Below are 54795 nucleotides of genomic sequence, written 5' to 3'. Positions count from 1 at the left end.
CGCAAGCGCGGTGCGCTGGCGCTGGCCGCCGGACAGCTGGTGCGGCAGCTGCGACGCCACCGGCTGCAGCTCCAGCGCCGCGAGCCAGCGCTCGACCGCCTCGCCGCCCACGTCGCGCGGCGGGTTGCGCCAGCCGCGCTGCAGCCCGAAGGCGATGTTCTGCCGCACGTTCAGCTGCGGGAACAGCGCGTAGTCCTGGAACAGGTAGCCGAAGCGGCGCTGCCGGGCCGGCACCAGGAGGCGAGCACTGCCATCGAACAGGGTCTCGCCGTTGAAGASGATGCGCCCGGCATCCGGCCGCAGCAACCCGGCGATCGCCTGCAGCGTCAGCGTCTTGCCGGCGCCCGACGGCCCGTAGATCACCGTGCGCCGCGCCTGCGACGTGAAGCGCACCTGCAGCTCGAAGCGCCGCTGCGGGCTGCTGACCGTCTTGCGGATGTCGACCTCGAAGCTCATCGCACGGCCCTCCCCCGCAGCAGCCTTCCGGCCAGCAGCAGCACGACGATGCAGGTCACCGAGGTGATCAGCACCAGCACGTTGGCCACGCCGTCCTGCCCCGCCTGCACTGCCTCGTAGACCGCGACCGACAGCGTCTGCGTCCGCCCGGGGATGCTGCCGGCCACCATCAGCGTCGCGCCGAATTCGCCGAGCGAGCGCGCGAACGACAGCAGCAGGCCGGCCAGGATGCCGCGCCAGGCGAGCGGCAGCGTGATGCGGAAGAACACCGCCGCCTCCGACAGCCCGAGCACGCGGCCGGCGTTCTCGAGCTGCGGCTCGACACCCTCGAAGGCCGCGCGCGCCGCCTTCAGCACCAGCGGCAGCGCGACCACGGCGGCCGCGATCACCGCGCCCTGCCAGGTGAAGATCAGCTGGATGCCGAGATGCTCGTACAGCCAGGCGCCGAGCCAGCCGCGCTTGCCGATCAGCACCAGCAGGTAGTAGCCGAGCACGGTGGGCGGCAGCACCATCGGCAGCGTGAGGATCGCATCGAGCAGCTCGCGCCCGGGGAAGCGGCCGCGCGCCAGCAGGAAGCCGAGGCCGACGCCGAGCACCAGGTCGATCAGCGTGGCCCAGCCCGCCACCTTCAGCGACAGCGCGAGCGGGATCCACGCGGACTCCGCGGCGTTCACGGCTTCTGGAAGCCGTAGCGCGCCAGCACCGCCTGGCCGGCCGGCGACAGCAGGTAGTCGACGAAGGCGCGCGCGGCTGCCGGGTTCGGGCCGCCGGCGACGCGGGCGACCGGGTAGCGGATCGGGGTGTCGGTGGGCACGGTCAGCGCCAGCTTGACCTTGTCCTTCAGCAGCGCGGCGTCGGTGCCGTAGACGAAGCCGGCCTCGGCCTCGCCGCGCGCGACGTAGTCGAGCGCCTGGCGCACGTTCTGCGCGTAGACGGCCTTGGGTTCGAGCTCGGTCCACAGCTTCGCGGCCTCGAGCGCACCCTTCGCGTAGCGGCCGGCCGGCACGCCGCTCGGCTGGCCGAACGCGATGCGCTTGACGCCGGGCTGCTTCAGGTCGGCCAGCGCGCCCAGTGCCAGCGTGCTGTCGAACGGCGCGATCAGCACCAGCGAGTTGTTGACGAAATCGCGGCGCGAGCCGGCGGCCACCAGTTGCTGCGCCTGCGCGCGGTCCATGGTCTCCTGGTCGGCCGACGCGAACACGTCGACCGGCGCGCCCTTCGCGATCTGCGCCAGCAGCGCGTCGGAGGCCGCGAAGTTCAGCAGCAGCCTGGTGCCCGGGTTCTGCGCCTCGAAGGCGGGGGCCAGCTCCTTGAAAGCGTTGGTCAGGCTGGCGGCGGCCGAGACGGTCAGGTCGGCGGCGTGGGCGCCGAGGGCGAGAAGCGAGAAGGCAGCGGTCAGCAGGCGGGCGGCGAGGCGCATGGGAGTTGCTACAGCGTGGAGAACCCCGAAATGTATCGCACTACATATCGAACTTGTCGCGTTGGCGCGGAAGGCGCGGGCGGGGAGGCTGGGGCGCGCCGGTCGCAGCAAAGCTCGAACTACGGAATCAGTACCGACCCGCCCACCGTCCTGCGCGATTCCAGGTCGACGTGCGCCTGCCCCGCATCCTTCAGCGCGTAGCGGTGCTCCACCGGGATCTTCACCTGCCCGCTGGCCACGATCGCGAACAGCTCGTCGGCCATCGCCTGGGTCGACTCGCGGGTCGCGATGTGCGTGAACACCGTGGGCCGCGTCAGGAACAGCGAGCCCTTCGCGCCGAGCACGCCCAGGTCGAACGGGGGCACCTTGCCCGACGCGCTGCCATAGCTGGCCATCAGGCCGAACGGCTGCAGGCAGTCGAGCGACTTGTCCCAGGTGTCGCGGCCGACACCGTCGTAGACCACCTTCACGCCCTTGCCGCCGGTGATCTCGCGCACCCGGGCCGCGAAATCCTCGCGCGCATAGTTGATCGTGAAGGCCGCGCCATGTGCCTGCGCGGCAGCGCATTTCTCGTCGGTGCTCGCAGTGCCGATCAGCTGCAGCCCGAGCGCACGCGCCCACTGGCAGGCGATCAGCCCGACGCCGCCCGCCGCGGCATGGAACAGCACGAAGTCGCCCGCCACGAGCCCGGCCTGCGGCAGCGTGCGGCGCAGCAGGTACTGCGTGGTGAAGCCCTTCAGCATCATCGCCGCGCCCTCGTCGAAACCGATCGCGTCGGGCAGCTTCACGACGCACTTGGCCGGCATCACCCGCAGCGTCGCGTAGGCACCGGGCGGCTGGCTCACGTAGGCCGCGCGGTCGCCGGCGCGCAGGTGGGTGACGCCCTCGCCCACCGCCTCGACCACCCCGGCCCCCTCGACACCGAGGCCGAACGGCGCCGGCAGCGGATACGCACCGCTGCGGTGGTAGACGTCGATGTAGTTGATGCCGATCGCATGGTGGCGGATGCGGATCTCGCCCGGGCCGGGCTCGCCGACCACGACCTCCGACAGCGTCAGGGTCTCGGGGCCGCCGGCTCGGTCGAGGCGGACGGCATGTGCAGTAAGTGGCATGGGTTGCTCCAGTGGATGCGTTATCGTGCCAGCACTCCCGCGACCCTGCCTGCACCCGGTCTTGAAACGCCTCACCACCGCACCCAACCTCGCCCTCGCCCAGCTCTGGGCCGACATGCTCACGCAGACGGGAATCCCCACCACCGTGCAACGCGCGTTCGCGAGCAGCCTGTCGGGCGGCGTGCCGCCCAGCGAGACCCTGCCCGAGCTGTGGGTCGACGACGAGGCCGACCATGCGCGCGCCCTCGTGCGGCTCGACGAGCTGCAGCATCCGCGCCGCCATCTGTGGGCCTGCCCGCAATGCCATGAAGTGATCGACGGGCCGTTCGAGCAGTGCTGGAACTGCGGCGCCGCGATGCCCGCGGCATGACGGCCCTCCATCCCCGCATCATCCTGATGCTGACGCTGCCGCCCCTGCTGTGGGCCGGCAATGCGGTGGTCGGGCGGCTGATGGTCGGCAGCGTGCCGCCGCTCGCGCTGAACGCGTTGCGCTGGTCGCTCGCCTTCGTGCTGCTGCTGCCGATCGGCTGGCGCCTGTTCAGGCGCCCGGGCGAGCTCGCCGCGCGCCTGCGCTACCTCGCACCGCTCAGTCTGATGGGCGTCGGCAGCTACAACGCGCTGCAGTACATGGCGGTCACCACCTCCACGCCGATCAACGTGACGCTGATCGCCGCCAGCTCGCCGCTCTTCATGCTCGCGGTCGGCGCGCTGGCCTACGGCGAGCGGCCGACGCGCCGCCAGGGGGCCGGCGCCGTGCTGTCGCTGCTCGGCGTGGCGCTGGTGCTGTCGCACGGCCACCCGTCGACGCTGCTGCAGCTGCACCTGGTGCCCGGCGACCTGCTGATGCTGCTGGCCACCGCGCTGTGGGCGGTCTACAGCTGGATGCTGGCGCGCCCGCCGGCCTCGATGCGCCCGCCCGAACGGCCGCCCTGGAGCGCCGCGGAGTTCCTGCTCGCCCAGGTCGGCTTCGGTGCGCTGTGGGCCGGTGCCGGCGCGGGCGCCGAGCAGGCGCTCGGCGGGCAGCCGATCATGTGGTCCGGCGCGGTGTATGCGGCGCTCGCCTACGTGGCGATCGGCCCGTCGATCGTGGCGTACTTCTGCTGGGGCGCGGGCGTCACCGCGGTGGGGCCGGCGGTGGCGGCCTTCTTCGCGAACCTGACGCCGGTGTTCGCCGCGCTGATGTCGGCCGCGATGCTGGGCGAAGGGCCGCAGTGGTACCACGTCGCGGCGTTCGGATTGATTGCCGCGGGGATCGTCGTAACATCCCGCGCAGCGCCTCGCAGGACACCATGACACCTTCCGGCCCCGTCGCAGTTCCCTCCGCTCGCAAGCGCTCGTGGCAACTGCTGTACGGTGCGGCCGCGCTGCTGATCCTGGTGGTGATCGGGCTCGACCAGTTCCTGGGCGTCAAGGTCAACGAGCGCTTCGGCGATTCGCTCGCCGCCGACCGCGGCTGGGCCGCCCGCTTCGAGGCGCTGGGTGAGCTGCGCCGCCTGGCCGGCGAGGTCGACGCCCCGGCCAACGACATCTTCGCGTCGGGCCAGGTCGACCACGAGCGCGAGCGGCTGCATGCCGCGCACGGGCGCTTCAAGCAGGCGCTCGCGGCCGCGATGCAGCGCTTCGAGGCCCACCCGGCCGAAGGCGAGCGCGAGCTGATGGTGCAGGGCCTGCAATCGGCCGGCAACACGGTGCAGCGCATGGTCGAGCAATCCGAGACCACGCTGCAGCGCTTCGGCGAGCAGCGGCTCGATGCGGCCTCGCGCGCGATGGTCGAGGTCGACCGCAGCTATGCGCTGCTGCAGGAAGACCTGCGCGGTGTCTCGCGCATCTCGCGCACGCTGCAGAAGGCGCAGTTCGATGCGCTGAGCCAGTCGGTGGGCCGCTACCGCTGGCTCGAGTTCGCGAGCGCCGTCGGCGTCACCGCGATCACGCTGGGCATGCTGGTCTACGGCTTCCTGATCCGCCGGCGCATGGAGCTGGCCTCGGCCGAGAAGGCTCAGCACCTGTCCGAGCTGCAGGCCGCGAAGGATGCGGCCGAGGCGGCCAGCCAGGCCAAGTCGCAGTTCCTCGCCAACATGAGCCACGAGATCCGCACGCCGATGAACGGCGTGCTCGGCATGACCGAGCTGCTGATGGGCACGACGCTGAACGACCAGCAGCGCCGCTTTGCCGACAGCGCGCACCGCTCGGGCCAGGCGCTGCTGGGCGTCATCAACGACATCCTCGATTTCTCGAAGATCGAGGCCGGCAAGTTCGAGGTCGAATCGCTGCCGTTCAACCCCTGCGAGGTGGCCTACGACGTGGCCGAGCTGCTGGCGGTGCAGGCGCATGCCAAGGGGCTGGAGGTGATCTGCCAGATGGGCCCCGACCTGCCGGTGCGCGCCTACGGCGATGCGGCGCGGCTGCGCCAGGTGCTGATGAACCTGCTGGGCAATGCGGTGAAGTTCACCGAGCGCGGGCACGTGATGATCTCGGTGACCAAGATGCCGGCCAGCAGCGCGGCGCACAACCATGCGGCGCTGCTGGAGTTCGCGGTGTCGGATTCGGGCCCGGGCATCTCGACGGCCGACCAGGCGCGGGTGTTCGATGCCTTCACGCAGGCCGACAGCTCCCGCACGCGGCGCCATGGCGGCACCGGGCTGGGCCTGACGATCTCGAGCCAGCTGGTGGCGATGATGGGCGGCAAGCTGCAGCTGCAGAGCACGCGCGGCGAGGGCTCGCGCTTCTGGTTCTCGCTGCCGATGCGGCTGGTGCCCGACAGCACGACCCTGCTGACCGACCGCGAGGCCGCGGCGCTGCAGGGGCTGCAGGTGCTGGTGGTGGACGACAACACGACCAACCTCGACATCCTGCGCCACCAGCTGAGCGCCTGGGGGTTGCGCGTGGACACCGCCGAGGGCGGCGAGCATGCGCTGCAGCTGATGAGCAAGCGGCCGGTGGTGCACGACCTGGCGATCCTCGACGTGCACATGCCCGACATGGACGGCCTGACGCTGACGCAGCGCATCCGCGCGAACCGCCGGCTCGACGGACTGAAGATCGTGATGCTGAGCTCGCAGGGGCTGGACATGCCGGCGATCAGCCTGACGCGGCTGGGCGTCGAGCGCTGGCTGTCGAAGCCGGTGCGCAAGCAGGAGCTGCGGCGCGCGCTGATCGACCTGCTGGCGCATGAAGCGCAGCCGGTGCCCGACGCAGTGCTGCCGGCGGCTGCGCTGCCGGTGGCCGCCCCGGTGCGCAGCGCCCGCGTGCTGCTGGCCGAGGACCACCTGGTGAACCAGGAGGTGGCGGCGCAGATGCTGCGGCTGGCCGGCTACGACGTGCAGGTGGTGTCCGACGGCCAGGCCGCGATCGACGCGGCGCGCAGCCATGCCTTCGACGTGGTGCTGATGGACTGCCTGATGCCGGTGGTCGACGGCTTCGAGGCGACCGCGCGGTTGCGCGAGATCGAGCGTGCCGAGGGCGTCAGCGACCTGGCCCGGCTGCCGATCGTCGCCCTCACCGCGAACGCGATGAAGGGCGACGTCGAAGCCTGCCTCGCCGCCGGCATGGACGACTACGTGGCCAAGCCGTTCACGCAGGAGCAGCTGGTGGCGGCGATCGAGCGGCGCCTGAAGGCGCGGGCGGTGCAGCGGGCGGAGTGAATCGGTCGGACGCGGCGCGTTCAGATCTGGTGCCGCACCGGCGCCACGCTCCACGACACCGTCGGCTGGTCGATCATCGCGTGCACGCGCGAGTGGCCCATCTCGTTCATCAGCCGCGCCATCGCGACCCGGCCGTGCGCGGCCGAATCCCAGATCAGCATGTCGACGACGGTGCCGTCGTTCCACTGCGCGAGGCGGCGCGAGCGGAATCCCGCCTGGCGCTTGAGCCAGTCGTCGATCTCGACGTTGGCATCGATGAAGTCGTCGCAGGTGCAGTTCGCGAGCTTGAAGGTGGTGATTTCGATCGCTTCGGTCATGGGCTTCCTCCGGTGAGACGGCTCGCATCATCCTGCAGCCGGCCCGAGACCCGTTAGCCGGATCCTCCAGAACTCATGCACGATCCTGCAAATCGTGCGCTCGTGACACGGCAACGCGCAGCGTCTCGTGCAAGATCGTGGGCATGGCTTCGACCCTTGACCGCTACGCCGAGATCGCCGCGCTGATCGCCCGCCACGCGCCCGCCGACGGGCAGGCGACGACCGCCATCGGCAACCTGTTCTTCGGCCGCTGTTCGTCACCGTCGCAGCCGCACTACGCTGCGCAGTGGCCCTGCTTCGCGCTGCTGGCGCAGGGCGAGAAGATCCTGACGCTCGGCAACGACGAGTACCGCTACGGCGTCGGCGACTACCTGGTCACCTCGGTCGACCTGCCGATCGTCTCGCGCGTCACCGTCGCGACCGAAACATCACCCAGCCTCGGACTCGGCATGTCGATCGATGGCGTGCGGCTCACCGAGCTGCTGCGCCRCGTGCGCGCGCCACAGGCCGCGCCGCCCGGCGACGGCCTGCGCGGCGTCACCGTGAACCGCGCACCGCCCGAGCTGCTGGACGCGGTGATCCGCCTGCTGCGCCTGCTCGACAGTCCGAACGACATCCCGGCGCTCGCGCCGCTGGTCGAGGAGGAGATCCTGTACCGGCTGCTGACCGGCCCCGACGGCGGGCGGCTGCTCGCGATCATGTCGGCCGACAGCCGCAGCAACCGGGTCGGCAAGGCGGTCGACTGGCTGCGCCGGCATTTCGCCGAGCCGCTGCGCATCGAGGATCTCGCGTCGCACGTCGGCATGAGCGAATCGTCGCTGCACCACAACTTCAAGGCGGTGACGGCGCTGACGCCGATGCAGTACCAGAAACAGCTGCGCCTGCACGAGGCGCGCCGGCTGCTGGTGGTGGAGCGGCTGGGCGTCGCGACCGCCGGCCACCGCGTGGGCTACCAGAGCCCGTCGCAGTTCAGCCGCGAGTACGCGCGGCTGTATGGGCAACCGCCGGTGCGCGACGTGTCGGCCGGCGTGGCCGCGGATGCTCAGGGCTTGTAGGGCAGCGTCAGGTAGTACTTGCCGAGTTCGGTGAGCTGGCCGTCGGCACCGAGCAGGCTCGAGAAGTGCACGTCGTTGCTCCAGCGGCCGGTGAACCAGGCGTAGCGCACGACATCGGCGCGGTTCTCCAGCACGCCGACCATCTCGGCCATCTGCGCCTTCTGCTTGGCCACGCTGTCGATCTGCGCCGAGCCGTCGCCGGTGTGCCAGTTCGCGAACTCGGTGACCCAGAACGGCTTGCCGTATTTGGTGAGGCGGTCGAGCTGCGCGGCCAGGCCGTAGTCGTACCAGTGGAAGCCGATCATGTCGATGCGTGGCGCGCGCTGGCCGTTGGCATTGCGGTAGGCGGCTTGGAAGGCGTCCATCCAGACGACGGGATCCTCGAAGCCGGCGAGGTTGCCCCAGGTGATCTGCGGGCCGACGATCTTCACGCCGGTCTTGGCGGCCAGTGCCTCGACGCGCGGCCAGGCGGCCGCCGCATCGGCCGGCGACATCGTCGCCTGGCCCCACAGGTTGGGCTCGTTGAGCACCAGCAGGTACTTGTACTGCGGGTTGGCTTTCAGCAGCGCCTCGATCTCGGCGTCGTTGAAGCTGAAGTTCCACAGCATCGGCACGAAGTCGGTGCCGGCCGGCGGTGTCAGCTTGGGCCGGGGCGACCAGTTGTACCACCAGGACACGCCGGGCGACAGCGCGTTCAGGTCGGCGGTGGTGGCCACGTCATAGGCGATGCCGCGCTTGGCACTCTTGCCTACCGGGTTGGCGGGGATCGTGCCGGCGTCGGGCACGAGGCGCCATTGCTGGTTGTCGGTGCGGGTGCAATCCCACTGATGCACCACGCCGCCGACCGCGGTGCTGAAGTCGCGCACGTCGAGGCATTTGCCGCTGTGACGCGCCTTAAGCTCGAAGGCATCGCCGATCGCGGTGGCGGTGTAGCGCTGGTTCGCGCCGGCGGTATCGGCGAGCTGTTGCACGGCCGCGCCATTGGCGGTGGACGATGCGGCGACGCTGATCGACCTGCCGCTGCGAACGTTGGTCAAGCGCCAGGCGCCGCCGCCGGCCGATGCGATGTCGAAGCGCTGTGCGTCATCGCTGGCGCACGCGGCCTGCAGCAGGCGTGCGGCATCGGCGGTGCTCGCGCCTTCGATGCCGACGCACAGCTGCGAATGCACCGAACGCACCGAGTACCGGCCCACCGCCGGGCCGGCCTTGCCGCCGCTGGCCACGGGATGAACGGTGAAGGACTGCGCGGGCTCGTCCTTGCAGGCGAGCTGCTGCAGGCCGGTGCTGCTCGACGGCGCGACGCACTTGCCGCTTCCGGCATTCACCAGCGCGAAGCGGTTGCCGCCGAGCCGCTTGAAGGTGAAGCGCTGCGCGTTGGTGCCGTTGTCCTGCCACTGCTGCACGGTGGCACCGTCGGCCGCCGAGGCGCCCGCGACATCCATCGCGCGACCGCTGCTCGCCAACAGTTTGTAGCGCCCTGAAGCATCCAGGCTCACATTGAAGGACTGGGCCGCGGCACCGCTGCAGTCGGCGAAGCGGAAGCGGGCGCCGTCAGCGTTGTCGGAGGCCGCTTCGAGGCACTGGTTGCTGCCGGTGTTGGCGAGCACGTAGCGCTCGGCCTGCAGCGGCAGCGTGGTGTCGGTGGCGGGCGCGAAGGCGGCGGCCGATTCCGACGGCGCATCAGCTGCCGGCGCATCCGCCGTACCGCTCTCGCTGCCGCCGCACGCTGCCAGCGTGCCGATCAGGCTGATCGCCGCGGCCACGCCGGCGGCATTCCACTTCAGGTGAATCCTGCGCATCGTCCGTCCCCTGGTTGGCAGGTCATTGCCTGCGTCGCGGCAGTGTTATGGAACTGGTTCCAACTGGCAACGGCGGGGATGTGAGCAGGTGTGTAGCTACAAGCTGACGCGCCCCTCGATCGAGTCGTCGAGCGTCTTGCCCACGGCCGCGCCGATCAGGATCTTCAGGCCGGCGATGGCGTCGCCGTGCTTGTTGTCCCAGTAGTAGCCATCGGTCGGTACGAACTCGATGACGGTGATGCGCGGATCGTCGATGCCGCCGGTGAACCAGGTCTTGATCGGTGCGGCCCACAGTTCCTGGATCTTCGCCTTGTCGGTCGAGACGGTCGCGCGGCCTCGCAGCTGCAGGAAGTCGGAGTGCTTCGATGCCTGAAAGTACAGCGTGACCTGCGGGTCGGCCGCGATCTCGGCATTCTTGTGGCTGTCATTCGCGCTGAGGAACCACAGGTGGCCGCGCTCATCTGTCTGTTGCACGCTCATCGGCCTTGCCGCGACCGCGTCGCCGATGCGGCTTGCGGTGCAGAAGAAGCACGATGAATTCTTGTCGACCACCGCGCGGATACGGGCGATGGCGTCGGCGGCCTGCAGGTCCTGGCGGTTCTGCTCGGGTTGTTGCTGGTTGATGGAGTCCATGGGGCTGCATCGTCCCGTTCAACTCGCGCGCTGTCAGCCGGGGTGCATGCCGAGTTCACGTCAGCCGTGTCCGACGGTCCATAGTTAGTAGTGAGGGTGCGGACCTTGCCGCACTCCCATAGCATTTTCCGGTCTCGAATGCGAAGAGCGAGTGGAGGCCACATGCTGAAAAGCCCGCTGTTGAGGGCCCTTGCCGCAGGACTGTCGATGTCGGCATGGAGCGTCGCCGCCGCGCCGCTCATTCTGATCACGAAGGAAGAAGCGGCCCTCCCGTCCACGACACTGACCGCGAGGTCAGGCGTCACGCTGCCACCGACCATCGAGGTGCTGTCACCGAAGGCAGGGGAGCCGGTGAAGTCGCCCTTTCGCCTGAGGATCGCGTTCCGCGCCCATGGCGATGCCAAGATCGATCCGGGCAGCGTGAACCTCGTCTACTCGCGCCAGCCGCCGGTCAACCTGACGGAGCGTGTCAAGCCCTTCCTGACCGCTTCACGACTCGATATCCAGGAGGTGGTCGTTCCGCCCGGCCAGCACGAAATCCTGATCAGCGTCAGCGACGACCAGCTGCACGATGGCGTCCGCAAACTCGCGTTGACGGTGCGGCCTTGAGGAACCGGGCGATGAGTACGGGACGATCGCTGCTCGCCCGCTGGCCGGATGCGGACCTGTGCCCATACTGTCACTCCAAGACCGGCGAGTCGCGTGCCTGCAGCGCCTGTGGCCGCGATGTCGACCTGCTGCGCGAATTGCGCCACGAACTGGAGTCGGTCCGGTCGCTCGCGCCGTATGCCGCAGCCATCGCACCATGCCGCGCCGAGCCGCTGGCCCGCCGGCTGCTCAGCCGCTGCGGCTGGACCATCGTGGCCATCCTGCTGGCAGAGGTATCGCTCGTCCTGGTCTATGACACCTCCGACGTCTACCTGTACGCGGCCGCAGCGGCTGCCTCGCTGGTCTCGGGTTATTCGCTGGGCATCCGCCTCGCGGCGCGGCAAGCAGGCCTGACCCTGCTGAGCATTGCCGCGACCGCCTTCCTGTCCGTGTGGTTGACGACCGCGGTAACCGGCCTCCACACCTGGGCAGTCGGTGACGCCCCGCTCGAACTGGCCCCTCATTCCCCGACCGATTGGCGTGAGGCTCTCCGATTTGTCACCACGATTGCACTGGCCATGCTGGGCGGCTTCTTTGCAGCGCAGGCGATGCGCTGGAGCGAATCGCCCACTTCCGAACCAGCAGACCACTGGATCCAGCGCTGGTTCCTGCCCTGCAGTGCCGACGACCAGCCTGCCGCCGTTCAGATTCGGCAGATGAAACGCATTGGCGCGTGGGCGGCCGCTGCCGCATCGACCGTCGCCTCGATCGCTGGGTTGCTCAATGGACGCACAGGGCAATAGCCGACGGGCGGCACCGGGCCGAGCCTTCGGCCTGCTCGGTGCGCTGTGGTTCATCAGCATGGCCGCCATCGCGCAGCCTGCTACGCCGAGCGCGGCTGACGCAGGGCAGGCCGGCTTCCTGCAAGTCGAGTTGGAAGGTCATGCAGGTGCCGTTCGGCGGCTGGCTGTCGATGACAGGCGCGACCTCGTCGTCACCGGTGCAGACGACAAGACCGCGCGCCTGTGGACGCTGTCGACCGGCAAGCTGCAGCGCGTGCTGCGCCCGCCGGTCGGGCACGCCGATGCCGGTCGGGTGTACGGCGTGGCGCTGCATCCGAAGCGACCGTGGGTCGCGATCGGCGGAAACCGCTTCGGTTCAGAAACAGCGCCGACCGGCACAGGCCACTTCATCCTGGTGTACGACAGCCGCTCCGGAGAGCCGATCCGGCGCATCGACACACCCGCTGCAGACGTCAAGCGCCTGGTGTGGAGCCCCGACGGCAGTCTGCTCGTCGCGGGCTTCGCAGGACGCGGCGGCCTGCGGGCCTTCGATACCGAGGGTAAGCAGGTCTTCGTCGACGAATTCGGCGACAGCGTCTATGGCGTGGCCGTGGCGCCCGGGCTCATGGCCGCCGCAAGCCTGGATGGCTCGCTGCGCGTCTACACCCAGTCATACGACGGCAAGGGTCAGCACTACGCTGCAAAGACCCGCCGCGACCTGCCCGCCCAGCCGKCTTCGCTCGCCTTCTCGCCCTCGGGAACCTTGCTTGCCATCGGCTATGTGCTGCCCGGCAAGGGGCCGGATGTCGTGGACTGGGCCAACGGCCGGATCACGGCGGGACCGACACCCACCCGACTCGGACGCGACACCTTGCTGAGCGTGGCGTGGTCACCCGATGGCCGATTCGTCTACGCGGCCGGTTCCTATCCGTTCGAACGGCGCAATGCACGGCTGGTGGTCTTCGAACCCGGTGACCGTACAGGCGCCGAGATCGAGACCGGCGCACCCTCGACCATCACCGACCTGCTGACACTGCCCGGAGGGCGCCTGGCCTTCGCCAGCGCCAATGGATCCTGGGGAACGCTCGACATCGGCGCAGGTCGCGGAACCCTGACTCCGCCCGAGCTGCCCGACCTGGACGGTGCGCGTAACCTGCTCGCCAGCGAGGAGGGTTCGACCCTCAGCTGGGCTCTTGACGGCGGCCGCGATCGCGTGACCTTCGATCTCGCGACACGTCTGATTCGCAGCGGCGATGCTGGCCCCGGGCTGAACCCGCCGCTGCTGCGGCGCTCGATGCTGGACGCGCCCTCCGACTGGGAGAACCACCGCAATCCGCAGGTCAACGGGGTGCGCATTCCCATGGCAGCGGACGAGATGTCTCGCGCGACCGCCCTGTTCGCGACGGGCGGGGACGCCTTGCTCGGCACCAGCCAAGCGCTGTACCGGCTGGGTCCCGGCGGGACACCGGTGTGGCGCAAGGCCATGCACACCGAAGTGCGTGCGGTCAACATCAGCCGCGGCGGCAAGCTCATCTGCGTGGCGATGCTGGACGGCACGGTGCGCCTGCTGCGGGCGACCGACGGCGAGGAACTGCTGACCGTGCTGATGCTGCGCGACCGCCGATGGATCGTCTGGTCGCCGGACGGGTACTACGACGCGTCAGTGGGCGCCGATCGGCTGGTCGGCTGGGTCTTCAACCGTCAGAGCGGTACGGCGGCCGACTATTTTCCCGCCGCTCGTCTGCGCGAGCGCTTTCATCGGCCTCGCTACATCGACCTGCTGTTGCAGACGCTGGATCGTCAGCTGGCTGCCCGGGAGCAGGAACGAGAGATCGCCGCCGACGGCACGACTGCTGCGCCCCTTGCAGCCCCAGTCCGGGTGGCGCAGATGCCGCCGACGCTGCGCTCGCCGGTCCGCTCGATCGACCTGCCCGATGCCCCGGCCGAAACCGAGGTCGAGGTCCAGATCGCCCTGGTGGTACGAGCACAGGCGGACAGTGGTCCGATCCGGTACGAGGCACGCGTCGATGGACGCAGGGAGAACGTCGTTGCCGTGGAAGCCGCTCGCGGACCAGATGGCGACCGTTCGGTGCAACTGCGGCTTCACGTACCGGCATCGGCCACCGCGCTGTACCTTGCCGCGCGCGATGGGAACGGCTACTCGGAACGTCTCGACCTGGAGCTGCGGCCAGGTCGAACCGTCGAAACGAAGGCTGCAGCGCCTGCGCTGGCGGCCGAGCCGTCGCCCATCGCACTCTCCCCCTCCGAGGCAACGCCCCTTTGCGGCGACAACCCCACCGCGGCATCACGCGCGCCCAACTCAGCGGGCCTGAAGCGGCTGTTCGTGCTGGCCATCGGCGCCGGCCGGGCAAGGAATCGGGAGCCCTTGCAATTCGCGTCCAAGGACGCGACCGACTTCGTTTCGGTCATTCGGCTGCAGGAAGGACGGCTGTACGAAAACGTGATCGCAGGTTGCCTGCTGGATGCTCATGCCACCGCCAGCAACGTGCGATCGGCGCTGGCCTGGCTGGCGCATGCCGGCACCAAACACGACAACTTCATCGTATTCCTGGCGGGACACGGGCAGACACGCAGCGACGGCAGCTACCTGTTCACCACGGCCGATGGCGGCGACGGCGGTCCGGCGCTCGATGACACGGCATTGCGCGAGGCACTCAACCAGTTGCCCGGGCACGTGGTGCTGTTCGTTGACACCTGCCGTGCCTCCAGAGTCCTGGGCCCCGCGGGCCGCTATGACAGCGGCTTCGTCCGGTTCATCGAACAGGTCGGCGAACGCAGCCTGGCTGTCTTCGCGGCGTCCTCCGGCGCGCCCCCTGCGCAGGAGAACACGGCCTTGGGAAACGGCGCCTTCACGTCCGCCATCCTGACCGGCCTGCGCGGTGCAGCGGACCTGTTGAACGAGCGCAGCATCACCTACAAGGGTTTCGACTTGTACATGAGCCGCAAGGTCCCCGCGCTCACCGGCAAAACCCAGACACCGGTATCTCGTCTCCCACCGTTCATGCCGGACAACGTTCTGGCGAAGCTATGAGGGATGCCGCTTGAACATTCCGCACAGCCCATCGTCGCGCTACGCAGCCCTGCTGGCCGTATTTGCAGCATTCGCATTGGCGGTCGCGGTCTACGCACTGGATCGTCCGCGCGGCAGTGCACCGCTGCTGCCCGCGATGCTGCGCATCGCGGACGGATCCGCATCGCACCTGGGGGTGCTCGGCGGCAGCCTGCCGAGCCTCGCGCATGCTTTCGCGACCAGCCTGCTGACCTGCCTGCTGCTGCCTGCGAGTCGCACGATGCACATCGCCGCGTGTGGCGCATGGGCGATCATCGACTCCGCTTTTGAAGTTCTTCAGCACCCGATGGTATGGCCGCCGGCCGTCGTGCTTCTGAATCAGACGCACGCGAGCTGGCTGCTGCCCAACCGTGTCGCCGCCTACCTCGTACGCGGCACCTTCGATCCCTGCGACCTCGCGGCCTGCTGGATCGGTGCGCTCGCGGCGCTCGCCTTCGCCTTCGCAAGGCTTCGCCCCCCTCCTGTCACCCGGACTCCGCCATGACTGCACTCACCTCGATCGCGGCACGCGGCGTGGCCATCGCCGCCCTCTTCGTCCTCGGCATCGCGTCGATCATCGGCTCGGGCGGTGGCGGGGGCGGCAACGACACAGTGCCCTTGAGCATCGTGTCGCAGCCGGTCGACCAGAGCGTGCTCGACGGCACGACGGCCAGCTTCGGCGTGATCGCGAACAGCGCCCAGCGCTACCAGTGGCAGCGTCTCGAAGGCGGATCGTGGGTCGACATCGCCGGAGCCACCTCGTCCGCCTACACCTTCGGCGCCAACCTGGCGCAGAACAACCTGCAGCTGCGTGTGGTGGTGTCGGACGCCAGCTCGTCCATCACGAGCAGGCCGGTCACCCTGACGGTGACGACCTCCGTCGTGCCCGCGAGCATCACCGTCGAGCCGGCCAACGTCACCGCCAACGCGGGGCTGGACGCCGTCTTCACGGTGGCCGCCGCCGGCACGTCGCCGTCGTACCGCTGGGAGTCGAGCCCCGATGGAACCCATTGGAGCGACGTGCCCAACGGCAATGCATACACGCTGATCCTCTCGCCGGCACTTGAATCGGACAACGGCAAGTCGTTCCGCGTCACCGTGAGCAACGCCGGAGGCAGCGTCGTCAGCCGCGCCGTCACGCTGTCGGTCGCGGTCGAGTTCATCGTGGTCAGCGGCGGCGATGCGTGCGGCGGCAACTGCGGTGGCGACAGCGGCGACGGCAGCGGGGTCGGCGCCGGAGACGGGGGCTCCGGCTCGGCAGGCCCCGGCTTGTCGGCGATGCGCAATGCGCGTGCCACCGTCTACAAGCCGGACGGTCAGTTGCTGGGCAGCGCGGAACTCAGCGAGGACTTCCTGGTGTCGCTCTACCCCCGCGCATACACGGGTCCGTTCATCGTCGAGTTCGGGGACGACGGCAGCGGCAACGGCATGTACTTCGACGAAGCCAAACGCTCCTGGCTGGCGCTGCAGGGCCAGAAGCTGCATGTGATGGTTCCGCAGCTGACGCACCACATCAGCGCCAACCCGATGACCGAAGCCGCCTACCAGTGGGCGCTGCGACAGTTCGGATCGCAGGCCGCGCTCACACAGGTGGCCATGCAGCAGGCCAACACGTTGATGCTGGCGCAATTGAACGCCAAGCTGCCGAGCGCCTACCAGACCACCGACGTCAGCAACTTCATGATTCCGCTGTCCAGCACGTCAGGACGCGGCGCCCTCACCAACACCTGGGCCGGCCGCTACGGCGCCGTGATGGCCGCGCTGCCGATCGCAGGAACGCTGTTCGACTCGTCACTGGCATCGCCGGCGCTGTCCTTCGCGCGGCAGTTGACGGAGGACATCAAGGACGATGGCGGCTTCAACGCATCGGCGGCGGTGGCGCAAGCGGCGTATGACAGCGGCGTCGCGAACGCGCTGAGTGCCGGCATCTGCACCGCCGTGTCCATCTGGGGGTCGCCGTCCCTGCCGTCCCAGCTGAGCACGCAGTCTGCCGGCGCCGCCAAGGCCGGGCAATTGACCCTGCTCGCCGGCAGCGCCGGAGGCAGCGGCAACTGCGACGGCTGGGCCTCCAACGCCAGGTTCGACAACCCGTGGCGGGTGGCGGTCGACGGTGATGGAAACATCTACGTGGCGGACAACCACAACCACACCATCCGCAAGATCTCGCCAGAAGGAGCGGTGCAAACGCTGGCCGGCTCGCCCGGCAAATCCGGCACCGCCGACGGCCTCGGCCTGGCTGCACGGTTCTACGCGCCGCAAGGCATCGCTGCCGATGCGATCGGAAACGTGTTCGTGACCGACGGCAGCAGCACGATCCGCAAGATCACGCGCGACGGGCTGGTCAGCACGCTCGCAGGATCACCAGGAGCGCTCGGCAACGCCGATGGCGTCGGAGCAGGCGCCCGATTCAGCGGCCCTGCCGACCTCGCGTTGGACACCCATGGCAACGTGTACGTGGCCGACAGCTTGAACAACGCGATCCGAAAGGTGACGCCGCAAGGCGTGGTGACGACACTGGCGATCAGCTCCTGCGGGTCGAACAGCCTGTCGAATCCTTCTGGCATCGCGGTTGACAGCGCCGACAACCTGTACATCTCGAACCTCGGCGGCTACGAGGTTTGCAAGGTGAACCCGGACGGCACTTCGACGTTCTTCGCCGACGGGCAAGGCAGCAGCGACGGCAGTTTCCAGGAACCACGCGGTCTGGCCGTCGACAAGGACGGCAACGTCTACCTCGCCGATGCCTTCAACGAGATCATTCGAAAGATCACACCCCAGGGCGACGTCAGCACGCTGGCCGGCAGGCTGGTCACGCGTGGAAGCGCGGACGGCTTCGGGACGGACGCGCGGTTTCGCCGGCCCAACGGCGTAGCGGTCGACTCGCACTACAACGTGTATGTCGCCGACGAAGAGAATCACACGATACGGAAGATCTCATCGGACGGCGAAGTGAGCACGCTCGCCGGACTTGCATCCAACTTCGGCTACGCGGACGGGACCGGTGGCAACGCCCGATTCCAGGCACCGGGAGGCTCGGCCGTCGACTCGCAAGGGAACATGTACGTGGCGGACGCGCTGAATTACGTGATTCGCAAGATCACACCAGCGGGTGTCGTGACAACACTCGCGGGAACACCGGGCGTGCGCGGCAACAGCGACGGCGTCGGCAGCAATGCGCAGTTCCGGTTCATTTCGATTCACTCCGACTCGATAGGCGACACCGACCCGGTCGGCCTCTGCATCGACCGGAACGGCAACCTCTATGTCGCGGACACCGGCAACAACAGCGTGCGCAAGGTCACCCCGGCGGGCGAAGTGACCACGATCGCCACGGTGCCCGATCCGCGAGGCATTGCCGCGGATCCGAACGGCAACGTCTTCGTGTCGAACTACAGCGCGATCCGGCGTGTCACGCCTCAAGGCGTGGTCACCCTGTTCGCAGGCGACGTGCAGCAATGGGGTTCGGCAGACGGACAAGGCACCGCCGCTCGGTTCACCGATCCACGCGGTTTGGCGGCAGACGCTGGTGGCAACATCTATGTGGCCGACACTGGCAATGCCACGATCCGGCGGATCACCTCCAACGGGTCCGTCACGACGCTGGCTGGCACGGCCGGCCAAAGCGGCACGGCAGATGCGACGGGCAGCGCCGCTCGCTTCAGCGTCGTGCTGGGCCTTGCGGTGGACAGCCAGCAGAACATCTACGTGGCCGATCTGGGCGGCGCCGGCGGTACAGGCCATCCGATCGCAAAGACGGTTCGAAAGGTGACGCCGGCCGGCGTGGTCAGCACCGTCGTCGGCAAGCCCGGCAGCGCCGGCAACATCCTGGGGGCACTTCCGGCGTCGCTCGGCCAGATCGGATCCGTCGCTGTCGTCAGCGACAAGCAACTCGTCATCACGGCGAACGACGGTGTGTTCCTGGCGACCTTCCCCTGAGAGACCGCTCTCAGCCTCGTGCGATGATCGGATCGCACGAGGCGCGAGCCCTGCTCCTCGCAATCTTCGAGAGACCGAGCATGGAAACCTTGGACGACATGCGACGGCGCCACCTGCTGACCATCGAACAGCACGCCGAGATCGGCGCCTGGGTCGCCAGCGCCAAGTCGCCGGAAGCGATCATGGCGATGCCGCCCCACCTGTGGCGCGCGCTGTCGCTCGCCAGCGTGCTGATGAACGTCGATGCCGAGTTGACGCAGGCGCCGATGCTCGGCGAAGGCTGACATCGCCGCCCGGGCCTGCGCCGGTCGCCTGACTACGCGGGCGGGAACTTCTGATTCAGATCGGCGAGCAATCTCTCCATCACGGCCCCCGCATTCAGCGCGTTGTTCTTCAGAGCAACCTCCACCGTCCACATCTGATTGCCAAGGGCCGCCCCCCAGGCCGCGTGATTGAACCGCTCGGTGTTGCACATCTGGATCAACGCCTTCACATCTGCGTCCATCCAAACCCCGCCGATGGGCATGCGATTCAAGAGTGTCCGAAACTGTCCCACCGACGGGGGSGGGCTGCCCGTGTGCTGCGACACCAGCTTTTGCACAGTCTCCCAAGCCTTGAATCGCCCGGAACGCCCCGAGTCAGTAGCATTGAGCTTTTGCAGATCCGTGAACACGGCTTGCTCGTCCGGCGAGACGTGGGTCTCGAAGTCAGGGCTCGAGACGATCCCATTCACCCGTTTGCGCACGTCGCTCCACGCAATCTGCTGCGTGTTCCCGACCGTCTGGATGCCCTTGCTCCAGTCCGCGAGGTCCTGGCACGCGGCCTGACAGGAACTGGTCGGCTTGCGCTGTGGCGCAGCCTCGGGGGCTGAAACCTGCCGCTGTTGCGCCGCCGGCGATGCAGCGGGCGCCTGATGGCCGGCAGGCCAAAAGTTCTTGACGGTGCGGCCCACCGCCGTCCATGCGCTGTATCGCGCCTGTCCCGGCTGCCCCAGCAGAGGCTTCAGAGCCTCGATGCTGTTGCTCAACGCCGGCGCCAACTGCGCAAATTCAGGAAAGGTGGTCAGGGTGTTCACGATCTCCTGGGCGAGCATCCAGTCCTCGGGCTGGACTTCGGGCGTGGTCTTCCCGCGCGGCGCGTTGACACGCTGGTCGTCGTAGTACGCCAGCATGCTCTTCAAGGCATCGAAATGCGCCTTGAAATCCTGCACCTGTCCGCGCGAACGCGCAGCCAGGAACGGAACACTCTGCATGGTGGCGAACGAGGCCACCTTGAACATGTGCGACCCGGAGCGAGAGGCCAGATGGCTTTGCACGCAGTGCCCTGCGGAACTGCGCTGCCTGGAAAGCGTGGTGACCCTTGCGGCGTGTTCCGGTGAGGGGGCACTCAGCGAGCGCGAGATCTTGCGAACAGCATTGGGCTGAAGTTTGGTGGAAGGACCCATGGTGGCCTCTGTGTTGAAGTGACGCCCCAGGCGCCACCTCAGCCTCACAAGCGCCGAGCCCTCACCCGAGTAACGCCCTGTATGTCACGCCAGCCGCCACATCGTTCCACGCGCAGTACATCCTTCCGCTCAGAACGTCCCCGGATACGCCCCGCCATCCAGCAGGATGTTCTGCCCCGTCAGGTACCCCGCCTGCACGCTGCACAGGAACGCGCAGAACGCGCCGAACTCCTCGGCCGTGCCGAAGCGCTGCGCCGGGATCGTCTTGCGCCGCGCATCCCACGCGGCGTCGGCGTCCTGCCCCGTCTTCTGCGCCCCGGCCCGCACCGTCGTTCGCAACCGGTCGGTGTCGAACGCGCCGGGCAGCAGGCCGTTGATGGTCACGTTCTTCGCGACCAGGTTGGTGCGCGCGAGGCCCGCCACGAAACCGGTGAGCCCGCTGCGCGCGCCGTTCGACAAGCCCAGCACGCCGATCGGCGCCTTCACCGCGCCCGAGGTGATGTTGACCACGCGCCCGTAGCCGCGCCCCGCCATCGCATCGACCGTCGCCTTGATCAGCTCGATCGGCGTCAGCATGTTGGCATCGAGCGCCTTGATCCACGCGTCACGGTCCCAGTCGCGGAAATCCCCCGGCGGCGGCCCGCCGGCGTTGTTGACCAGGATGTCGACCTGCGGGCACGCCGCCAGCGCCGCCTCGCGGCCGGCGGCCGTCGTGATGTCGCCCGCCACGCTGCGCACCTCGCCGCGCTTCAGCGCCCGCAACTCGGCGGCCGTCGCCTCCAGCGCCTCGGCACCGCGCGCGGTGATCACCACGTTGACGCCCTCGCGCACCAGCGCCTGTGCGCAGCCCTTGCCCAGGCCCTTGCTGGCGGCACACACCAGCGCCCACTTGCCTTCGATTCCGAGATCCATGCGATTCCTTTCGATGCCGTGCGGCGAATCGCCAGGATTCTCGGCGAACTCGCTACTTCAGCGCCTCCACGCGGTCATACAGTTCCTTCGACCACGGCGCATCGGGGGCCGTCACTGCCTTCTGCACCGCCTGCATGAACGGCTTGCGGTCCACCTTCACGATGGTGCGGCCGGCCTTCTCGAACTCGGTCACGAGGCGGTGCTCGGATTCGAGGATGTCGCTGCTCGCCCGCGTCGACGCCTCCCAGAGCACCTGGTCGAACAGCTTGCGGTCGGCCGCCGGCATCGAACTCCAGGTGGTGCCCGACACCACGGTGACCAGCGATTCGGTGATGTGCCCGGTCAGCATCGTGTACTTCTGCACCTCGTAGAACTTCTTGGCCTCGATCGTCGGCAGCGGGTTCTCCTGCGCATCGACGGTGCCGTTCTGCAGCGCCAGGTACACCTCGGCGAATGCGATCGGCGTCGGGTTGGCGCCCACCGCGCGCGGGAACATCATGAACAGCGGCGCATCCGGCACGCGCAGCTTCATGCCCTTCATGTCCTCCGGCTTCAGCACCTGCTTGTTCGCGGTGAGGTGGCGCTGGCCGTAATAGGTGTAGCCGGCGATGTGGTTGCCGCCGCTCTTGCTCTCGTACCCCGCCGCCAGCTCCTTGAAGATCGCGCTGTCGCGAAAGCTCTGCCAGTGCGCATGGTCGCGGAAGATGAACGGCCCCGACGCGATCGACAGCGGCGGGTAGGCCCGCCCGGCGAACGCCATCCCGGTGTAGATGATGTCCACCGTGCCCAGCGTCAGCCCCTGGTTGATGTCGGTCTCCTTGCCGAGCGTGGACGCCGGGAACACGTCGATCAGGTACTTGCCGTTGCTGCGCTTCTTGATCTCCTCCGCCGCCCACAGCGCCTGCTTGTGGTACGGCTCGCTGGTCTCGTAGACGTGGGCCCATTTGAGCTTGGTCTGCGCGAGCCCGGCGGTGCTGCACAGCGCGAGCAGCGCCAGCGCGGCAAAACGCTTGAAAGGCTTGAAGGAAGAGATCCGGATCATCGTCGTCTCCTACGGCTTGTTGAGGTTCAGCTTCGGGATCAGCACCTTGAAGGTCTCATGGTCGCGCGCGACCACCTGCTTGAAGGCCGCCGCATCGGCATACGCATAGCCGAGGTTCAGCTTGTCCATCGCCTCATGCAGGCTCGGCTCGGCGGCGGTCTTCTGCGTCGCGGCGCGCAGCACGTCGACGACGTCCTGCGGCGTGCCCTTGGCCACGCCCAGGCCACGCCACGTGCCGATGCTCAGGTCGACGCCGCGCTCCTTCAGCGTCGGCACCTTCTCGAAACCCTTCACGCGCTGGTCGGCCATCACCGCCAGCGTCTTCAGCTTGCCGGCCTGCACGTAGGTCGACACCTCCGCCGGGCTGACCGACACCGCATCGATCTGCGAGCCCATCAGCGCCAGCACCGCCGGCCCCGCGCCCTGGTAGGGCACGTGCAGGAACTTCGCGCCGGTGCGGTCTTCGAGCGCGGCCGCGGCCAGGTGCCAGATCGAGCCGACGCCCGAGTTGCCCACCCGCAGGTCGCCCTTCTTCGCGGCGGCGATGAACTCCTCGTAGGTGTTCCAAGGCGCATCGGCACGCACCGTGATCGCGGCCGGGTCGGCGTTCAGCTGCGCGATCGGGATGAAATCCTCGTGCGTGAACTTCGCGAGACCCAGGTGCGGCAGCGTCGCGATCTCGACCGTCATCACCGCGATCGTGTAGCCGTCGGGCTTGCTGTTGATCACGTAGCTCCAGCCGATCGCGCCGCTCGCGCCCGGCTTGTTGCTGACGTACATCGAGGCCGGCAGGTGCTTGCGCGAGGCCTCGGCGAAGGCGCGTGCGAGCGCGTCGGTGCCGCCGCCCGGTTGGTAGGGCACCAGCAGCTCGATCGGGCGCGTCGGGTAGTCGGCTGCGCGCGCGTTGGAGGCGGTGAAGGCCGAGATCCCGGCCAGGGGCAGCAGGCAGGCGGCAGCCAGCAGCAGGGCGTGCCGTGCAGCATCGAAGCGAATCATCGTCGTTGTCTCCGTTCAGTCGTCGTTGTCGTCAGGAAAGGGAAATTCAGGACACGGGATTCAGGAAAGAAGGCGCGGCAGCCACAGCGAGATCGCCGGCACGAAGGTCACCAGCGCCAGCGAGGCCAGCAGCGGCACCAGCCACGGCAGGATCGCCATCGTCGTGCGCTCGACCGACAGCCGGGCCACGCGCGCCAGCACGAACAGCACCAGGCCCATCGGCGGGTGCAGCAGCCCGATCATCAAATTGAGCACCATCACCAGCCCGAAGTGCACCGGGTCGATGCCCAGCCGCTGCACGATCGGCAGCAGGATCGGCACGAGGATCGTGATCGCCGCGGTCGGCTCCAGGAAGCAGCCGACGAACAGCATCAGCGCATTGGCCAGCAGCAGGAACTGCCACGGCTCGCTCGCGATGGCCAGCACCCCTTGCGCGATCAGCTCGGTGGTGCGCGTGGCGGTCAGCATCCAGCCGAAGATCGACGCGGCCGCGACGATGAACAACACCGTCGACGAGGTCTCCACCGTGTCCATGCACGCCTTGACGAGCGCCTTCAGGCTCAGCGTGCGGTACCACGCCAGGCCGAGGAACAGCGCCCACACGCAGGCGGCGATCGCGCCCTCGGTGGCGGTGAACAGGCCGCTCGTCATGCCGCCGATCAGCAGCACCGGCGTCATGATCGGCAGCACCGCATCGAAGCGGAAGAAGCGGTCGGCCGCGAGCAGCGCCGCCATCGCGAGCGCGGCGGCGAGCTGCATGTTGACCCCGGTCCCCGACAGCGCCCACAGCGCGAGCGGAAACGCCACCACCACCGCCAGCTCGGCCAGCGCCTTGGCGATGCGGCGCCATTCGGGCCGGGTGTCGCGGCCCCAGCGGTTGCGGCGCGCGAACCAGGCCACCGTCAGCATCATCAGCAGCGCCATCACCGCGCCCGGCACGATGCCGGCCAGGAACAGCTGCCCGACCGACACGTTGGCGAACATCGCGTAGATCACGAACGGCAGCGACGGCGGGATGATCGGCCCGAGCGTCGCCGACGCGGCCGTCACGCCGACCGCGAACTCGGTGCTGTAGCCGTGGTCCTTCATCGCCTTGATCTCGATCGTGCCGAGGCCGGCGGCATCGGCGATCGCGGTGCCGCTCATGCCGGCGAAGATCACCGAGCCGACGATGTTCACGTGCGCCAGCCCGCCGCGCAGCCAGCCCACCAGCGCGAGCGAGAAGTTGTAGATGCGCGTCGTGATGCCGGCCACGTTCATCAGGTTGCCGGCCAGGATGAAGAACGGCACGGCCAGCAGCGGGAAGCTGTCGATGCCGCCGACCATGCGGTGGATCACGACGAAGGGCGGCGCGCTGCCGCTCAGCAGCACGAACAGCAGCACCGCCGCGGCCATCGCGATCGCGACCGGCACGCCGGCGCCCATGAACGCGAGGAAGACGAGCTTGAAGACGGCCGTCATGGCTGCGCGCTCCTGTCATCGGCGTCGACCGGATCGCCGAGCTCCGGCCGCTCGAGCACCGATGCACCGCGCCGCCAGTTCGCACGCGCGACGCCGACCGCGCGCCAGGTCATCGCGGCGAAGCCGAGCAGCACCGCGCCATACACCAGCCCCATCGGCAGGTCGACCACCGCCATGCGGCTCGCGCCGATGCGCCCGATCAGCTGCCAGGTCAGCACCGCGCAGATCGCGAGGAAGCCGATTCGCAGCGCATCGACGAGCGTCGCCACCACGCGCATCGGCCGGGCGGGGAGCACGCGGTACAGGTAGTCGACCTGGATGTGGTTGTTCTTGCGCACGCCGATCGCCGCGCCGATGAAGACGATGGCGACGAGGAAGTAGCGGGCGATCTCCTCGGTCCACGAGGCCGAGTCGTTGAGCGCGTAGCGGGTGAAGAACTGGTAGAAGACCGTCGCCCCGAGCAGCACGAACAGCGCGAACGCGAGCCAGTCCTCGGCACGGTAGGCGCGCAGGTCGACCTCGGCATCGTGGATGTCGAAGTGCGCCGCCTCCTGCGCCACGGTGGGCGGCGTTTCGTGCAGCGGCTCGTCGAGGGCGGCAGGCGGCATCACGGCTCTCCCGGCTTCCAGCCCGAGGCGAAGCGCACCTCGGCGTTCTTCATGTGCTTGCGCATCGCGTCGCGTGCCGCGCGCGGGTCGCGCCCGGCCACCGCCTGCAGCAGCTCGCCGTGCTCCTCGACCGCCTGCTTCCACACCGCCTCGCCCGAGAAATGCGATTCGAGCTGCGTGTACAGCGGGCCGGTGCGCGCCTCCCACAGCTGCTGCACCACCATCAGCAGCGCGCTGTTGCCGCTGGCCTCGGCCAGGCACAGGTGAAAGCGCTGGTCGGCGGCCACGGCCTCGGGCGCGTGCGTCGCATGGCGCTGCATGTCGACGAGCGCGCTCTTCAGGCGCTGCAGGTGCTCGGGCGTCGCATGGGTGGCCGCCAGCGCCGCGGTCTCGGACTCGATGATCCAGCGCGCGCGGATCAGGTCGAACGGACCTGGCGGCGTCGCCTCGGTGCGGTGCGACGCGCCGCCCGGCTTGCGCGCGCAGACGAACACGCCCGCCCCGCCGCGCACCTCGACCAGTCCCTCGACCTCCAGCGCGATCAGCGCCTCGCGCACCGACGGGCGGCTCACGCCGAGCTGCTCCGAGAGGTCGCGCTCCGACGGCAGCCGTGCACCCACGCGGAACTCGCCCTTGTCGATGAGGCGGCTCAGCTGGTCGGCGATCTGCCGGTACAGCCGGCGGCTCTCGATGGTCTGGATGGGCATGGACAACCGGGCGCCTGGATTGGTCAGGCCAGTTGATCTTCTGTGAGCCGTCTCGCGGGTCCAAGAGGGTTGGCCCTGTCAGGGAACTCCCTGACCGGCCTGCGGTTGCCAATTGGCCTGACCACTTGTCCAATGTGCGGATGGACCTGTTTCGCCTCGACGGCAAGGTGGCACTGGTGACCGGTGCGAGCCGCGGCATCGGCCAGGCGATGGCCATCGCGCTGGCGCAGGCCGGGGCCGACGTGGCGGGTGCGGCGCAAGGCGACCAGGCCGGCACGCAGGCGGCCGTGGAGGCCTGCGGCCGGCACCTGAGGGCCGCGTTCTTCCTCGCGCAGGCTGCGGCGCGGCGGTTCGTGCAGCAGGGCCGCGGCGGCAAGGTGATCAACGTCGCGTCGATGCTGTCGTTCCAGGGCGGCGTGCGGGTCGCGTCGTACACCGCGGCCAAGAGCGGGCTGATGGGCATCACGCGGCTGCTGGCCAACGAATGGGCGCCGCTGGGCATCAACGTGAACGCGATCGCGCCCGGCTACATCGCGACCGACAACACGCTGGTGCTGCGCCAGGACGAGAAGCGCAACGGCGAGATCCTCGCGCGCATTCCGGCCGGTCGCTGGGGGCGGCCGGACGACCTCGCGGGGGCGACGGTGTTCCTCGCCGCCGCGGCGTCCGACTACATGCACGGCCACACGCTGGCAGTCGATGGCGGGTGGCTGGCACGCTGAAGAAGACGACGACAACCACAACGACGGAGACGACATGACATCGAGATCGATACTCGCGGCCGCCGCATGCGCGCTGGCCTTGCAGGGCGCTGCGCGCGCCGAGGATGCGCTGGACCTGAAGCTGCGCAACGGATGGGCCGTCGCGGTGCAGCAGGAGGGCGCGATCGCGCAGCGCAGCAACAAGACCTCGTACCCGAAGGTCACCACCAGCGACGCGGCGCAGGCCTGGACCTATGCCGGCTCCGGCGAATGGACCAGCGGCTTCTTCCCGGCCAACCTGTGGCTGCTGCACGGCCAGTTCGCGGCCGACGGCTGGAGCACGCAGGCGCAGACCTGGCAGAACGGCATGGAGGGCCAGGACACCAACACCGGCACCCACGACGTCGGCTTCATGGTGTTCACGCCGTTCGGCAATGCGTACCGGCTGACCGGCGTCGACAGCTACCGGCAGGTGGCGCTGACCGCCGCCAATTCGCTCAGCCAGCGCTACAACGGCACCGTGGGTGCGGTGCGCTCGTGGGGCTCGAACGGCGACAACGCGAACTTCCAGGTGATCATGGACAACATGATGAACCTGGAGCTGCTGTTCTGGGCCAGCCGGCACGGGGGCTTGACGGCGCTCTACAACCAGGCCCGCAGCCACGCGCTGAAGACGCGCGACAACCACGTGCGCGCCGACGGCAGCAGCTTCCACCTCGTCACCTACGACCCGGTGACCGGCGGCGTGAAGTCTCGCACCACGGTGCAGGGCTACAGCGACAGCTCGACCTGGGCGCGCGGCCAGGCCTGGGGCATCTACGGCTTCACGATGACGTACCGCTTCACCGGTGAGACCACCTTCCGCGACACCGCGCGCAAGATGGCCGACTGGTACCTCGCGCACCTGCCGGCGGATTCGATTCCGCACTGGGATTTCAACGACCCGGCGATCCCGGGCGCGCCGCGCGACACCTCGGCCGCGGCGATCGCGGCGGCCGGGCTGATCGAGCTGTCGTTGCTGGAGACCGACGCCACGCGCGCGACGACCTACCGCAACGCGGCGCGCACGGCGCTGGGCGCGCTGCTGTCGGCGCCGTGGTTCGCGACGCTGGGCACGCCGTCGAACAGCCAGGCCTTGCTGCTGCAGAGCGCCTACAACCACCACGCCGGCAACACGCTCTACAACCAGGGCACGGCCTGGGGCGACTACTACCTGCTGGAGGCGATGCAGCGCTGGCGCCGCATCGACCCGGGCCTGGCGGCACTGCCGGTGGCCTCGGTCAGCGCGACCAGCGCGCAGGCGGGCAACCCGGCCGCCAACGCGATCGACGGCAGCCTGGCGACGCGCTGGAGCGCCGAAGGCGACGGCCAGGCGATCACGCTCGACCTGGGCTCGAGCCGCGCCATCCAGAAGGTCGGCGTGGCCTTCTACCTGGGCGACCAGCGCACCGCGCGCTTCGACATCGCGACCTCACCCGACGGCAACGGATGGACCACACGCTGGCGCGGCATCTCCAGCGGCCAGACGACCGCGAAGGAGTTCTACGACATCACCGACGTGACGGCACGCTACGTGCGCATCACGGGGCATGGCAGCACGGCGAGCCAGTGGAACAGCATCACCGAGCTGTCGGTGCACTGAAGAGCGTCAGCGACGCCGTGTCTTCGCGGCCGGCGCCGCAGCCTCGCCGCCCTGCTGCAGCCCCTCGGCCATGCCGATCAGCACGCCGCTGACCAGCGCCGAGTAGCTGTCGAGCAGCGCCTGCGCCGTCTTCAGGCCGAGCGCGCGGCTGTTGCGGATGGCGGTCTGCGCCTGCGACACCAGTTGCTCGACGGCGTTCGATGCCTGGGCGCCGGTGTCGGTGCCCTTCAGCTTCATCGTCTCGAGCACCTGGCTCCAGGCCCCCTGCAGCGGCTCGGTGGCCGAGCCGGCGGCCTTGCTGACGGTCGAGAAGAAGGTGTCCTCCATCTTCTCCAGGTCGGCCAGCGCGCCCTTCAGCTGCTTTTCCTGCAGCCCGACGCCCTGGTCGACGAACTGCTGCAGCGCCTTGCGGTGCGCCTCGACGGCCTGCAGCAGCGCGCCATCCATGCCGGAGAAGGCCTTGCCGAGCAGCGCCTCCGGGTCGATCGCCGGCGAGGGGTTCTCGGCGAGGCCGGTCGAGGCGGCCTTGGTGACTGTCTTCACGACGCCGCGGATGTTCTGCAGCGTCAGCTCGCGGCCTTGCAGCGCCTTCAGCGTCGCCTCGCCGACCGCCTTGCGCAGCGCCTCGCCCTGGCGGGCGCTGGCCTGCGAGAACATCGCGATCAGTGCGTCCTGGTCGATCCCTGACTTGCTCATTCGCTTCTCCTGGTGGTGTGCTCGGTGGCGTGGTCGGCCGGCGGAATCCGGCGCCCCGCAAGGGTATCCAACTGTTTTCGAGAAGGAAACCTCGCCAGCCCTGATAATGTCGGACCCGCGCGGCCGCGGGCCCTCTATGGGGCCTGCGATCCGCGCCCTTTCCCTCCGGGTGCGCGACCCGCGCCCGCAACCCCCTGATCCATGGCCAAAGACCAAGTCAAAAACTCGATCGATGCCGAAGGCCTGCGTTATCGCACCAAGGCCCCCGGCTCTCCGTTTGCGTCTGCCGGCGTGTTCAGCGCCGCGACGATGTCATGCTTCCTGTGCGGCAAGCACCGCGCGCGCACGTCGCTGAAGTCGCGCAAGCTGCTGGGCAAGACCCAGTTCGTCTGCGCGCCGTCCTGCAAGGAAGCCGACGAAGCCTAGCCTGGATCGGCCCGCTGAGCGTCAGCGGGCCTTCGCGAGCAACCAGATTCCCGCCAGGACGAGAACTGTCCCGGCGGCGACCCATCCGGTGAACGGCTCGCCGAGGATCACCACGCCCATCAGGATCGTGGACAACGGCCCGACCATCCCGGTCTGGGCCGCCACCGTCGCGCCGACGCGCTCGATGGCCATCATCACCATCAGCACCGGCGCGAAGGTGCACAGCGTCGCGTTCAGCACCGACAGCCAGATCACCTCGGGCGCCACCAGCGCTGCCGACATCGGCCGCAGCACGACGAACTGCCCGATGCACAGCACGCAGGCCACCGTGGTCGCGAGACCCGTGAGCCGCAGCGCCCCCAGGCGCTTGACCTCTTCGCCGCTGAACGCCAGGTACAGCGCGTAGCTCACCGCGCTGCCGAACACCAGCGCCGCGCCGAGCGCCACATGCGTGCCCACCAGCTGGATCTCGTGCCCGAACACCAGCAGCACGCCGGCATAGCTGACGCCCAGCGCCATCAGCTGGCGGCGGTTCACGGTCTTGTGGAACAGCACGACGCCGAGGAACAGCACCAGCGTCGGGTTCAGGTAGAGGATCAGCCGCTCGAGGCTCGCGCTGATGTACTGCAGCCCGGCGAAGTCGAGGAAGCTCGCGAGGTAGTAGCCGCTGAAGCCGAGGCCCAGCACGACGATCCAGTCGCGCCGCGTCAGCGCCGGCTTGCCACGCCCCGCCCACCACGACAGCAGCAGGAACAGCGGCAGCGCGAACAGCATGCGGTACATGATGAGCGTGACCGCATCGACATCGTGCCGGTAGGCCAGCTTGACGATGATGGCCTTGCCGGAGAAGGCGATGGCACCCAGGGTGGCCAGCAGCAGGCCGGGCCAGTGGCGTGGAGGGGTCGAGGGAGCGTCTGTCGAAGGTACCGCCGAGGGGCTGCTCATTGAAGGGATTCTACGGAGCGCCCCGTAGCCCGGGTGCCAACCCGGGATCCCGGATTCGCATCCGGGCTACAACTTGAAGCTGCCCACCGCGCGTGACAGCATCGTCGCCTGGTCCTTCAGGCTCTGCGTCGCGGCGGTCGATTCCTCGACCAGCGCCGCGTTCTGCTGCGTCATGTGATCGAGCTGGGCGATCGCCTGGTTGACCTGGCCGATGCCGTCGCTCTGCTCGCCGGCGGCGGTGCTGATCTCGCCGATGATGTCCGTCACGCGGCGCACCGAGCTGACGATCTCGCGCATCGTCGTGCCGGCCTCTTCCACCAGCCGCGTGCCCGATTCCACCTTGCCGACGCTGTCGCCGATCAGGCTCTTGATCTCGCGCGCGGCCTGCGCGCTGCGCTGCGCCAGGCTGCGCACTTCGCCGGCCACCACCGCGAAGCCGCGGCCCTGCTCGCCCGCGCGCGCCGCTTCCACCGCAGCGTTCAGCGCGAGGATGTTGGTCTGGAACGCGATGCCGTCGATCACGCCGATGATGTCGGCGATCTTCTTCGACGAGCCGGCGATGGCCTCCATCGTCTGCACCACGTCGGCCACCACCTCGCCGCCGCGCGTGGCCACGCCCGAGGCCGACAGCGCCAGCTGGTTCGCCTGCTTCGCCGCATCGGCGCTCTGGCGCACGGTGGCGGTCAGTTGCTCGACGCTCGACGCCGTCTGCTGCAGGTTCGACGCCGTCTGCTCGGTGCGCGACGACAGGTCGAGGTTGCCGGCCGCGATCTCGGTGCTGGCGGTCGTGATGGATTCGCTCACGTGCTGCACGCTCGCCACCAGTTCGGCCAGCTTGCCCTGCATCGCGCCCAGGTCGGACACCAGCGCCTGCACCTCGTCATGCGAGCCGGTCGCGACCGTCGCCATGCTCAGGTCGCCGGCGGCCACACGCTCGGCCATCCGCGAGGCGCCCGCCAGTGGATGGAGGATCGAGCGCGACAAGGCCCACGCGCAACCGAGGCTCACCAGCAGCCCCAGCGCGATGCCGATCGCCAGCATCGTGATGCCCTCACGCTCGCTGCGCGCCGCCGCGGCGCGGGCCTCCTCGACGCGCTGCGCCTGGTAGGCCGCGAGATCGTCCACCGCCTTCGCATAAGCATCGGCCGCCGGTCGCAGCTTGCCGGCGATGTCGTCGCCGGCGACCTTCTCGCCGGCCGCCTTGCGCTTGACCAGCCCGTCGCGCACGCCGCGGAACTTGCCGCCGGCCTCGTCGATGACGCTGAACAGCTCCTTCGTGCGCTCGTTGTCGACCAGGTCTTCCAGCGTCTTGCGAACCACCTCGGAGCGCGCCGAGGTCAGCTTGCGGTCGGCATTGATGCGGGCGGCGAACTCGGCATCGTCGATCTGCAGCAGCGTCTCGGCACGGGCCGAGCTGAGCACGACGATCGAATGCAGCTCGCGGGCGAGCAGCGCGCGCTGCGACGACGCGCCGCCCAGGTCGGTGGCGATGTCCTGCAGCCGGTCCAGGCGCCAGATGCCGATGCCGGCGGCCAGCGAGGTCACCAGCATCACCAGGCCGAAAGCCAGCGCCAGCCGCGGGGCCAGGCGCATGCGCGAAAAGAGGGAAGTCATGGAAAAAGTCCTTGGAACTGCATTGGACGGAGGTGCCGCTGTCGGCAATCGACCGACAACGGCAACGCAATCCCCGGCTATCGGAAAAACGGCGCTGAACTTAAGGGTTTTCCCGAGGTGGCCGGCGCTCCATGCCCCAGGTGTCGGCGGCGCGCTGGAAGCCCAGCGCCTCGTACAGGCCGATCGCCACGTAGCCGGGGTCCGCGATGATCACCAGCGACGACAGGCCCATGACCTCGAAGCCGTGCCGGCACACCGCATGGATCAGCGCCGAACACAGGCCGCGGCGTCGCCAGGCCGGGTGCGTGGAGACGAACTGGAAGCGGCCGATGGCGCCCGGCCCGAAGCCGTCGCGGAACAACCCGCAGTCGGCGACGAGCAGCGCTTCACCGGTGTCGTTGCCGTCGGCGCCCGGCGGAGCGAAGACACCGAACCAGTGCCCGAGCCCGGCGCGCTCGAAGCTGCCGTAGCGCAACATCTGCCGTTCACGGAAAACCAGGTAGCCGCCGGGCTCGTGGCCGTCGATATCGGCCGCCACCTGCAGCTTCGCGGCCAGGGCACCCTCGTCGGGCAGGCGCAGCGGCCGGATCCGCCACCCATCGCCGATCGCCTTGCGCGGGGGCTTCAGCTGCCGCGGTGCGAGCGTCAGCACCGCGCCTTGCATCGCCGTGAGCCCGAGCGCCGCGAAATCCGCCGGCACCTCGATCGGCCCCGCTGCGTCGACGCCGAACGCGAGGTGCCTCGATTCCGGCTGGTGCTGCACGATCTCGCGCTCGAACGCGGCCGTCCAGGTGGCGGCATCGCCTGCGCGCGGCGCGCGGTCGAACAACAGGAAGTTGCCCCACCAGAAGGTCGGGTTCTGCGGCGTGCGGATCAGCAGGTAGTCCGGCCGCTCGATGACTTGCGCATCGAAGCGGGGAAAGATCAGCTCGCTGCGCCAGCCGAGCGACAGGCGGTCGATGAAGGGCATCAGGGGTCACCGGTTTCGGGCGGACCGACAGTATCCGGCGGCCCCGGGTCGGCAACTTGCTAGCATCCGCAGCGGCGTCACGGAGGGCGCCTCACAACAAGGACAACACGATGCATCGGGAGAAGGAACGCCCCGTCCGCGCAGGGCGGAACCGGGCGCTGAGGGCGTGCTTTGCCGGCTTGATCCTGTCGATGGCAGCCGGCAGCCACGCGGCAGAGTACCGCCGCGGACCGGCACCGGCCTGGGTCAGGCCGCAGCCGCTGGACGAGCAGGCCAAGCCGCCCCTCGGCAAGGGCAGCCAGGGAACGCACTACCTGCTGGTCGACCAGCAGACCCGCCTCGACGGCAGCGAGCGCAGCACCTACCGGCGCGTCGCCAGCCGGGCGCTGAACCTGCGCGGCGTCGAGTCGGAGTCGCACCAGTCCATCGAGTTCGACCCGTCCTATGAAACGCTCACGCTGCACACGCTGAACGTGCACCGCGACGGCCGCATCCAGGACCGCCTGGCCTCGGCGCAGATCAAGGTGCTGCAGCGCGAATCGGACCTCGAATCCCGTGTCTACGACGGCAGCAAGACCGTCGACATCGTGCTCGACGACATCCGCCCCGGCGACGTCGTCGACTACGCCTACAGCCGCTCCGGCAACAACCCGGTGTTCGGCGGCCGCGCCTTCGGTCGCATGGACCTGCAATGGTCGGTGCCGGTGCATGCGATGCACCACCGCCTGCTGGCGCCCTCGGACCGCACGATCCAGTGGCTCGCCTCGCCGGCAGCTCCACCGCTCCTCGAAGAACGCCAGGGCGCGTGGACCGAGCGGGTCTGGCAAGCCACCGGCATCGATCCGATACCGCAACAGAACGACACGCCGCGCTGGTTCGATCCGTATGCGTCCGTCAGCTGGAGCGAGTTCGCCGACTGGGCCGACGTGGCACGCTGGGCCGAGCCGCTGTATGCGGCGCAGGCGCCGGCGGCCGGCCCGCTGCGTGCCGAGATCGACCGCATCGCCGCCTCGGCCCGGTCGCCCGAGCAGCGGTTGCTCGCGACGCTGGCCTTCGTGCAGTCGCAGATCCGCTACCTCGGCGTCGAGGTGGGTCCGGGATCGCACGCACCGCGCCCGCCCGAGACGGTGCTCGCCCGCCGCTACGGCGATTGCAAGGACAAGGTGCTGCTGGCCGTGACGATGCTGCGCGCGCTCGGCGTGCAGGCCGATCCGGCGCTGGTCCACACGCGGCTGCGCGGCCACGTCGGCGACCGCCTGCCGTCGCCCGGTGCCTTCAACCACGTCATCCTGCGTGCGCAGCTCGGCGACCGGGCGGTGTGGGTCGACCCGACCCGCTACCTGCAGCAAGGCCGCATCGATCACATCGCGCAGGCCGACTTCGGCCGGGCGCTGCTGCTGGACGGCCGCTCGACCGCCCTCGAGCCGATGCCGGCGGCAGCGTCCACCGGCCACCCKCACGACATCGCGATGGTGATCGACGCCTCGCGCGGCTTCGACAAGGCGCCGACACTCGACATCACCAGCACCTACCAGGGCGAGAAGGCCGACGAGATGCGCGACACGCTGCGCAACGACAGCCTGGCCGACCTGCAGGCGAACTACCTGAACTTCTACCTGCGCTCGTACCCCGGTCTGAGCGTCGCGAAGCCGTTCAGCTTCGAGGATGACGAGGCCGGCAACCGGCTGGTGACCCACGAGCACTACCGCATGGCGACACTGGTGACCGAAGAGGCCGACAGCCCGCGGCCGCCGGCCTACCTGCGCGTGCCGGACATCCGCTCGCTGCTCGGGCGGCCGGACGACACCGTGCGCAGCGCACCGCTTCGCATCGATCACCCGAAGGACGTGACGGTGTCCCTCACCGCGCTGCTGCCCGGCCGGTGGGCGCTGAAGACCGAACACACCGAGGTGAGCGACCCGGCCTTCGAGTTCAGCGCCGACTCGGGGGTCGACACCACCCAGCGCACGCTGCTGATGAAGTACCACTACCGCAGCCTCGACGACCATGTGCCGCCGGCCCGGCTCGCGGCCTACATCGCCCATCTCGAGGAGGCACGCGACCAAGTGGGCTACCGCCTCGATCCGCCCAAGCCGGGCGCCAAGCCGACGACCGAGGGGCGCATCGGCGTCATGGCGTGCCTGCTCGCGGCGCTGCTGGTCGCGATCCTGTGGGCCCTGAGCAGCGAGGTGACGCACGACAACCGGCTCGCGGAGACCGGCCCGCCGCAGGCCCCGCTGCCGAATTGGCGGCTGCTCGCGGTGGGCACCGTGCTGTCGTGGGGGCCGTGGCTGATGTGCGGGGTCGTGGCGGTGGCGATCTGGGCCTTCGACAAGCACTTCGGCATGTCAACGGTGCTGCTCGCGTCGTGCATGCTCATCCTCGCCGCATGGCTGCGGCACCAATGGAGCGCAGAGTGGCGGGCCTGGTCGGCACGGCGCACCAATGACGCCGCGCGTCTCGGGCGAATCGCCGGCTGGTTGCGCGTGCCGGAGTTGCCTGCATCACCGTAGGCACATGACCGATCGTCAGCATCATTGACAGAACAAGGACAAATCTCCCAAAGCACTCGGCCTTCTCTGCACATTCACTGCAAGCTCGCTGGCTAGCGTCCACCCGCTGGCCACACAACGCGCACGCAGGGGCGTGCGCACCAGCATTCAACGCAGGGTGCGCACGATGTCGAAGACTCCTCTTCTCTTCGCGGGCTGGTTGTTGTTGTCGGCCTCATTGATCTCTCCACTTTGGATCTGTCATGCCGAGCTGCAGCCGCCGCCCGACGCCGACCTGCAGGCCGTCCAGGCCTGGCTGCAGCGCCCCGAGGCCGATCTCGACCTCGGCGAGGTCAAGCTGGCGATCGACAAGCGGGTCGAGCCACGCATCGACCTGGACGCCATGCGCAGCCGGCTCGACGCCATCGCCGGGCAGGTGCTGGAGATGCTGCCGCCGGCGCCGACCCGCCATGAGCGCTTCGAAGCGCTGCACGCCTACCTCTATCGCGCCGGCGACTGGAACGGCCAGCGCCCCTTCCTGCGCGCCACCGACGACCCGGGCTGCCGTGACATCGCCACCAAGCTGCTCGCCACCCACCTCGTCACGCGGCGCGGCAACTGCGTGTCGATGGCGATGCTGGTCACGATCGTCGGCCAGCGGCTCGGCCTGGACATCAGCCTCGCGACCTCGCCGCAGCAGCTGGGCGTGCTCTACCGCGACGAAGGCGGCGTGCTGCGCATCCTCGACCCGGCCTCGGGCGAGTTGAAGGCCGACACGCCCCGGCCGCGCGGCGCGGCGCCGGTCACCGCATTGCGCGCGCTCACGCGCCGCGAATCCGCCGTGTTCGCGGCGCAGCTGCTGGTGGAGAACCTGGCCCGCCTGCCCGGGCAGGAGTCGCGCCGCGCCGCGCTGGCCGAGCTGCTGCGCGCGAACGACCCGCGGCACGTCGCGATGCAGCCCGCCGCGCCCACGGCCCAGGTGGCACAGCGCGAACGCGTGCGCTGAAGCGCCGCTCTCGGCAGCGATCTCAGCGCCGGCTCGCGATCCAGCGTTCGACATGAGCGTCCAGCACCGACAGCGGCGGCTGGTCGTCGAAGCGGTTGTCGCCGGCCAGCGTCGCGGTGTAGCCCGGGTCGAGCCGGGCCTGTGCGTCGTGGTACTGACGGGCCAGTGTCGCGAGCGCCGCGGCCGGATCGGCGGCGACCGGTGCAGCATCGACGGGCGGCTGGAACAGCGCCAGCACGCCGCTGAGGATGGCGACCCACAGGGTGCGGTTCAGGATCATGGTGCAGCGTCCTTTCAGCGGTGGCAGCGCACGAAGGCGCAGGGCAAGCGCGGCAGGATACGCGCGCACCCCGCACGAAATTGTCAGGAGTGTTCGGCCGCGCGTCAGGAGGCCCGCCGCCATGCCCCTCGTCCGCGCGGACGCCACGCGATGTCGTATCGTCAACCGATGGACTCACAGACGGAATCCCACCTCGACAACGTCTTCTGGCACGCGCTGAGCGGCCCGCAGCTGCGCTTTTCAAGCGGCTCGGCACGCGCGCGGCGTTATGCGCCCGGCCTGTCGCCGATCTTCGCGTTCGCCGACCTGACGCGGCCGGACTTCGACAGCCTCTCGCCGCACTGCGACCTCGGCGAACACCTCTACATCGCCGACTGGCGCGGGCCGGTGCCACGCGACTGGCAGCTGCACGTCGAGACGACGATGCACCGCATGGTCTGGCACGCCGATGCGCCGCCGGACGACCTGCTGCCCGACGCGGTCCGGCTCGGCCCCGAGCATGCCGCGCAGGCGATGGCGCTGGCCGCGCTGACACGCCCCGGCCCGTTCGGGCCGCGCACCATCGAGCTCGGCGAGTACTTCGGCTGCTTCGACGGCGGCCGGCTGGTCGCGATGGCCGGCGAGCGCTCCAACGCCGGCACGCTGCGCGAGATCAGCGGCGTCTGCACGCACCCGGAGTTCCAGGGGCGCGGCTTCGCGCGCCAGCTGATGAACAAGCTCGTGCGGCGGCAGGTGACGCGCGGCGAGACGCCCTTCCTGCACGTGATGTGCAGCAACGAGGCGGCGCATGCGCTGTACCAGCGCATGGGCTTTCGCGATCACCGCGATCCGGTGACGGTGCGCGTGCTGTCGAGGCTGTAGGCGGCGACCGGCCCGGCGGCCGCCATGCGGTCGAGCACGCGCGCCCACGCGGTGATGCGCCGCGGCTCGCGCGCCGGCTCGCCACGCTCCAGGCCGCGCCAGATGCCGGCTTCGTTGAAGCTGATCAGCACCTGCAGGTCGGGCCGGCGCGACAGCGGGTGCACGGCATCGAGCAGGTTGTCGAGGATCAGCGGATCGCCGTCGGCCTCGCCGGGCGGCAGCCAGGCCAGCACCATGTGGCGCTGCCGCGTCCCGGACGGGCCGCCGATGCGGACCTCGGCGTACGCGATGCGCAGCTGGTCGGCCGGCAGGCCGGCGGCGACCAGGCTGAAGTACTTCGCGATCGCGTAGTCCACGCAGTCGCCACTGCCGCGCTCGCGCACTTCGTCGGTCGTGGCCCAGGGGGCAGCCGGTTCGCGGCGGCGTGGGTCGCCGTCGTACACGATGCGGTGGTTGACGGACGCATTGCGCGCAGCAAGCAGCAAGGGGGTCTGCGCCGGATCGGCAGGCTGCGCCGTGGAGGGCAAGGCCGCGAGCATCAGCACCGCGCACAGCAGGGAAGCGAGGAGGCGGGCAAGAAGGTGGATCGGTTTCATCGAAGCGGGACGATGCCCGCCAAAGATGGACAACCGATGCAGATCGGCCAGACAAAGCGCCGACGACGCGTCCACGTGGCGCGGCATCCCGGCAAGGCGTCCCTGGTGAGGCACGCGCGACGCGATCGGTCCCATGGCGGGCTCCACGTCATGGCCCGCGTGAACAGGCCCGGTGAACTGCAGTGCCGGATTTTGCGCCTCGGCGGCGCGGGCCCCGATCCTCAATGTTGAGGATGGGGGCCATCCGGCAGGTTCAGAACACCACGGCCTGCCCGTCCCGCCGCGCGTCGCTCGCGGCCACGTAGCCTTCGCTGCCCGGGTCGCCGAGCCGCCAGATGAACTGGCCGGCGCCGAAATCCTGGTACGAGTCGTTGATGACTTCCATGCGGTGGCCGCGCTCGGCGAGGCCCTGCACCGTCGCCGGGTTCATCGAACGCTCGACGTTGATCTCCAGCCCCTGGTTGAAGCGCCAGCGCGGCGCATCGCAGGCGGCCTGCGGGTGCTGGCGGTAGTCGAGCATGCGCACCAGCGTCTGCAGGTGGCCTTGCGGCTGCATGTTGGCGCCCATCACGCCGAAGCTCATCTGCGGACGGCCGTCGCGCGTGAGGAAGGCCGGGATGATCGTGTGGAACGGCCGCTTGCCCGGTGCCACCTGGTTGGCGCTGCCGTCGGCCAGGCTGAAGCCGTGCCCGCGGTTCTGCATCGACAGCCCGTACCCCGGCACCACCACGCCCGAGCCGAAGCCCATGTAGTTGCTCTGGATGAAGCTCACCATCATGCCGCTCTCGTCGGCCGCGCTCAGGTAGATGGTGCCGCCCTTCACCGGGTTGCCGGCGCCGAAATCCTGCGCGCGCTTCATGTCGATCAGCTTCGCGCGCGACGCGAGGTAGGCGCCGTCCAGCAGCTGCGCCGCCGTCACCTCCATGCTGGCCGGCTCGGCGACGAAGCGGTACACGTCGGCGAACGCGAGCTTCATCGCCTCGATCTGCAGGTGCTGCGAATCGACGCCGTCGACCGCCAGCCTCTCCAGGTCGAAGTTCGACAGGATGCCCAGCGCGATCAGCGCCGCGATGCCCTGCCCGTTCGGCGGGATCTCGTGCAGCACGTGGTCGCGGTAGGCCTGGCCGATCGGTGCCACCCACTCCGGCCGGTAGGTCGCGAAATCGGCCACGCTGATCGCGCCGCCGTGCGCCTTCGCGTGGCGGGCCGCCGCCTCGGCGATCTCGCCGCCGTAGTACGCGGCGCCCCGCGTCTGCGCGATCAGGCGCAGCGACCGCGCGGCACCGGGGAAGCGGAACAGCTCGCCGAGGTTCGGCGCGCGGCCGTGCGGCATGAAGGTCTCGGCGAAGCCCGGCTGCTGCTCCAGCAGCGGCACCGCGGCCGACCACTTCTGCTGCACGACGGTAGGCACCGCATACCCGCGCTCGGCGATCTCGATGGCCGGCGCCAGCAGGTCGGCGAACGGCAGCTTGCCGAAGCGCTCGCTCAAGGCCACCCAGCCGGCGACGGCGCCCGGCACCGTGGCACTGTCCCAGCCGCGCACCGGCGGCGTCTTCGCATCGGCGCCGTACTTGCCGCGGAAGTACCCGGGCGTCCAGGCCGCCGGCGCGCGCCCGCTCGCATTCAGGCCGTGCAGCGACTGCCCGTCCCACAGGATGCAGAACGCGTCGGAGCCGAGCCCGTTGCTGACCGGCTCGACGACGGTCATCGCGGCCGCCGCGGCGATCGCCGCATCCACCGCGTTGCCGCCGTTCAGCAGCATGCGCAATCCGGCCTGCGCGCCCAGCGGGTGCGAGGTCGACACCACGTTGCGGCCGAACACCGGCAGGCGCTGGCTCGAATAGCCAGCGCTCCAGTCAAAGTGATTCGTTGCGTCCATTCCCTGGCCCTTGAAAGTGATGCGCGGATGATGCCCGCCGCGCCCCAAAAGAAACAGGCCGCTCGAGGCGGCCTGTGTTTTGACTGGAAGAGCGCTATTCCTCCTGGAATGCCTCTTCGCGTTTGGACTTGATCGACGGCAGCAGCACGATCACGATCATCAGGGCGGCCGCGATCAGCAGCCCGGCCGACAGCGGCCGCACGAGGAAGGTGCTCCAGTCGCCGCGCGACAGCAGCAGCGCGCGGCGCAGGTTCTCTTCCATCATCGGGCCGAGGATGAAGCCCAGCAGCAGCGGCGCCGGCTCGCAACTCAGCTTGTAGAACAGGTAGCCCACCACCGCGAACGCCGCCGTCATGTAGACGTCGAAGGTGTTGTTGTTCAGCGTGTACACACCGATGCAGCAGAACAGCGTGATCGCCGGGAACAGGAAGCGGTAGGGCACCGTCAGCAGCTTGATCCAGATGCCGATCAGCGGCAGGTTCAGGATCACCAGCATCGCGTTGCCGACCCACATCGAGGCGATCAGGCCCCAGAACAGCTGCGGGTTGCTCGTCATCACCTGCGGGCCGGGCTGGATGCCCTTGATCGTCATCGCGCCCACCATCAGCGCCATCACCGCGTTCGGCGGGATGCCCAGCGTCAGCATCGGGATGAACGAGGTCTGCGCACCGGCGTTGTTCGCCGACTCGGGACCGGCCACGCCGCGGATGTCGCCCTTGCCGAAGCGGCCGGAAGCGCCTGCCACCTTCTTCTCGACCGTGTACGCCGCGAACGAGGCCAGCAGCGCACCGCCGCCCGGCAGCACGCCCAGCACCGAACCCAGTGCGGTGCCGCGCAGCACCGCGGGCCAGGCGTCCTTGAAGTCCTGCTTGGTCGGCCACAGGCCCTTCACGCTCTTCGTGAACACCTCGCGGTGCTCGGCCGGCATGCCCAGGTTGGCGATGATCTCGCCGAAACCGAACACGCCCATCGCGATCACGACGAAGCCGATGCCGTCGGTCAACTCGGGGACGTCGAAGCTGTAGCGCGCCTGGCCGGAGATCACGTCGGTGTTGATCTGCGCGAGCAGCAGGCCGAGGATGATCATCGAGATCGCCTTGATCAGCGAGCCCGAGGCCAGCACCACGGCGCCGATCAGGCCCAGCACCATCAGCGAGAAGTACTCCTGCGGGCCGAACTTGAAGGCCAGCTCGGTCAGCGGCGGCGCGAAGGCCGCGATGATGATGGTGCCCACGCAGCCGGCGAAGAACGAGCCCAGGCCTGCCGCGGCGAGCGCCGCACCGGCACGGCCCTGGCGGGCCATCTGGTAGCCGTCGATCGCGGTCACGACCGAGCTCGACTCACCCGGCACGTTGATCAGGATGGCGGTCGTCGAGCCGCCGTACTGCGCGCCGTAGTAGATGCCGGCCAGCATGATCAGCGCCGGCGTCGCGTCGAGCGCATAGATCGACGGCAGCAGCATCGCGATGGTGGCCACCGGGCCCAGCCCGGGCAGCACGCCGATCAGCGTGCCCAGCACCGAACCGAAGAACGCATACATCAGGTTCTGCGCCGTGAAGGCGACGCCGAAGCCGAGTGCGAGGTTTCCCAACAAGTCCATGGTGTTTTCCTTTTCAGCCCACGAACCAGGGCCACATCGGGATGACCAGCTTCAGCCCGAGCACGAAGATCGCCCACGAACCCACGGTGAGCACGACGGCCGTCGCGACGACGCCCTTCCACTTGAATTCATCGCCGGCGAGGCTGGTCATCAGGATCAGGATCGGCACCGTGATCACCAGGCCCAGGCGCGGCAGCGCGAGGCCGAACACCGCGATCGCCGCGACGATCACCAGCAGCGGGCGCCACGCGATGTGGCCGATCGGGTCGCCCCCCTCGACCTCGATGGTCAGCGACTTGAACAGCACGAAGCCGCCCAGGATCGCCATCAGCACGCTGAGGATCAGCGGGAAGTAGCCGGGGCCCGGCCGCGCCGAGCTCCCCATGCTGTAGTTCGTCGCACCGACGGCGAACACCACGCCGACGACGATGAACATCAAACCGGACCAGAAGTCCCGTTGGCTCTTGATCTGCACGAATAGCTCCTCGTGTCCTGGGTGGACGTGACGCTGTCTGTTACAGCTTGCGGACGATTCTAGGCAGACCACTCCAGGCGCCGTGTGTGGTTTACACGTAGCGCAGCGTGTCCTGAGGTGTCATCAGGTGTCCCAGGACGGCGTCGAGCGCAGCACCTCGTCCATCGTGGTGACGCCTTCGGCCACCTTCATCATCCCGGCCAGCCGCAAGGGCCGCAGCCCCTCGGCGAGCGACAGCTGGCGCAGCTTCGACGCATCGGGCACCGGGTGGATGGCCGGCTGCGCCGCCTCGTTCAGCGTCAGCAGTTCGTAGAGCCCCGCGCGGCCGCGGAATCCCGTCATGCGGCATTCGAGGCAGCCCACCGGCTTGTAGGGCCGCGCCTTGCCGTTGATGCGCCACGGCTTGATGGCCTCGTTCAGCGTCTCGGCCGTCACGGCTTCATCGGGCTGCTTGCAGCTCGCGCACAGCGCGCGCACCAGCCGCTGCGCCAGCACGCCGATCACGGTGGCGCCGATCAGGTACGGCGGCACGCCCAGGTCGACCAGCCGCGTCACCGCCGAGGCCGAGTCGTTGGTGTGCAGCGTGCTGAACACCAGGTGGCCGGTCAGCGCGGCCTGGATCGCCATCTCGGCGGTCTCCAGGTCGCGGATTTCGCCCACCATGATGATGTCCGGGTCCTGCCGCATCAGCGCCCGCACGCCTTCGGCGAAGCCGAGGTCCAGCGCAGGTTGCACCTGCGTCTGGTTGAAGGTGGGCTGGATCATCTCGATCGGGTCTTCGATCGTGCAGACGTTGACCTCGTCGGTGGCCAGCCGCTTCAGCGTGGAGTACAGCGTGGTGGTCTTGCCCGATCCGGTCGGCCCGGTCACGAGGATGATGCCGTGCGGCCGCGCGGTGAGCCCCTCCCATCGCTGGGCGTCGTGGCTGCCGAAGCCGAGCGCATCGAGCGACTTGACGGTCGTGTCCGGGTCGAAGATCCGCATCACCATCTTCTCGCCGAACGCGGTGGGCAGCGTCGACAGCCGCATCTCCACCTCGTCGCCGTTCGGGTTGCGCGTCTTGATGCGGCCGTCGAGCGGACGCCGCTTCTCGACCACGTCCATGCGGCCGAGCAGCTTCACGCGCGCGATCATCGCGTTCATCACGCCGGGCGGCAGCTGGTAGACGGTGTGCATCACGCCGTCGATGCGGAAGCGGATCAGGCTCAGCTCGCGGCGCGGCTCCAGGTGGATGTCGCTCGCGCGCTGGTCGAAGGCGTACTGCCACAGCCAGTCGACCACCTGCACGACGCCCTGGTCGTTGGCATCGAGCTGCTTGTTGCTGCGCCCGAGCTCCACCAACTGCTCGAAGCTCGCGGCCGCCGAGTTCTCGCCGTTCTTGGCCGCCGCGCGCACCGAGCGCGACAGCGTGTAGAACTCGGTCGTGTAGCGCGCCACCTCGATCGGGTTGACCAGCACCAGCCGCAGCGTCTTGCGCGTGTGGGCCTCGATCTCGGGCGCCCAGGCGATGTCGAACGGCTCGCTGGTCGCCACCGTCACGTCCTGTGCACCGAACAGCAGCGGCAGCGCGCGGCGGCGCTCGGCATAGCTGATCGACATCACGTCGCCGACGCGGCCCACGTCGACCTTCAGCGGATCGATGCGCATGTACGGCATGCCGATGCGGCCGGCCAGCCATTCGGTGAGCATCTCGGTGTCGAGCGGCTTGCCGGACAGGTTCGACAGGCCCGCGCTGCCCAGCCGCACCAGCGGATGCTGCACGCTCTCGGCCGCCGCGAAGCGCTTCTCGGTGCGGTCATGGTCCTCGCGGCCGATCACGCCGTCCTCGAGCAGCCAGTGCAGCATGCGTCGCCACTCGAGGCGGCCGCGCGGGTGCCCGGCGGCGCCCTTGTCGGCCTTGGGGTGTTTCGTCGTCGAAGCCGCTGCGGTCATGGGGTCACCCCGTTCGTGTTTCTGATCATCCGCAGCCACTTGCGCGCAGGCAGGTCGAAGCGGTTCTCGATGTTGTCGGCCCGCGCGGCCAGGACTTCACGGGACGGAAGTACCCGCCCCTTCATGCCGACCACGACGGTGTTGCCCTCGCGGGTGGGCCGCATGCTCCACACGGCCGCCTCGCCGAAGGCGGCCGCGATGCGCGCCGCGCTCTGCTCGTAGCTCGCATCGCGGCCGAACAGGTTGACCGTCATCACGCCGCCATCGGCCAGCACGCGGTGGCAGGCGCGGTAGAACGCGTCGTCGTCGAGCACCGGGCTGGCGGCCTCGTGGTCGTACAGGTCCACGCACAGCACCTGCACGCTGCCGGCATTCTTCGGGTCGGCCACCCACAGGCCGGCGTCCTGGTTCAGCACCTGCAGCCGGTCGTCGTCTTCCGGCAGCTTGAACCACAGCCGGCAGGCGGTGATGACGGTCGGGTTCAGCTCGACGGCCGTGGTGCGCATGCCCATGCGCTGCGTGAAGCGCGTGATGGCCGCGGCGCCCAGGCCGAGCTGCACCGCATGGCCCTCGCCGAGCGCCTCGGGCTCGATCAGCAGCAGCCAGACCATCATGCGCTGCACGTAGTCGAGCTCGATCACGTTCGGCTTGCGCACGCGCATCGCGCCCTGCACCCAGGGCGTGCCCAGGTGCAGGTAGCGCACGCCGTCGGCCTCGGAGAGGGTAGCGGGGACGAGTTCGGGTTCGGGTGTCGGGCGGGCAGGCATCAGGGCAATGGTTCAGGCAATTCCGTGGGATTCGAAGGCGGCGCGCCAGGCGGCCAGCTTGCGCTCGAAGCTCCACGAGGCGTTGGCCGGGCTGGTCGACGGCAGGCGCGTCACCGGCACGCCGAGCGTCGCGGTGAACCGCATCGCCCGGGCCGATTCGCCGCCATTGTGGGCGATGCCCTGCAGGCCGGGCGCGAGCCGCTGCAGGCCGGCGAGGTCGTTGTACTGCGCATCCTCGATCGCGCTGTCGAGGCTGCCCTCGCGGCGGCAATGGGCATAGACGTCCCAGATGCCCAGCCCGCGCTCGCGCACTTCGTCGATGCGCCGGGCGTAAGGCAGGGTCCGCAGGTCGACATCCCACAGCGCCGACAGGATCGGCCAGAAGTGGTTGCGCGGGTGGGCGTAGTACTGGCCGGCCTGCAAGGAGGCGACGCCAGGAAAGCTGCCCAGCACCACCAGCCGCGTGCGCGGGCCGATCACCGGCGGCAGGCCCTGCAGCAGCGGCTCGACGGTGGGGGTGGCGGTGGAAGAGAGCGCTGGCTTCATCGGGCCGGCCAGTCTGCCAGAGCCGCGAGGCGCGGCAGCGCGGCGTGCGTGTTGGCGCGTGTCAGTTGCGACAAGTCGTGCAGCGACAGGCCGCGCAGGCCGGCCAGCACCTCGGCGATGCGCGGCAGCTCCGCCGGCTCGTTGCGCGAGGTGGCACCCGCCGCGCGCTGCCCGGCCGTGCGGTACAGCCAGTGCGGCGGGATGTCGGGGGCATCGGTCTCCAGCACCAGGGCCTCGGCCGGCACCGTCTGCGCCAGGCGGCGGATCTGCAGCGCGCGATCGAAGGTCATCGCGCCGCCGAAACCCAGCTTGAAGCCCAGCCCGACGAACACCTCGGCCTGCTGCGCGCTGCCGTTGAAGGCGTGGGCGATGCCGCGCACCTCGATGCGGCGCAGGTGCTTCAGCAGCGAATCGGCCGAGCGCCGCACATGCACGATCACCGGCAGGCCGAACTCGCGCGCCAGCTTCAGCTGCTCAGCGAAGAAGTGCTCACCACGCGCCTGGTCGAGGCCCGGCACGAAATGGTCCAGCCCGATCTCGCCGACCGCCACCAGGCGGGGGTCGCCGATGTGCTGCGCCAGGGCCTGGCGCAGCAGCGCCAGGTCGCCGTCGCCGGCCGCGTCGACGCACAGCGGGTGGATGCCCAGCGCATAGGCCAACCCATGCTGGTGCGCCAGCGCCCTCACCGTCTCGAAATTGCCCACCGCGACCGCCGGCAGCACCTGCTGCGTGACGCCGGCGGCCCGCGCCCGCTCGACCACCGCCTCGCGGTCGGGGTCGAATTCGGGGGCATCGAGGTGGCAATGGGAGTCGATCCAGCGCATCCCCCGGATGATGCCTTGCCCGCCAGCTCAACCAGTACCTCGGGGCGTGCACGGCCGGCGACTCCGTGTTACGGTGACGCCATCGTCAGCGTTCGGCACAGTTTTGTTTCTCAATGTGCCGACTGCCATCGCAGGAGGCAGGCATGAGACAGGCTCCGCTCTACAGCCGCTCTCGGCGGGCACCCGCCGGTGCATCCTCGGTTGCGCCCGAGACACCGGTCGCGGCGGACGCATCGCCGGCGGCAACACCCGCCGTGGCGCCCTCCCGCTGGCGCGGCTGGTTCGGCCGCCATGAACGCCTGCTGTGGGGCTTTTCCGGCGCCGTGCTGGTGCTGGGCGGCGTGGCCGGCTGGCAGGCGATCAACCCGGCCGCCCGCGCGCTAACCCAGGCCGACATCGACGCCGCCGTGCGCCACTCGCTTGAGAAGGAGCCGCTGCCGTCCGCCTACGCGAAGGCGTACGAGATCATCGCCCCGTCGGTCGTGCGCGTGGTCGGCACCGATGGCGACGAGCCCGACCGCGCGAAGGCCGAGGCCACGCCCGATGCGAAGCGCGCCAAGCCGGGGCCGCTGCCGAAGGCCGCGAAGCCCGTGCCGGGCGACCGCAAGAAGCAGACCGCCTCCGACTCGCCCGAGCCCGGCGAGCCGCACCTGTCCACCTCCACCGGCTCCGGCGTCGTGATCATCGACAACGGCACCATCCTGACCAACCTGCACGTGGTGCAGGGGTCGAAGAAGTTGCGCGTGACCTTCGCCGACGGCTTCGAGTCGGACGCGACGGTGGTCGGCGTCGAGCCGGAGCACGACCTGGCGGTGCTGCGTGCCAAGAGCATTCCCGACGACCTGCAGGCCGCGACGATGCGCTCGGCCTCCGACCTGCGGGCCGGCGACCAGGTGATCGCGGTCGGCTACCCGTTCGGCATCGGCCCGTCGGTGTCCGGCGGCGTGATCTCCGGCCTGAAGCGCGACTTCCGCTCGCCGCAGGGCCAGCGGCTGCTGAACAACCTGATCCAGTTCGATGCCGCCGCCAACCCCGGCAACTCCGGCGGCCCGCTGGTGACGATGGACGGCTCGGTGGTCGGCATCGTCACCGCGATCCTGAACCCGACCGAGCACCGCACCTTCATCGGCATCGGCTTCGCGGTGCCGATCGACAGCGCCGCCAACGCGGCCGGCATGCCGCCGTTCTGATTTCCACCCTCACCCGGAGACTTCATGGACCAGCCCGACAGCCAGAACACCGCGACGCTGATGGAGCGGCTGCTGTACGAAGTCAAGCGCGTCGTGGTCGGGCAGGACAAGTTCCTCGAGCGCGTGATGGTGGCGATGCTGGCCCAGGGCCACCTGCTGGTCGAGGGGGTGCCGGGCCTCGCGAAGACGATCACCATCAAGACGCTCGCGACCACGCTGCGCGGCAGCTTCAAGCGCATCCAGTTCACGCCCGACCTGGTGCCGGCCGACCTGGTCGGCACACGCATCTACAACCAGAAGACCGGCGAGTTCGCGACCTCGCTCGGCCCGGTGTTCGCGAACCTGCTGCTGGCCGACGAGATCAACCGCGCCCCGGCCAAGGTGCAGAGCGCGCTGCTGGAGGTGATGCAGGAACGCCAGGTGACGATCGCCGGCGAGACGCACAAGGTGCCCTCGCCCTTCCTCGTGATGGCCACGCAGAACCCGATCGAGACCGAGGGCACCTACCCGCTGCCCGAGGCGCAGGTCGACCGCTTCATGATGAAGGTGCTGGTCGGCTACCCGAGCGAGGAAGAGGAGTTCGTGATCGTCGAGCGCGTCACCGGCGACCCGGTGCAGGTGAGCGCCGTCGCGAGCACCGAGCAGCTCGCCGAGCTGCAGCACCGCTGCCGCAGCGTGTACGTCGACCCGGCGCTGATGCAGTACGCGGTGCGGCTGGTCAGCGCGACGCGCAACCCGGCGCGCTACGGCCTGCCGGACCTCGCCAAGTTCATCAGCTTCGGCGCCAGCCCGCGCGCCACCATCGGCCTGATCGAGGGCGCGCGCGCGATGGCGCTGCTGCGCGGGCGCAGCTATGCGCTGCCCGAAGACGTGCTCGACCTGGTGCCCGACGTGCTGCGGCATCGCCTGGTGCTGAGCTACGAAGCGCTCGCCGAGGGGCTGAGCGCGGACCAGGTCGTCCACAAGATCGTGCAGAAGGTGCCCAAGCCCGACAAGCCGATGGCGCACCGGGCCGAAGAAGCGGGGCGCTGATGGACGAGTCCGCCAGATCGCCTGCGACGCCCAGCGCCGAATCGGTGCTGCAGCGGCTCGAGTGGACCGTGCTGCGCCGCCTCGACGGCCTGCTGCAGGGCGACTACCGCACGCTGTGGCGCGGCGCCGGGCTCGACCTGGCCGACCTGCGCGAGTACCAGCACCACGACGACGTGCGCCACATCGACTGGAACGTCACCGCGCGGCTGCAGGTGCCGCACGTGCGCGAGTTCACCGAAGACCGCGAGATGAGCGCCTGGTTCCTGCTCGACCTGAGCGGCAGCATCGATTTCGGTGCGCAGCGCAGCAAGCGCAGCGTGTCGGCCGAGTTCGTCACCGTGCTGGCGCGCCTGCTGACGCGGCACGGCAACCGCGTCGGCGCGGTGTTCTACGGCAGCCAGGTCGATGCGGTGCTGCCGCCGCGCACCGGCCGCAGCCATGTGCTGAACCTGCTGCAGCGGCTGCGCGCGCATGCGGCGCCGCAGGCTGCAGCGCAGCGCGAGACGCGGCTCGGCGACCTGCTGCAGCGCGCGGCGACGATGATCCCGCGGCGTTCGATGGTGTTCGTCGTCTCCGACTTCATCAGCGCACCCGGCTGGGCCGACGCGATGGCGCGCCTGGCGCAGCGCCACGAGGTGCTGGCGGTGCGGCTGTACGACGAGATGGAACTCGACCTGCCGGACCTCGGCCTCGTCACGCTGCAGGATGCCGAGACCGGCGAGCAGCTGCTGGTCGACACCCACGACCCGGGCTTCCGCGAGCGCTTCGCGCGCATCGCCGAGTCGCGCGAGGACGAACTGCACGCCGCCTTCGCGCGCGCCGGCGTCGACACGCTGGAGCTGACCACCGACGACGACCTGGGCGAGGCGCTGCTGCGCTTCGTCGAGCTGCGCCGGCAGCGCGCGCGGGCCTCGCACGGCGGCGGGATGGCGGCGCACCTGCGGCCTCTTGTCGGTGCATCGAGGAGCGCGGCATGACCTTCGTCTGGCCTCACCTGCTGTGGGCGCTGCTGGCGGTGCCGTTGCTGGTGCTGCTCTACCTGTGGCTGCTGAACAAGCGCAAGAAATCGACGCTGCGCTTCGCGAGCCTGGCCATCGTCAAGCAGGCCCAGGGCGGCGGCCCCGGCTGGCGCCGCCATGTGCCGCCGGCCCTGCTGCTCGTGGCGCTCGGTGCCTTGCTGATCGCGACCGCGCGGCCGATGGCGGTGGTGACGCTGCCGCTGCAGCAGGAGACCATCATCCTCGCGATGGATGTCTCCGGCAGCATGCGCGCCACCGACGTGCAGCCGGATCGCCTGACGGCCGCGCAGGAGGCCGCCAAGTCCTTCCTGATCGACCTGCCGCGCAGCGTGCGCGTGGGCGTGGTGTCGTTCGCCGGCACTGCCGCGGTGGTGCAGCCGCCGACGCAGAGCCGCGACGACGTGGTGGCCGCGATCGACCGCTTCCAGCTGCAGCGCGGCACCGCGATCGGCAGCGGCATCGTGCTGTCGCTCGCGACGATCTTTCCGGAGGCCGGCATCGACCTGTCGCAGATCACCGGCCAGCGCAACATGCCGCTCGGGCCGAACGACAAGCCGAAGCAGGATTTCGTGCCGGTCGCGCCGGGCTCGTACGCCTCGGCCGCGGTGATCCTGCTGACCGATGGCCAGCGCACCACCGGGCCCGACCCGCTGGACGCCGCGAAGATGGCGGCCGACCGCGGCGTGAAGGTGTATTCGGTGGGCATCGGCACCAAGGAAGGCGAGACGATCGGCTTCGAGGGCTGGTCGATGCGCGTGCGCCTGGACGAGGAGACGCTGAAGAACATCGCCAACCTGACGCGCGGCGAGTACTTCTACGCCGGCACCGCCACCGACCTGAAGAAGGTCTACCAGAGCCTCAGCTCGCGGCTGATGGTCGAGAAGAAGGAGACCGAGGTCAGCAGCCTGTTCGCGGCGTTCGGGGCCCTGCTGGTGCTGGTGGCGGCGACGCTGTCGGTGTGGTGGTTCGGGCGCGTCATGTAGCGGCGGCCACCGGCGGCGCGTACTCGATGCGATCGCGTCCGCCGTGCTTGGCACGGTACAACGCCGCATCGGCCGCCGCGATCATGTCGTCGATGCTGAGGCGCGACGAAGGCTCCAGGCCGATCGCGCCGAAGGAGCACGTGACCGCCACGGCGGTCTCGCCGGCCTGCATCGGCATCGCCGCGACCGCAGCGTGGATACGCGCCAGGCGTTCGCGGTCCTCGGTCGGCCCGGAGCCCAGCCCGGGCAGGATCAGCAGAAACTCCTCGCCGCCGTAGCGGCCGATGGCGTCATAGGGGCGGACCTCGCCCGCCAGGCGGGCGACGAACTCGCGCAGCACGGCATCGCCTGCCGGGTGGCCGTGGCTGTCGTTGATGCGCTTGAAGTGATCGATGTCGGCCAGCACCAGGGTCAGGGACCTGCGCTCGCGCCGCGTGCGCCCGACCTCGCGCTCGAGGATCTCCAGGATCGCGCGCCGGTTCCAGGCGCCGGTCAGCGCGTCCTTCGTGGCCTGCTCGCGCAGCTGCTCCTGCGAGGCCTCGAGCTCGCGCGTGCGTTCGCGCACCAGGGCCTGCAGCCGCTGCTCGGCGCGCACCAGCGCGCGCGTGCGCCACCATGACCAGGCCCAGGCCAGCCCGAGCGCCAGCGCGGCGCAGGCGGCGTAGAACGTGCGTGTGGCCCACCAGGCCGGCTCGATCTCGAAGTCCAGCGCCACGCTGGCCGATCGCGAGCCGCGCTCCAGGTCGGCGGCCCGGGCCTCGAAGCGGTAGCTGCCAGCCGGCAGGCCGGTCAGGCGCACATCGGTGTGCGGCGCCACGGTCCATCGGTCGTCGAAGCCGGCGAGGCGGTATTCCAGCGCCAGGCCGTTGCGGTCGCGGTAGGCCGGCACGGCCAGCCCGATCTCCAGCGCGCCGCGCGACCACGGCAGCCGCAGCCTTCGATCCGTCGGCAGGGACACGCCATTGCTGCGCACGGACAGGATGGTCGCGTCCCGCGTCCCGTCCGCGAACAGTGCATCGGGCGCAACCAGGTGGGATGCGCCGCGGCTGGTGCCGATCCAGATCGTGCCGTCGGTGTCCTCGTACAAGGCGCCGCTCGAGGTGTCGTTCCAGACCAGCCCGTTGCGCTGATCGAGCAGGCGCCACACCCTGCCGTTCCACACCCCCACGCCGGCGTCGGTGTTCGCCCACAGCCAGCCCCGGCGGTCCTCCAGCAGCTCAAGCACGCTGCGCCCGCGCAACAGCGGCGGCGTGATGTCGGTGGCGACGATCGCGTCGCCCTGCGACACCAGGCGGCGCAGGCGCTGGTCGGCGCTCGCCGCGACGACACTGCCGTCGCGCAGGCAGCCGATGGCCGACTCCCTGCCGGCGCGGCCGGGTTCGAGCAGGCGTGCGGGCTGCCAGCGTCCGCCCGCCAGGCGTGCGATGCCCGGCTCGCCGGCGAACCACAGCGTGCCGTCCGGCGCCCGGCACATGTCGACGAACATCCCCTTGGCCATCGGGTCGGCGAGCTGCGGCCTCGAGCCCGCCACCTCCGTGCGCCAGCGGTACACGCCCTCGTCGGACGCGATCCACAGCTCGGCGTCGCGATCGCGCTGCACGCGGTAGATCGATGGCGCCTGATCGAGGCTTTCGACCGACGCCGGCTGGGGGCCCGCGGCGTTGCTGAAGCGCAGCAGTTTCCCGCCCCGGGTGCCGGCCCACAGCCCGCCGGCACCGTCCTGTTCGAGACTCGACACCTCGCGCGTGGCCGGCGTATCGGGCGCAGCCGCGACGAAACGGCGCGCCGCAGCGTCGAAGACAGCCAGCCCGCCGCCGGTGGCGACGTGCAGGCGCTGCCCCCCCGGTGCCGCGCTGCGCCGGATGCTCCATACGGTGGAGCGCGGCAGCCCGTCTGCGACCGACCAGTTCTCCCACAGGCCGTAACCGCGCCACTGCAGCACGCCGGCGCCGAGCTGCCCCAGCCAGACCCCGCCTTCGCGGTCGGCCAGCATCGCGCGCAGCTTGCCACCCAGCGGCAGCCCGGCGTCGTTGCCGAAACGCTGCCACGAGCGGCCATCCCAGCGCAGCAAGGCCTGCGGCACCGCGGTCAGGATGCGCTGCTGAGCGTCCTCGAGCAGCGGATAGTTCGCCACCGGATCCTCGACGAACTGCGCATCGCCGCGCTCGACGAAGCGCTCTGCACCGGCCGGCAGCTGCACGATGCCGCTCGAACTGCGGGCCCACAGTGCGCCCTCGCGGCTGCGCAGCAGCCGCGACCAGCGCTGGCGCGGCACGCCGCGCCCGGCGTCCCAGACCTCCAGCTGCCCCGCATGCAGGCGGCACAGCGCTTCGCCGCAGCCGAGCCAGAGCTCATCGTCGCCGGTCGCGAGCACGCTCTCCAGCTGGCGCAGGGGCGCCTGCACGGTCGCCGGGCCGTCACTCACCCGCCAGTGCTCGCCGTCATCGGGGCTGCTGACCACGAGCAGCCGACCATCCCCGTCGATCACCCACAGCCGGTCCGCGCCGGCCGCCGCGAGACCCTGCGGGAAGAAGACGGTGATCGGCCTCCCTTCGCGATCGACGCGGCGCAACGCGCCCTTCTGCAACACGAACAGCCCGTCAGTGGTGCCGACCCAGACGCGACCGGCCGCATCGGCAGCGAGCGCGTTGACCTCGATCAATCCCTGCTCGGCCCCGATGCGCTCGAAGCGCTCGCCATCGAAGCGGTAGAGGCCGTTCTCGGTACCGACCCACAGGAAGCCGGCACGGTCCTGCGCCAGCGCACGTGCCGCCAGGTTGTCCAGCCCGTCGGCCTGGCCGTACTCGCGCAGCGACATCTGCTCGGCCTGCGCGGCGAAGGCCATGCCGGCGAGGCAGGCCAGCAACCAGATCTTCCAGGTCCACCCGCGGCGGGTCATGCAGCCGCCTCGAAGCGCACCGTGGCGCGCAGGCCGCCGAGCGGCGAGTCGCCGAGCGTGACGCTCGCGCCGTGCTGCTGCGCGACGCCGCGCACGATCGCAAGGCCGAGGCCGGTGCCCGATTCCTCGTGCTCGGCGCGGCGGTAGAAGCGGTCGAACACGCGCTCGCGGTCGCCCGGTGGAATGCCGGGGCCGGCGTCGTCGACCTGCAGGATCGCGGCGCCCTCCTCGATCGCCACGTGCAGCTCGATGCGCGAGCCCGGCGGCGAGTAGCGCACCGCGTTGTCCGCGAGGTTGCGCGCCAGCACCGACAGCGCGTTGCGATCGCCCTGCACGAACACCGGTTCATCCGCGAACAGTTCGAAGTCGGCGCCGCGCGACAGCGCGAACGCCGCGGTGTCGACCAGCGCCTGGCGCACCACCTCGGCCAGGTCCACGCGCTCGGTGGCGGCGGGCGCGGCGCCGGGCTCGGTGCGTGCGAGCGTCAGCAGCTGCTCGACCAGCCGTGCCGAGCGGTCGATGCCGTGGCTCAGTGCGTCGATGGCCTGCTGGCGCTGCGCGTCGTCGGGCGCGCGCTTCAGCAGCTCCAGCTGCAGCTTCAGCGCCGTCAGCGGCGAGCGCAGCTCGTGCGCCGCGTCGGACACGAACGCGCGCTGCGTGTCGAGCGAATGGCCCAGGCGCTGCAGCAGCGCGTTCAGCGCGCCGACCAGCGGCGCCACCTCGTCCGGCAGGCCGTGCTGCGGCAGGGGCTCCAGCAGTTGCTCGCCGCGTTCGCGCAGCTGCCCTGCGACGCGGCGCAACGGGCGCAGCGTGAGCGCCGCGATCCAGCCCATCGCCAGCGCCATCACCGGCGCCAGCAGCAGCAGCGGCGCGACGCTGCGCAGCGCCGCGCCGGCCGCCAGCCGCTTGCGGATCTGCGCCGGTTGCGCCACCTGGATCACGCGGGAGCCGGTGGCCACGCTGAAGGTGCGCCAGGCCGGGCCCGCACCGTCGGCGCCGGCCTGCACGGTGGCGAGCCCGAGCAGCACGCGGGTCGGCAGGTCGGGGTGGTCGCGCGTCGCGTAGATGCGGCGGCCGTCGACGCTCCAGATCTGCACGACGAAATCGAACTGCTCGTCGGCCAGCGCGTTCATCTGCTCGGTCGCGATCTCGCCCTGGTCGCGCAGCGACAGCGCCATCTGGCGCAGCTGGTAGTCGAACAGCGCCTCGGTCTCGCTGAGCACGCTGCGGTAGGTGATCGCGCCCATCACCGCGGCGGCCACCATCAGCATCGCGAGCAGCGCCAGCAGCAGGCGCAGGCGGATCGACTTCAAGCGCCGCCCGCCGGGGGTGTGCCGGGCGTGCCGACGTAGTAGCCGACGCCGCGCATGTTCTGGATGAAGTCGGCGCCCAGCTTGCGGCGCAGCTGGTGGATGTAGACCGAGACGGCGTTGCTCTCGAT

The 54795-nt window shown here is 69.7% G+C and carries 50 protein-coding genes; 20 read left to right on the top strand and 30 right to left on the bottom strand.

The features are described 5' to 3' along the window. From AC1D1T_RS06100 to AC1D1T_RS06085, 4 genes are all read right to left on the bottom strand, one after another. The coding region (locus AC1D1T_RS06100; RefSeq protein WP_477991634.1) for an ATP-binding cassette domain-containing protein at positions 1-456 on the bottom strand (456 nt) is incomplete at its 3' end. Further along, positions 453-1130 carry a molybdate ABC transporter permease subunit gene (gene modB / locus AC1D1T_RS06095; RefSeq protein ID WP_465111886.1) on the bottom strand — a complete coding sequence of 226 codons (678 nt, stop codon included), beginning with the start codon at positions 1128-1130 and terminating at the stop codon, positions 453-455. The genes modB and AC1D1T_RS06100, both read right to left, overlap by 4 nt. After that, a complete protein-coding gene (gene modA / locus AC1D1T_RS06090; RefSeq protein ID WP_477991631.1) occupies positions 1127-1876 on the bottom strand; it encodes a molybdate ABC transporter substrate-binding protein in 750 nt (249 codons plus the stop codon). Before modA ends, modB begins: the two co-directional genes overlap by 4 nt. A 119-nt stretch (positions 1877-1995) precedes the next feature. Beyond that, complete coding sequence (locus AC1D1T_RS06085; RefSeq protein WP_477827583.1) at positions 1996-2988, bottom strand: quinone oxidoreductase family protein; 993 nt, start codon at positions 2986-2988, stop codon at positions 1996-1998. Between the two features lie 61 nt (positions 2989-3049). Between AC1D1T_RS06085 and AC1D1T_RS06080 the strand changes: the two genes are divergently transcribed. Genes AC1D1T_RS06080 through AC1D1T_RS06070 form a run of 3 tightly spaced genes read left to right on the top strand, consistent with a single transcriptional unit; the run spans position 3050 to position 6629 of the window. Next, positions 3050-3358 (top strand): putative signal transducing protein, encoded by a 309-nt coding sequence (locus AC1D1T_RS06080; RefSeq protein WP_465111883.1) that lies wholly within the window; start codon positions 3050-3052, stop codon positions 3356-3358. Further along, a complete protein-coding gene (locus AC1D1T_RS06075) occupies positions 3355-4281 on the top strand; it encodes a DMT family transporter (protein ID WP_477991629.1) in 927 nt (308 codons plus the stop codon). The genes AC1D1T_RS06080 and AC1D1T_RS06075 overlap by 4 nt, the downstream gene beginning before the upstream one ends. Further along, positions 4278-6629 carry a hybrid sensor histidine kinase/response regulator gene (locus AC1D1T_RS06070; protein ID WP_477991627.1) on the top strand — a complete coding sequence of 784 codons (2352 nt, stop codon included), beginning with the start codon at positions 4278-4280 and terminating at the stop codon, positions 6627-6629. Before AC1D1T_RS06075 ends, AC1D1T_RS06070 begins: the two co-directional genes overlap by 4 nt. Before the next feature lie 20 nt (positions 6630-6649). On the opposite strand, the gene AC1D1T_RS06065 is transcribed toward AC1D1T_RS06070, so the two are convergent. Further along, positions 6650-6946: a hypothetical protein gene (locus AC1D1T_RS06065; protein WP_047504410.1), complete on the bottom strand. Its 297-nt coding sequence runs from the start codon at positions 6944-6946 to the stop codon at positions 6650-6652. 143 nt (positions 6947-7089) lie between these two features. Here AC1D1T_RS06065 and AC1D1T_RS06060 point away from each other — a divergent pair, with 143 nt between their 5' ends. Then, on the top strand, positions 7090-8001 hold the full coding sequence (locus AC1D1T_RS06060) for an AraC family transcriptional regulator (protein WP_477991625.1): 912 nt from the start codon (positions 7090-7092) through the stop codon (positions 7999-8001). Here AC1D1T_RS06060 and AC1D1T_RS06055 read toward each other — a convergent pair. Both AC1D1T_RS06055 and AC1D1T_RS06050 read right to left on the bottom strand, forming a co-directional pair. Next, entirely contained in the window at positions 7989-9800 is a 1812-nt protein-coding gene (locus tag AC1D1T_RS06055) for a glycosyl hydrolase (RefSeq protein WP_477991623.1), read from the bottom strand. The genes AC1D1T_RS06060 and AC1D1T_RS06055 overlap by 13 nt on opposite strands. A gap of 96 nt (positions 9801-9896) precedes the next feature. Beyond that, complete coding sequence (locus AC1D1T_RS06050; protein WP_477826054.1) at positions 9897-10433, bottom strand: pyridoxamine 5'-phosphate oxidase family protein; 537 nt, start codon at positions 10431-10433, stop codon at positions 9897-9899. Positions 10434-10595: 162 nt separating this feature from the next. Here AC1D1T_RS06050 and AC1D1T_RS06045 point away from each other — a divergent pair, with 162 nt between their 5' ends. The 6 genes from AC1D1T_RS06045 (at position 10596) to AC1D1T_RS06020 (ending at position 19093) form a co-directional block, all read left to right on the top strand. Continuing rightward, positions 10596-11042: a hypothetical protein gene (locus tag AC1D1T_RS06045; RefSeq protein ID WP_477826053.1), complete on the top strand. Its 447-nt coding sequence runs from the start codon at positions 10596-10598 to the stop codon at positions 11040-11042. 11 nt (positions 11043-11053) lie between these two features. Next, positions 11054-11824, top strand: coding sequence for a hypothetical protein (locus AC1D1T_RS06040; RefSeq protein WP_477826052.1), 771 nt, complete (start codon positions 11054-11056; stop codon positions 11822-11824). After that, positions 11805-14855, top strand: a complete 3051-nt coding sequence (locus AC1D1T_RS06035) for a hypothetical protein (RefSeq protein ID WP_477991621.1) — start codon at positions 11805-11807, stop codon at positions 14853-14855. Before AC1D1T_RS06040 ends, AC1D1T_RS06035 begins: the two co-directional genes overlap by 20 nt. Positions 14856-14865: 10 nt before the next feature. Next, positions 14866-15378, top strand: a complete 513-nt coding sequence (locus tag AC1D1T_RS06030) for a hypothetical protein (protein ID WP_477826050.1) — start codon at positions 14866-14868, stop codon at positions 15376-15378. After that, on the top strand, positions 15375-18809 hold the full coding sequence (locus AC1D1T_RS06025) for a hypothetical protein (RefSeq protein WP_477991619.1): 3435 nt from the start codon (positions 15375-15377) through the stop codon (positions 18807-18809). The genes AC1D1T_RS06030 and AC1D1T_RS06025 overlap by 4 nt, the downstream gene beginning before the upstream one ends. Positions 18810-18889: 80 nt before the next feature. Then, entirely contained in the window at positions 18890-19093 is a 204-nt protein-coding gene (locus AC1D1T_RS06020; protein ID WP_047504418.1) for a hypothetical protein, read from the top strand. A gap of 32 nt (positions 19094-19125) precedes the next feature. Here AC1D1T_RS06020 and AC1D1T_RS06015 read toward each other — a convergent pair whose 3' ends face one another. The 7 genes from AC1D1T_RS06015 to AC1D1T_RS05985 form a co-directional block, all read right to left on the bottom strand. Then, positions 19126-20253, bottom strand: coding sequence for a hypothetical protein (locus tag AC1D1T_RS06015; protein ID WP_477842113.1), 1128 nt, complete (start codon positions 20251-20253; stop codon positions 19126-19128). Positions 20254-20382: 129 nt separating this feature from the next. Further along, positions 20383-21165, bottom strand: coding sequence for an SDR family oxidoreductase (locus AC1D1T_RS06010; RefSeq protein ID WP_477828387.1), 783 nt, complete (start codon positions 21163-21165; stop codon positions 20383-20385). Positions 21166-21217: 52 nt separating this feature from the next. Then, positions 21218-22207 (bottom strand): sialic acid TRAP transporter substrate-binding protein SiaP, encoded by a 990-nt coding sequence (locus AC1D1T_RS06005; protein ID WP_047504426.1) that lies wholly within the window; start codon positions 22205-22207, stop codon positions 21218-21220. 9 nt (positions 22208-22216) lie between these two features. Then, positions 22217-23203 (bottom strand): tripartite tricarboxylate transporter substrate binding protein, encoded by a 987-nt coding sequence (locus tag AC1D1T_RS06000; RefSeq protein ID WP_047504429.1) that lies wholly within the window; start codon positions 23201-23203, stop codon positions 22217-22219. Positions 23204-23263: 60 nt separating this feature from the next. Beyond that, entirely contained in the window at positions 23264-24664 is a 1401-nt protein-coding gene (locus AC1D1T_RS05995; protein WP_477826254.1) for a TRAP transporter large permease, read from the bottom strand. Continuing rightward, positions 24661-25272, bottom strand: coding sequence for a TRAP transporter small permease (locus AC1D1T_RS05990; RefSeq protein WP_477826253.1), 612 nt, complete (start codon positions 25270-25272; stop codon positions 24661-24663). Before AC1D1T_RS05990 ends, AC1D1T_RS05995 begins: the two co-directional genes overlap by 4 nt. Next, positions 25272-25979, bottom strand: a complete 708-nt coding sequence (locus AC1D1T_RS05985) for a FadR/GntR family transcriptional regulator (RefSeq protein ID WP_477842979.1) — start codon at positions 25977-25979, stop codon at positions 25272-25274. The genes AC1D1T_RS05990 and AC1D1T_RS05985 overlap by 1 nt, the downstream gene beginning before the upstream one ends. Before the next feature lie 140 nt (positions 25980-26119). On the opposite strand from AC1D1T_RS05985, the gene AC1D1T_RS05980 reads away from it, so the two are divergent. Beyond that, positions 26120-26701: an SDR family oxidoreductase gene (locus tag AC1D1T_RS05980; protein ID WP_477826251.1), complete on the top strand. Its 582-nt coding sequence runs from the start codon at positions 26120-26122 to the stop codon at positions 26699-26701. A gap of 34 nt (positions 26702-26735) precedes the next feature. Next, entirely contained in the window at positions 26736-28322 is a 1587-nt protein-coding gene (locus tag AC1D1T_RS05975; RefSeq protein WP_477826250.1) for a discoidin domain-containing protein, read from the top strand. 6 nt (positions 28323-28328) lie between these two features. Here the strand turns inward: AC1D1T_RS05975 and AC1D1T_RS05970 are convergent, their stop codons facing one another. Next, positions 28329-29018, bottom strand: coding sequence for a DUF6781 family protein (locus tag AC1D1T_RS05970; RefSeq protein ID WP_477826249.1), 690 nt, complete (start codon positions 29016-29018; stop codon positions 28329-28331). Positions 29019-29219: 201 nt separating this feature from the next. On the opposite strand from AC1D1T_RS05970, the gene AC1D1T_RS05965 reads away from it, so the two are divergent. Further along, the gene (locus AC1D1T_RS05965) at positions 29220-29444 is read left to right on the top strand and encodes a hypothetical protein (protein ID WP_047504444.1); all 225 of its coding nucleotides are present in this window, start codon (positions 29220-29222) and stop codon (positions 29442-29444) included. A 21-nt stretch (positions 29445-29465) separates the two neighbouring features. Here the strand turns inward: AC1D1T_RS05965 and AC1D1T_RS05960 are convergent, their stop codons facing one another. From AC1D1T_RS05960 to AC1D1T_RS05950, 3 genes are all read right to left on the bottom strand, one after another. After that, positions 29466-30389, bottom strand: a complete 924-nt coding sequence (locus AC1D1T_RS05960; protein ID WP_477991617.1) for a DMT family transporter — start codon at positions 30387-30389, stop codon at positions 29466-29468. A 66-nt stretch (positions 30390-30455) separates the two neighbouring features. Further along, positions 30456-32003, bottom strand: coding sequence for a methyl-accepting chemotaxis protein (locus AC1D1T_RS05955; RefSeq protein ID WP_477991615.1), 1548 nt, complete (start codon positions 32001-32003; stop codon positions 30456-30458). A 100-nt stretch (positions 32004-32103) separates the two neighbouring features. Further along, positions 32104-32973 (bottom strand): GNAT family N-acetyltransferase, encoded by an 870-nt coding sequence (locus AC1D1T_RS05950; protein WP_477991613.1) that lies wholly within the window; start codon positions 32971-32973, stop codon positions 32104-32106. A gap of 191 nt (positions 32974-33164) precedes the next feature. On the opposite strand from AC1D1T_RS05950, the gene AC1D1T_RS05945 reads away from it, so the two are divergent. Then, positions 33165-35486, top strand: a complete 2322-nt coding sequence (locus tag AC1D1T_RS05945) for a DUF3857 domain-containing protein (RefSeq protein WP_465111867.1) — start codon at positions 33165-33167, stop codon at positions 35484-35486. 217 nt (positions 35487-35703) lie between these two features. Beyond that, positions 35704-36471, top strand: coding sequence for a transglutaminase family protein (locus AC1D1T_RS05940; protein WP_477991611.1), 768 nt, complete (start codon positions 35704-35706; stop codon positions 36469-36471). A gap of 22 nt (positions 36472-36493) precedes the next feature. On the opposite strand, the gene AC1D1T_RS05935 is transcribed toward AC1D1T_RS05940, so the two are convergent. Beyond that, the gene (locus AC1D1T_RS05935) at positions 36494-36751 is read right to left on the bottom strand and encodes a hypothetical protein (RefSeq protein ID WP_465111865.1); all 258 of its coding nucleotides are present in this window, start codon (positions 36749-36751) and stop codon (positions 36494-36496) included. A 168-nt stretch (positions 36752-36919) separates the two neighbouring features. On the opposite strand from AC1D1T_RS05935, the gene AC1D1T_RS05930 reads away from it, so the two are divergent. Next, positions 36920-37612: a GNAT family N-acetyltransferase gene (locus AC1D1T_RS05930; protein WP_477825665.1), complete on the top strand. Its 693-nt coding sequence runs from the start codon at positions 36920-36922 to the stop codon at positions 37610-37612. Here AC1D1T_RS05930 and AC1D1T_RS05925 read toward each other — a convergent pair. The 8 genes from AC1D1T_RS05925 to AC1D1T_RS05890 form a co-directional block, all read right to left on the bottom strand. Continuing rightward, positions 37570-38208: a transglutaminase-like cysteine peptidase gene (locus tag AC1D1T_RS05925; protein WP_477843738.1), complete on the bottom strand. Its 639-nt coding sequence runs from the start codon at positions 38206-38208 to the stop codon at positions 37570-37572. The two genes, AC1D1T_RS05930 and AC1D1T_RS05925, sit on opposite strands and share 43 nt — an antisense overlap. A gap of 253 nt (positions 38209-38461) precedes the next feature. After that, the gene (locus AC1D1T_RS05920; protein ID WP_477825663.1) at positions 38462-40087 is read right to left on the bottom strand and encodes a gamma-glutamyltransferase family protein; all 1626 of its coding nucleotides are present in this window, start codon (positions 40085-40087) and stop codon (positions 38462-38464) included. A 94-nt stretch (positions 40088-40181) separates the two neighbouring features. Next, a complete protein-coding gene (locus tag AC1D1T_RS05915; RefSeq protein ID WP_477839860.1) occupies positions 40182-41687 on the bottom strand; it encodes a tripartite tricarboxylate transporter permease in 1506 nt (501 codons plus the stop codon). 13 nt (positions 41688-41700) lie between these two features. Then, positions 41701-42162 (bottom strand): tripartite tricarboxylate transporter TctB family protein, encoded by a 462-nt coding sequence (locus AC1D1T_RS05910; protein ID WP_477828318.1) that lies wholly within the window; start codon positions 42160-42162, stop codon positions 41701-41703. A 123-nt stretch (positions 42163-42285) separates the two neighbouring features. Continuing rightward, positions 42286-44094, bottom strand: coding sequence for a GspE/PulE family protein (locus AC1D1T_RS05905; RefSeq protein ID WP_465111861.1), 1809 nt, complete (start codon positions 44092-44094; stop codon positions 42286-42288). After that, positions 44091-44861 carry a class I SAM-dependent methyltransferase gene (locus tag AC1D1T_RS05900; protein ID WP_465111860.1) on the bottom strand — a complete coding sequence of 257 codons (771 nt, stop codon included), beginning with the start codon at positions 44859-44861 and terminating at the stop codon, positions 44091-44093. Before AC1D1T_RS05900 ends, AC1D1T_RS05905 begins: the two co-directional genes overlap by 4 nt. A gap of 12 nt (positions 44862-44873) precedes the next feature. After that, positions 44874-45407, bottom strand: coding sequence for a DNA-deoxyinosine glycosylase (locus tag AC1D1T_RS05895; protein WP_477826861.1), 534 nt, complete (start codon positions 45405-45407; stop codon positions 44874-44876). Further along, positions 45404-46231: a TatD family hydrolase gene (locus AC1D1T_RS05890; RefSeq protein ID WP_477826862.1), complete on the bottom strand. Its 828-nt coding sequence runs from the start codon at positions 46229-46231 to the stop codon at positions 45404-45406. The genes AC1D1T_RS05895 and AC1D1T_RS05890 overlap by 4 nt, the downstream gene beginning before the upstream one ends. 143 nt (positions 46232-46374) lie before the next feature. Between AC1D1T_RS05890 and AC1D1T_RS05885 the strand changes: the two genes are divergently transcribed. From AC1D1T_RS05885 to AC1D1T_RS05870, 4 genes are read left to right on the top strand one after another with little or no spacing between them, the layout of a single operon-like run. After that, positions 46375-47421 (top strand): S1C family serine protease, encoded by a 1047-nt coding sequence (locus tag AC1D1T_RS05885; protein WP_465111857.1) that lies wholly within the window; start codon positions 46375-46377, stop codon positions 47419-47421. Positions 47422-47445: 24 nt separating this feature from the next. Continuing rightward, the gene (locus tag AC1D1T_RS05880; RefSeq protein WP_477839856.1) at positions 47446-48453 is read left to right on the top strand and encodes an AAA family ATPase; all 1008 of its coding nucleotides are present in this window, start codon (positions 47446-47448) and stop codon (positions 48451-48453) included. Continuing rightward, positions 48453-49430 carry a DUF58 domain-containing protein gene (locus AC1D1T_RS05875; protein ID WP_477839854.1) on the top strand — a complete coding sequence of 326 codons (978 nt, stop codon included), beginning with the start codon at positions 48453-48455 and terminating at the stop codon, positions 49428-49430. The genes AC1D1T_RS05880 and AC1D1T_RS05875 overlap by 1 nt, the downstream gene beginning before the upstream one ends. Further along, positions 49427-50455: a VWA domain-containing protein gene (locus AC1D1T_RS05870; protein WP_047504484.1), complete on the top strand. Its 1029-nt coding sequence runs from the start codon at positions 49427-49429 to the stop codon at positions 50453-50455. Before AC1D1T_RS05875 ends, AC1D1T_RS05870 begins: the two co-directional genes overlap by 4 nt. On the opposite strand, the gene AC1D1T_RS05865 is transcribed toward AC1D1T_RS05870, so the two are convergent. Genes AC1D1T_RS05865 through AC1D1T_RS05855 form a run of 3 tightly spaced genes read right to left on the bottom strand, consistent with a single transcriptional unit; the run spans position 50448 to position 54795 of the window. After that, the gene (locus tag AC1D1T_RS05865) at positions 50448-53354 is read right to left on the bottom strand and encodes a ligand-binding sensor domain-containing diguanylate cyclase (protein WP_477991608.1); all 2907 of its coding nucleotides are present in this window, start codon (positions 53352-53354) and stop codon (positions 50448-50450) included. The genes AC1D1T_RS05870 and AC1D1T_RS05865 overlap by 8 nt on opposite strands. Continuing rightward, positions 53351-54667: an ATP-binding protein gene (locus AC1D1T_RS05860; protein ID WP_477991606.1), complete on the bottom strand. Its 1317-nt coding sequence runs from the start codon at positions 54665-54667 to the stop codon at positions 53351-53353. The genes AC1D1T_RS05865 and AC1D1T_RS05860 overlap by 4 nt, the downstream gene beginning before the upstream one ends. After that, entirely contained in the window at positions 54664-54795 is a 132-nt protein-coding gene (locus AC1D1T_RS05855) for a winged helix-turn-helix domain-containing protein (RefSeq protein ID WP_477991636.1), read from the bottom strand. Before AC1D1T_RS05855 ends, AC1D1T_RS05860 begins: the two co-directional genes overlap by 4 nt.

It is taken from the genome of Rhizobacter sp. P2_H3, assembly GCF_056403355.1.
This window is presented reverse-complemented; position numbering and strand designations above follow the sequence as displayed.

What these genes read in the sequence shown, in the direction of transcription:
- modA (WP_477991631.1), bottom strand. Translation starts at nt 1,876, where the DNA reads ATGCGCCTCGCCGCCCGCCTGCTGACCGCTGCCTTCTCGCTTCTCGCC.
- AC1D1T_RS06085 (WP_477827583.1), bottom strand. Translation starts at nt 2,988, where the DNA reads ATGCCACTTACTGCACATGCCGTCCGCCTCGACCGAGCCGGCGGCCCC.
- AC1D1T_RS06075 (WP_477991629.1), top strand. Translation starts at nt 3,355, where the DNA reads ATGACGGCCCTCCATCCCCGCATCATCCTGATGCTGACGCTGCCGCCC.
- AC1D1T_RS06070 (WP_477991627.1), top strand. Translation starts at nt 4,278, where the DNA reads ATGACACCTTCCGGCCCCGTCGCAGTTCCCTCCGCTCGCAAGCGCTCG.
- AC1D1T_RS06065 (WP_047504410.1), bottom strand. Translation starts at nt 6,946, where the DNA reads ATGACCGAAGCGATCGAAATCACCACCTTCAAGCTCGCGAACTGCACC.
- AC1D1T_RS06055 (WP_477991623.1), bottom strand. Translation starts at nt 9,800, where the DNA reads ATGCGCAGGATTCACCTGAAGTGGAATGCCGCCGGCGTGGCCGCGGCG.
- AC1D1T_RS06050 (WP_477826054.1), bottom strand. Translation starts at nt 10,433, where the DNA reads ATGGACTCCATCAACCAGCAACAACCCGAGCAGAACCGCCAGGACCTG.
- AC1D1T_RS06045 (WP_477826053.1), top strand. Translation starts at nt 10,596, where the DNA reads ATGCTGAAAAGCCCGCTGTTGAGGGCCCTTGCCGCAGGACTGTCGATG.
- AC1D1T_RS06040 (WP_477826052.1), top strand. Translation starts at nt 11,054, where the DNA reads ATGAGTACGGGACGATCGCTGCTCGCCCGCTGGCCGGATGCGGACCTG.
- AC1D1T_RS06025 (WP_477991619.1), top strand. Translation starts at nt 15,375, where the DNA reads ATGACTGCACTCACCTCGATCGCGGCACGCGGCGTGGCCATCGCCGCC.
- AC1D1T_RS06020 (WP_047504418.1), top strand. Translation starts at nt 18,890, where the DNA reads ATGGAAACCTTGGACGACATGCGACGGCGCCACCTGCTGACCATCGAA.
- AC1D1T_RS06010 (WP_477828387.1), bottom strand. Translation starts at nt 21,165, where the DNA reads ATGGATCTCGGAATCGAAGGCAAGTGGGCGCTGGTGTGTGCCGCCAGC.
- AC1D1T_RS06005 (WP_047504426.1), bottom strand. Translation starts at nt 22,207, where the DNA reads ATGATCCGGATCTCTTCCTTCAAGCCTTTCAAGCGTTTTGCCGCGCTG.
- AC1D1T_RS06000 (WP_047504429.1), bottom strand. Translation starts at nt 23,203, where the DNA reads ATGATTCGCTTCGATGCTGCACGGCACGCCCTGCTGCTGGCTGCCGCC.
- AC1D1T_RS05995 (WP_477826254.1), bottom strand. Translation starts at nt 24,664, where the DNA reads ATGACGGCCGTCTTCAAGCTCGTCTTCCTCGCGTTCATGGGCGCCGGC.
- AC1D1T_RS05990 (WP_477826253.1), bottom strand. Translation starts at nt 25,272, where the DNA reads ATGCCGCCTGCCGCCCTCGACGAGCCGCTGCACGAAACGCCGCCCACC.
- AC1D1T_RS05985 (WP_477842979.1), bottom strand. Translation starts at nt 25,979, where the DNA reads ATGCCCATCCAGACCATCGAGAGCCGCCGGCTGTACCGGCAGATCGCC.
- AC1D1T_RS05980 (WP_477826251.1), top strand. Translation starts at nt 26,120, where the DNA reads ATGGACCTGTTTCGCCTCGACGGCAAGGTGGCACTGGTGACCGGTGCG.
- AC1D1T_RS05975 (WP_477826250.1), top strand. Translation starts at nt 26,736, where the DNA reads ATGACATCGAGATCGATACTCGCGGCCGCCGCATGCGCGCTGGCCTTG.
- AC1D1T_RS05970 (WP_477826249.1), bottom strand. Translation starts at nt 29,018, where the DNA reads ATGAGCAAGTCAGGGATCGACCAGGACGCACTGATCGCGATGTTCTCG.
- AC1D1T_RS05965 (WP_047504444.1), top strand. Translation starts at nt 29,220, where the DNA reads ATGGCCAAAGACCAAGTCAAAAACTCGATCGATGCCGAAGGCCTGCGT.
- AC1D1T_RS05960 (WP_477991617.1), bottom strand. Translation starts at nt 30,389, where the DNA reads ATGAGCAGCCCCTCGGCGGTACCTTCGACAGACGCTCCCTCGACCCCT.
- AC1D1T_RS05955 (WP_477991615.1), bottom strand. Translation starts at nt 32,003, where the DNA reads ATGACTTCCCTCTTTTCGCGCATGCGCCTGGCCCCGCGGCTGGCGCTG.
- AC1D1T_RS05950 (WP_477991613.1), bottom strand. Translation starts at nt 32,973, where the DNA reads ATGCCCTTCATCGACCGCCTGTCGCTCGGCTGGCGCAGCGAGCTGATC.
- AC1D1T_RS05935 (WP_465111865.1), bottom strand. Translation starts at nt 36,751, where the DNA reads ATGATCCTGAACCGCACCCTGTGGGTCGCCATCCTCAGCGGCGTGCTG.
- AC1D1T_RS05930 (WP_477825665.1), top strand. Translation starts at nt 36,920, where the DNA reads ATGGACTCACAGACGGAATCCCACCTCGACAACGTCTTCTGGCACGCG.
- AC1D1T_RS05925 (WP_477843738.1), bottom strand. Translation starts at nt 38,208, where the DNA reads ATGAAACCGATCCACCTTCTTGCCCGCCTCCTCGCTTCCCTGCTGTGC.
- AC1D1T_RS05920 (WP_477825663.1), bottom strand. Translation starts at nt 40,087, where the DNA reads ATGGACGCAACGAATCACTTTGACTGGAGCGCTGGCTATTCGAGCCAG.
- AC1D1T_RS05915 (WP_477839860.1), bottom strand. Translation starts at nt 41,687, where the DNA reads ATGGACTTGTTGGGAAACCTCGCACTCGGCTTCGGCGTCGCCTTCACG.
- AC1D1T_RS05905 (WP_465111861.1), bottom strand. Translation starts at nt 44,094, where the DNA reads ATGACCGCAGCGGCTTCGACGACGAAACACCCCAAGGCCGACAAGGGC.
- AC1D1T_RS05900 (WP_465111860.1), bottom strand. Translation starts at nt 44,861, where the DNA reads ATGCCTGCCCGCCCGACACCCGAACCCGAACTCGTCCCCGCTACCCTC.
- AC1D1T_RS05895 (WP_477826861.1), bottom strand. Translation starts at nt 45,407, where the DNA reads ATGAAGCCAGCGCTCTCTTCCACCGCCACCCCCACCGTCGAGCCGCTG.
- AC1D1T_RS05890 (WP_477826862.1), bottom strand. Translation starts at nt 46,231, where the DNA reads ATGCGCTGGATCGACTCCCATTGCCACCTCGATGCCCCCGAATTCGAC.
- AC1D1T_RS05885 (WP_465111857.1), top strand. Translation starts at nt 46,375, where the DNA reads ATGAGACAGGCTCCGCTCTACAGCCGCTCTCGGCGGGCACCCGCCGGT.
- AC1D1T_RS05880 (WP_477839856.1), top strand. Translation starts at nt 47,446, where the DNA reads ATGGACCAGCCCGACAGCCAGAACACCGCGACGCTGATGGAGCGGCTG.
- AC1D1T_RS05875 (WP_477839854.1), top strand. Translation starts at nt 48,453, where the DNA reads ATGGACGAGTCCGCCAGATCGCCTGCGACGCCCAGCGCCGAATCGGTG.
- AC1D1T_RS05870 (WP_047504484.1), top strand. Translation starts at nt 49,427, where the DNA reads ATGACCTTCGTCTGGCCTCACCTGCTGTGGGCGCTGCTGGCGGTGCCG.
- AC1D1T_RS05865 (WP_477991608.1), bottom strand. Translation starts at nt 53,354, where the DNA reads ATGACCCGCCGCGGGTGGACCTGGAAGATCTGGTTGCTGGCCTGCCTC.